The organism is Chloroflexota bacterium (genome assembly GCA_016197225.1).
Taxonomy (GTDB): Bacteria; Chloroflexota; Anaerolineae; order Anaerolineales; family VGOW01; genus VGOW01.
Window position 1 is genome coordinate 1 of record JACPWC010000013.1, and the last position, 57,671, is coordinate 57,671.

The following is a 57,671-nucleotide window of genomic DNA, read 5'->3' on the forward strand; positions in this document are numbered from 1 at the left end:
CGTCCGTCGAGCCGGGCGCATTGAGTTGCCTGAATTTTTCTTTGCCGGTTATCATTACTGTTCGCAAGCCGGCCTCGCGCGCGATTGAGAGAATCGTGGGAACTGCTATTGCGCCGCGATCCGGCAGGTTATCGTTCCAGGTAAGGCCATGGCCTTCGGGGGTGTAGCCGGTGAGCATGGAGGCGTGCGAGGGCAAGGTGACGGGCGGGAAAATTGTTTGCGCCTTCCAGGTGTAAGCGCCGCGTTTGGCCAGCGCAAAAATATTGGGCGCATTTGCCTGAAGAAGCCCGTCGGGCCGCAAACCGTCAATGGAGATGACGACGACTTTGGATGGCGGGAGCGGAGTCGGGGTGGCCGTCGGTGTGGATGTAAGGGTCGCGGTAGCAGTTATTGTGGGGGTGGCAGTCGGGGCCGCTGTCGAAACAGGCGCCGATGTTGCGGTGAGGGTTGGGGGAACCGGGGCGGCGCAACCGGCGAGCACGAGCGCCGCGAGAGCAAGGGTCAGGAGAAGTCTTTGCATGAGTCAAGTCTAACATAGCTTGACAAGCAACCTAAAGCAAGATAAAAGGTGAGCCATGCGGCTCAAACAGATTCGTGACTATACATTGATCTTCATCGGCGCGAGCCTGCAAGCGGTGTGCTTCGCCTTGTTCCTGGTGCCGGGCAAGCTGGCGCCGGGCGGGCTAAGCGGGGCGGCGCAAATTATTAACAGCTTTACCGGCTGGCCCATTGGCACGATGGTGCTGATTGCCAACATTCCTCTCTTCTTCGCCGGCTGGAAGTTCCTGGGCGGGCGGCGGTTTCTGGCCCGGACGATTTTTGCTTCAATTGTATTTTCGGTGGTGTTGGATGGCCTGGTCCTGGTTCTGCCGCCGGGCGGTGTGACGACCGACCCGGTGCTGAACGCGCTTTATGGCGCTCTGCTGGGCGGCATCGGCGGCGGGCTGGTCATTCGCATGCAGGGCACGAGCGGCGGCACCGAAATTCTGGCCCGGCTCGTCTCGCGGCGCTACGGCATTCCGCTCTCGCAAAGTTACATGTACACCGACGCGGTGGTGGTCTTCCTCTCCGGCCTGGCCTTCAGTTGGAACCATGCGCTCTACGCATTAATTGTGTTGTATGTGTGGGGCGTCGTCACCGACTTTGTGGTCGAAGGCCAGGGAGTGGTGCGCACCGTCGTTGTCGTCACCAACCAGGCCGAGGCCGTGTCGAACCAGATTATGGCCGACCTGCAACGCGGCGTAACGGCCTGGGCGGGCACAGGCATGTACTCCGGCCAGGGCAAGCAAATTCTGTTTTGCGTCGTCAGCCGGGCCGAACTCTCGCAACTCAAATTGATCATTCACGAAGCAGACCCGGACGCGTTTGTGGTGATTGGCCTGGCCCACGAAGCGCTGGGAGAGGGATTCAAGGCGTTGGCTGAAGAAGCAAGGAAATAAAGGAAATGGAGGGAAACATGACTCACTGGAGATACGATCGTTTGACCTGGCCGGAGATGAGAGAGGTCATCGCCCGCCGGCCTCAGCCGGTGGTGGCCGTGCCAATTGGGGCCGTCGAGGATCATGGGCCGCACACGCCGCTTTCAACCGACAACGATATTTTGGAAGGGGTGCTGGCCGAGTGCGGGCGGCAGGCCGGGGGCGATTTGCTCGTCTTGCCAACTATTCCGTTTGGCCTCGACGAGCATCACATGGATTTCCCCGGCACGATTGCAATTGATATTGAGACGACGCTGGCCTATCTCTCGCAAACGGCGATCTCGGTGGCCCGTCACGGCTTCACCCACATTTTGATTTTGAACGGGCATGGCTCGAATCAGTCTATTTGCGATCTGGCGGCGCGGAAGTGTGTGTTGGCAACCGGCGTGATTTGCGCCGCCACCACCGTCAACGCCGCCGTCAACCCGGCGCTGGTGGCCGACGTGTTGGACGCCGAGCGCAAAGGCGGCTTCGGAAGCGTGGGCCACGCTTGCGAATACGAGACGGCGATGATGCTCCACCTTCACCCCGGCCTGGTGCAGATGGACAAGGCCTATCGCGACATCGGCCAGTTGAAACTAAAATACTTCAACTGGGATTATCCTGAGCCGAGCGCCTACGCCTGGCAGGACTGGTGGAGCCGGTTTTCGAAGGAGGGAATTTGCGGGGACGCCGCGGCGGCTACCCCGGAGTTCGGCAAGCGGATGTTTGAACTAACGGTGGAGCGTTTCGTCGAGATGGTGCGCGAGTTCCAGATGATCGAAATCAAACCGAGAGTTGACCATCATTCGTAGGGGCAATTCACAAATCGTAGCGGCAATTCATGAATTGCCCCTACTGCTTTCAAGGTGCTATAATCCAAACACACCAACTCTCTCAGGAGGAGAAAAATGAAAAAGATTCATCTCATCATTAGCCTGGTTGTCCTGGCGGCGCTTGTGCTCACTGCTTGTGGCGGCGCGGCCACCACAGCAGCGCCCGCAGACCTGCTGGGCGAGATCACGGCTCGCGGCACGTTGGTCGTTTCGACCGACCCGAACTACGCGCCGCAAAGTGTGGCCAAGCCCGATGGCACGCGCACCGCAGGCACCAAGTGCGCCAGTGACCAACTCACCGCCGGTGAATTGGAAGGCTTCGACATTGACGTGGCCCTCGAACTGGGCAAGCGCCTCGGCGTGGAAACCTGTTTCGTCACTCCCGGCTGGGATATCATCACCGCCGGAAGCTGGGCCGACAAGTGGGACATCAGCGTTGGCTCGATGACTATCACCACTGGCCGCCAGCAGGTGTTGCACTTCACCACGCCCTACTATTACACCCCGGCTCAGTTCGCCGCCGCCGCTGACTCGGGCATTGCCTCGCTCGACGACCTCAACGGCAAAGCCATTTGCGTTGGCGTTGCGACCACCTACGAATCCTATCTCAACAAGAAGTTCGACGATCTCGGCCTGCCCGAGTCCAGCATCTATGCCCAACCGCCGGAAGGCGTTACGGTTGTGCCGCTCACCAGCGATCAGGACTGCGCCCAATCCATCGCAGCCGGCCGCACCGACTTCCAGGCTTATCTCACTTCAGGCACGGTTGTAGATCAAAACATTGCCAGCGGCGTGCCGGTCGTCAAAGTCGGGGGAGCGGCTTACTCCGAAGACCTGTCGGTGGCCATTGACAGGTCGCACAAGCTCAACCCGACCACCCTGGTGAGCAAGATTGACGACGCCGTCAAAGCCATGCACGCCGATGGCACGCTGAGCAAACTGTCCAACCAGTGGTTCGGCGGTGACCTGACGCAGGCGCCCAAGTAAATCCCACTCTCATTCACATGGAAGCGGCCTCGAGGCCGCTTCCACGCTCTTAATCCTATGGCCACCGTCACTGCTTCCGCCCCCTCCTCTGCGCCGGCCCCGAAGACTCAGGCCCAACTGATTCTTGAGATGAATCAGCGCACTCGCCGCAGGTTTACGGCGAACGTCCTGGTTTCCTGGGTGGCGATGCTCTCGTTTCTGTTGTTTTTGTTTAGCGGGCTGAAGTTTGAGGCCGGCCCGGCCGGAACGCAAGTATCGGTTACCAGGTGGGTCGAAGCCGATGGCAGAAAGCAAAAGGTGGACGAAACGCTGTTGGCCCTGCCAATTTCTCTGCCGGGTCAGGTTTCGTTTTCGGCCATCCCTCTCGACTGGAGATTCATTAGCGGCAACCTGGAATTTATCTTTGGCGGCATCGGGCAAACCATCGGCATATCGGCGCTCTCCATCTTGTTTGCCACCCTGCTGGCGTTGTTGGCGGCGCTGGGGCGGCTCTCACCCTTCCCGCCCATTTATGCTCTCTCGACATTCTACGTTTCGTTGATTCGCGGCACACCTCTCTTCTTGCAGGTGATCTTCTTCTTCCTGGCCCTGCCCCAGCTTGGCGTCAACCTTTCCGGCCTGTGGGCGGGCGTGCTTGCTCTGGGTCTGAACTATGGGGCCTACATGAGCGAGATTTTCCGGGCGGCGCTCCTGTCGGTAGGCAAAGGCCAGCGCGAGGCCGCCACCGCGCTTGGCATGACGCCAACGCAGACAATGACGCGCATTGTCCTGCCGCAGGCCCTGCGCTTTGCCGTTCCGCCCACCGGCAACGAATTCATTGCCATGCTCAAGGACTCGGCCCTGGTGTCCGTCACGGGTTTTGTCCACGAGATCATGTGGCGGGCCGGGGCCGCCGGCAAGCCTGTCAGCCGCAACTTCGAAGCCCTCCTCGTCGCCGCCGTGTTCTACTGGGTGATGACCATCCTCTTCACTTCTCTGCAAGACCGGCTGGAAAAATACATGGCCCGCGGAGACCGCTGATGGCTATCGTCAAAGTTTCCAACCTCGACAAATATTTTGGCCGTTTGCACGTCCTCAAAAATATCTCGCTGGAAGTGGCCGAGCGAGAGGTGGTGATCGTCATTGGCCGGAGCGGCTCCGGCAAGAGCACCTTGCTCCGCTGTATCAATTTCCTCGAAGAGCCGGATGCTGGAACGGTAGAAGTGGATGGCCTTACCGTGTCGGCTACGCACCACCGGACAGGTGAGCATCGCCAACAGGTTCACGACCTGCGCCTGAAGACCGGCATGGTGTTCCAGGAATTTAATCTCTTCCCGCACCTGAGCGTCATCGAGAATGTTGTCGAAGCGCCGGTCACGGTCAAAGGGATGGACAAGGCCAGGGCCACCGAGATCGGCTCAAAGTTTCTGGAAAAGGTCGGTCTGGCCGCCAAGCGCAACGAATTCCCCAACCGCCTCTCCGGCGGCCAAAAACAACGGGTCGCCATCGCTCGCGCCCTGGCAATGGAACCGCGCGTGATGTTATTCGACGAGCCGACCTCGGCCCTCGACCCGGAATTGATCGGCGAAGTGCTGGAAGTGATGAAGCAGTTGGCCCGCGAGGGCATGACCATGATCGTGGTCACCCACGAAATGGATTTCGCCAGGCAAATGGCCGATCGGATCATCTACGTGGACGAGGGCGTGATCGTCGAGCAGGGCAAACCTGAACAAATCTTCACCGAGCCGGCTGACCCGCGCACCCGCCAATTCCTGGATCGTATTCTGGTAAAGGATATGATGCTTGTGCTCCAGGAAAGAAGCGCGGAGAAGGCGAAATAAAAGCGGCCTGCCTTCCGGCAAGCCGCTTATCAGATTCTGTCTGAATGATAAAAGAGTGCGGTCGGAGGGACTTGAACCCTCACGTCTTACGACACATGGCCCTCAACCATGCCTGTCTGCCAATTCCAGCACGACCGCGTTGCGCAACTTTGGGTGACGCGCCGCTCATTATACGCGGCCACTAACCTTTGTCAATGAACACCCCCGGCCCCTACGAACTTCCTCTCTTCCCTCTCCGAACTGTGCTCTTCCCCGGCATGCCCTTGCCGCTTCACATCTTCGAGGAACGTTACAAGGCTTTGGTGGGCGAGTGCCTGCGTAACCACACGCCGTTTGGCGTGGTGCTCATCAAAGCCGGAGCCGAAGTGGACGCGCCCGCCAAACCGCACCTCGTCGGCACCAGCACCCGCATCACCAACGTCGAGCGCTTGTCCGAAGGCCGCCTCAACATCGAAACCGTCGGGCAGGATCGCTTTCGCATCCTCGAGCTGCGCGAGCACCGGCCTTATCTTTCGGCGCTGGTCGAAAATTATCCGATGAGCGATTCAGATTCATCTTTGGCGCTGAAAGCCGCCCGCCACCTGCGGCCCTGGGTGTCGCGCTACATGACTCTGCTAGCCAAAGCTGCCGAAACGCCGTTCGACCCTGACCGCCTCCCCGCCGACCCGCTGGCCCTGGCTTACCTGGCGGCCATTGTTTTGCAGTCGCCGGTCAATACCAAGCAGGCCCTGCTTACCCTGCCGAGCACTGTGGACTTGCTCGACCACGAGCGGAACCTTTATCGTAGTGAGATTGTCCTGCTTAACGCCCTCCTCACCCAAATCCCCGAAGACGACCACTCACCCTTCTCAGCCAACTGAGGCAAGGCATTGCCAGGCCACAAGACCGATGAAAGTGCGCCAAGTCTGGTAGAATCTCGTCCAGTCCAATGCCAGGAGTTGATTCATGCGAATTGTGTTAGACGCGATGGGAAGCGATAAATTCCCTGACCCGGAAGTTGAAGGCGCAGTGCTGGCCGCCCGCGAGTTTGGCGACGAGATCATTTTGACTGGCGACGAGGCCCGCCTTCGCCCCCTGCTTGAGGCACAACTCAAAAACGCGCCAAGGGCGAAAGTTAGTATCGTTCATGCCAAAGATATTGTGGAGATGGGCGACAAGCCCGCCTTTGCCTCGCGCCAAAAAGCCGAGAACTCAATGGCCGTTGGCATGCAGTTGGTGAAAGAAGGCAAAGGCGACGCTTTCGTAACGGCAGGCAACACCGGCGCGGCGCTGACAAATGGCTTGTTCATCTTCAAAAGAATACGAGGTATCAAACGTCCGGCGTTGATGGTGTCACTGCCTACGCGCAAAGGCCGAACGGTTCTGCTCGATGTTGGTGCCAACGCCGACTGCAAGCCAGAGTTCCTGCTTCAATTCGGCATCATGGGCAGTGTATACGCCAGCAAAATTCTGAACATCGAAACTCCACGCGTGGCCACCTTGTCTAACGGTGAAGAAGAGGGCAAAGGCAACACGCTCGTCAAGGAAGCTCAACAGTTGCTCAAGAAAAGCAAATTGAATTACATCGGCAACCTGGAGAGCAAGGAGTTTTTTGCCGGAGCCGCCGACGTGGTCGTCACCGACGGCTTCACCGGCAACGTCTTTCTCAAAACCAGCGAGAGCGTCGCCTCATTGATGAGCGACATGATCCGCGAAGCTATCGTCAAAAATCCGATCACGACGATAGGCGGCGTGCTGGTGCGCCCAGCCTTTGCTTCCATCAGAACCAAGATGGACCCGACCGAAGTGGGCGGCGCGCCCCTGCTCGGGCTGGACGGCGTGGCAATCGTCGGACACGGGCGTTCCAACGCCCGCGCCATTCGCAGTGCCATCAATGTGGCCCGCACTGCCGTGCAAGGGAAAATGCTGGACGCGATCCGGGCTGAACTGGCGGCACAACTTTCTGAAGCTGAACTAGCAGGAGCAAGCGATGAGTAAACGAGACAATGGAAGAGTTCGAGTCGTCATCACCGGCCTGGGCGCAATCACGCCACTCGGCCTGACGGTGGACGAATTTTGGGACGGGTTGTCGAACGGACGGAACGGCATCAATCGCATTACGCAATTCAATGCTGAAGGATTCGATTGCCAGATCGCCGGCGAGATCAAGGGCTTCGACCCGGCCAAATACATGGACCCGAAAGAAGCGCGACGCATGGCGCGTTGCGCCCAAATTGCCGTGGCCGCCGCCAAAGATGCCGCCGCCGATGCCGGTCTTGACACGCCGTTGAGCGAAGAGAAGCAGGAGCATGTCGGCGTCATTGTAGGAACGGCCATCGGCGGGTTTGACGAAGCCGACAAAGCCGTCAACGAGTTTCGGGGCAAAGGCTCGGTGCGGGCCAATCCGTTCGCCGTCACGGCCTGCATTCCCAACATGCCGGCCCACCACGTCTCGCGCACCTTTCTGGCGCGCGGCCCGCTGATGACGCTGGTGACGGCCTGCGCCACCGGCACACAGGTGATCGGCGAGGGCACTGAAGTGATCCGGCGCGGCGCAGCCGACGTGATGTTTGCCGGCGGCACCGAAGCCCTCATCGGCGATTTTGCCATCGCCGGGTTTTCCGGCATGCGCGCCCTGCCCACTCACTTCAACGACGCGCCCGAGAAAGCCTCACGCCCGTTCGACAAGGATCGCGAGGGCTTCATCTTCTCGGAAGGATGCGGCATTGTGGTGTTGGAAAGTTTGGAACACGCCAAAGCGCGCGGCGCGCGCATTTACGCCGAGGTGCTCGGTCAGGCCGCCTCGTCGGACGCCTTCCACGTGGCCCAGCCCGACCCGAGCGGCGAGGGCGCGATCCGGGCCATGAAGTGGGCGCTCAAGAATGCGCGAGTTGACCCGGGCGAAGTGGATTACGTGAACGCGCACGGCAGCAGCACACCCATTAACGATCCGCTGGAAACAATGGCCATCAAGAAAGTGTTCAAAATGCCTGCCTGGTGCTGGGCAAGTTTGAGGGCTAAAGATGCGGCTGATTACCAACGAATCACTTATTAAACGGAATGCGACGATTGGAAAATACACGGCCATCGGCGGAATGGCGGTGCTGATCGGAGGCCTGCTGATCTCGCTCTTCAAGAAAGAGCCGGAATGGCAACTCGTCCCGTTCATCACGCTGATCATCGGCTTCATCCTGTCGAACGTCGGCATTTACATGTCTAATCGCTACGTCCGCCCGCCCCGCCCCGATCAAGTGCTGGACAATGCGCTCAAGGGCTTCGACGATCGTTACTATCTCTATCACTACCGCGCGCCCACGCCGCACGTTCTCATCTGCCCGGCTGGCGTGTTTGCCTTTGTGCTCAAGTTTCAACCGGGTGAGGTGAGTTGGGATGGCAAACGCTGGCGGCAAGCTAAAGGCGGCAATTTTTTGCTGAGTCTATTTGGCCAGGAGAGTCTGGGCAACCCTAACGCCGAAGCCGCCGGGGAGGTAGAGGCGCTGTCCCGTTTTCTGGCCAAGAAGATCGGGGCGGATGTGCCGCCGGTTCAGGCCATCATCGTCTTCTACAATCCCAACGTTACCGTCAACGCCAAGGACGCGCCCCTCCCGGCCCTGCACGTGAAGCAGTTGAAGGAGCATATCCGCAAACTGCCCAAAGGCCCTACCCTCTCCGCCGACCAGATCGCCAAACTTGACGAGGCGATCGGCATCGCCAATCTCTAATCTCTAATTCTCCAATCTCGAATAGTTCGCGCCCGGTCAGAGAATTAGAGAATTGTTGCGTTCATGCGCCCTAAAAGCATCTCCGTCTTCTTCCCGGCCTACAATGACGCCGGCACTATCCCGACGATGATCATCCGGGCCATGCAAACCCTGCCGGAGGTGTCGGACGACTACGAGATCATCGTCATCAACGACGGCTCCACCGACGACACGGGCCGGGTGCTGGACGAGATGAGCCGCCACTATCCCCAACTCCGGGTCATTCATCACAACCAGCCCAGCGGCTACGGCGGCGTCTTGCGTGCCGGTTTTGCCGCCGCCAAAAAAGATTGGATCTTTTACACCGACGGCGACGCCCAGTATGACTCCCGCGAACTGGCTCTGCTGGCCCGCGCCGCCGATGACGGCGTTGACATGGTGCAGGGTTACAAAATCAAGCGTCACGACCCGTTTCACCGGGTCGTCATCGGCCTGCTCTACCAATACTTTGTCAAGCTCGTCTTCGGCCTGTCTATTCGCGACGTGGACTGCGACTTTCGTCTGATGCGGCGCGCCATCTTCGATAAAGTGCTTCTCGAATCGACGACCGGCACCATCACTTTTGAAATGGTGAAGAAGATTCAGGACGCCGGCTGTCGAATCGTCGAAGTGCCGGTGCATCACTGGTATCGTCAGTACGGCCTATCGCAGTTCTTCAACTTCCCCCGCGTGGCCCGCACTCTGGTGGCTCTGGTTGGCTGGTGGTGGCGGCTGGTGGTTGTGCGCGAACACCTCAAAAACAAATGACATCACAATTTGCAATGCACAACAACGAATTGTGAATTGAGCGTTGTGCCTTGAGTATTGCCCATGATCCCTCAAGCCAATCCCGGCGCATCCTACCGCGCTCACAAAGCAGAGATTGACGAGGCCATCCGCCGTGTGACCGAATCGGGCTGGTACATTCTTGGCCCCGAAGTCGAAGCGTTCGAGGCCGAGTTCGCGGCCTACGTCGGCGTCAAGCACTGCATCGGCGTCGCCAACGGCACGGACGCGCTTCGCATTGCTGTTCAAGCCGCCATTCCATATCGCGGCGTGGAAGGCGTCACGGTCTCCATGACAGCTACGGCCACCGTCGCCGCCATCGTCGAGGCCGGCTGGCAACCGATCCTGCTCGACATCCTGCCCGACGAATTCACCCTCGACCCGTCGGCGCTCGAAACAGCCTTGACCGCGCCGAGTATGTTCATCGTGCCGGTGCATCTATACGGCCAACCGGCGCGCATGGCCGAGATCATGCAATTGGCTGAAGAGCGCGGGGCGGTCGTGATCGAAGACTGCGCGCAAGCGCACGGCGCAATTTATCGGGGCAAACGAGTCGGCTCGTTCGGCGCGGCGGCGGCGTTCAGTTTTTATCCGACCAAGAATTTGGGGGCGTTGGGCGACGGCGGGGCTATCGTCACCGACTCGGACGAAGTTGCGGCGCGGGCGCGGCTTCTGCGAATGTACGGCTGGCGCGAACGTTACATCTCCGAGAGTCACGGCCTCAACAGCCGCCTTGACGAACTGCAAGCCGCCATCCTGCGCGTCAAACTTCGCCATTTGGACGACAACAATGCCCGCCGCATTCGCATCGCCGAAACGTACAACTCAGCCTTTGCCGGGCTTGACCTGAGGCTACCTCCAGCTGGCGGTGTCTACCATCAGTACGTCATCCGCCACCCAAAGCGCGAGGCGCTTAAACAAGGGTTGGCCGCCAGCGGCGTGGGAACTTCGATCTTGTACCCGATCCCCGTTCACCTGCAACCCGCCTACGCCGACGACCCGCCCCTCAGCCTGCCCGTCACCGAGCAGTTTGCCCGCGAGCTTCTTTGCCTGCCGATTTACCCGGAATTGAGCGATGCAGAAGTGGAAACGGTTTGTGAAGCAGTGAAAGATGCACTAACAAATCGAACCTGAAACTGAGCCCGGCGCTGGATGGGCTAAAATAAAACACTATGACCCAACCGCCCACCAAAGCTGAAGACGAGACCGGCATTATTCACCGGGTCGCTCGCTACAAGCCACGCCTCTCGTGGCGCACGTGGCTCATTGGCCGCCCCATGCCCACCGCCGACGCTCCACACCAGACCATCAGCAAGGCAGTGGGGTTGGCCGTGTTTGGGGCTGACGCCCTCTCATCTATTGCCTATGCGCCGCAAGAGATGCTCGTCATTTTGGCCGCGGCCGGAACAGCAGCCTTTAGCTATGCCTTCCCTATATCGCTCGTCATCACCGCCCTGCTTGCCATCGTCACCATTTCATACCAACAAACTATTCACACCTACCCCAATGGCGGCGGAGCGTATACCGTGGCCTACGACAATCTGGGCATATTGGCCGCGCAGGTGGCAGGCGCGGCCCTGCTCATAGACTATATCCTCTTAGCCGCCGTCGCTGTCTCATCGGGGATGGCGCAGATTGTTTCGGCGTATCCGGCCCTGTTTCCCTATCGCGTGGCGTTAGCCATTGGGCTGTTAATGCTCATCACCATTGCCAACCTGCGGGGCGTTAAAGAGTCGGGCGCGGCTTTCTCGGTGCCCACTTATTTCTTTTTGGCGATGACCATCCTTGTCGTTGGCGTCGGTTTCTTCCGTTACCTGACGGGCACGCTGGGAGGAGTGATCTCACCGCCGCCTATGAACGTAGTCCACGGCTCGGAGCCACTGACGCTCTTTCTCCTCTTGCGCGCGTTCTCCAACGGCACCACCGCCCTTACCGGTGTGGAGTGCATTTCCAACGGGGTTACCGCCTTCAGAGAGCCACGGACACACAACGCGGCGCTGACAGTGCTCTGGATGTCGGCGATTCTGGGGGTGCTGTTCCTCAGCATCACCTACCTGCTCGGCGTGATTGGCGCTCTTCCGTCTGAAGAAGAGACGGTGATCTCGCAACTCGCCCGCACCGCCTTCGGCAGCCGCGGCCTGCTTTACCTGGGCGCCATCGCGGCCACTACGATCATCTTGATTCTGGCGACCAACACAGCCTTTGCGGGCTTTCCACGCCTGAGCGCGGTCATTGCCCAGGATGGTTTTATGCCCCGGCAGTTTTCCTATCGTGGCAGCCGATTAGTGTTCTCTTACGGTATTATCGCCCTCACGGTCATTGCCAGTTTGCTCATTGCGATCTTCCGCGCCAGCGTCACCGCCCTCATTCCGCTGTGGGCGGTGGGCGTGTTTCTATCGTTCACCCTCTCGCAGGCCGGAATGGCGCGGCATTGGTGGAAGGCAGGCCGCGCCGCACGCGCCTCAGGGACTCTTGCTGAGTCGGGCTGGCAGTGGAAACTTGTAGTGAATGGCCTGGGATCTATCTGCACCGCTATCGTGACGCTGGTGTTTGCGATTACCAAGTTCCGCGATGGCGCATGGATCATTGCCCTGCTTCTGCCGACTGTGGTAGCCGGGTTCTTCGCTGTTCATCGCCATTATCAAAACCTGGCGCGCGATTTATCGCTGGAGGATTACGGCCAGCCGCCACGTGCGCGGCGGCATCGCGTCATCATACCGGTCAGCGGGATTCATCGGGGCACGCTCGAAGCGCTCGATTACGCCCGTTCACTCTCGCCTGATGTAACCGCTGTGCATATTTCCATTGATCCGACCCAGGCCGAACGGGTGCGCCAGGCCTGGAAATGGTGGGGCGATGGCGTGCGACTGGTGATTATCGAATCGCCCTATCGCGCTTTTCTAGAGCCGTTTCTGGAGTATGTAGATGGCGTGTGCGCTCAGCGCCAGGGCCACGAGCGGGTGACCATCGTGGTGCCGCAGTTCGTGCCGCAACGCTGGTGGCATAATCTTCTGCACACGCAAACGGCTTTCTGGTTACGGTTTGTGTTGCTGTTTCGCAATGGGGTTGTAATTACCGAAGTGCCTTACCAGGTGGATTGATGAAGAACCGCTCTTCCAGCAGACAGGAAGCGGAAAGGCGGATGGAGCGCACACCATCCGCTTTTCCGTTTAGAAAGTTCATTGGAAGCTCTATTGCCCGAACATCCCCGCATTCTGCTTTGTATACTCGTTCAAAAAGTATGTCGAGACGCCCACCAGCGCCCAGGTGAGCGGCACGGTACAACAGAAGGAAAAGCCAACTGTAAAGAAAGCAGCTACCAGACCAATCACGTTCCAGACCAGCACGCCCAACAACCACGCCAGGCCAACCGCGATATTGCCGCTGTACATCCAGCCAATGCCAAGAAAACCAAAGACGCCGGGCAGAACTTCCAGCACCAGAGCAATGGTGCGATCTTTTGCGCCAGCGGGCGCGGCGGCAGGCGGCGAATAACTTGGCTGGGGCGGAGTGTATAAAGGGGGCGGCGGCGGTGGAGTGAAAGCCGGTTCGGGCGGTGGCGGCGAGATATATTCCGGCGGCACTTCGGGCGGAGTTGGCGCGGCGGGTGTTTCCTCAGAGGCGGTCGCCACTGAGTCGGTCATCAATTTCTCTTCGGTCGCCGTCGCCGTCAAATCCACGCCACAACTGATGCAAAACTTTCCGGTATCGGGATTTTGCGTACCACAAGACGGGCAGGTAATCATTTCACTCTCCTGAAAAGAAAGAACGCTGATTTCCACAGACCTTCATCAACGATCTGCGCCAATCAGCGTTCATCTGCGTTTATCCGCGTTCACCTCAAGAGGCCAGGAAGTCGTCCAGCACCTTCTTGGAAATCTTGTACTGACTGCCGATCTGCTTGGCCTTGATCTGGCCGTCGCTGATTAACTTCATCACGTCGGCTTCAGAGACTTGTAGATAGGATGCGGCCTGGGTCGGGTTCATCACATCGGGGGCCGGGCCGCCGCTCGGCGCGGCTGGGGCCACCGGGGCCGCTCCGCCCGCCGGCGCGGGCGGTTGCATCCCGCCCTGGAAGGCCTGGCCCATGATGTTGCCAATGCCAATACCGGCGCCGATGCCGGCAGTGAGGCCCGCGCCACCGCCCGGATTCTTGGCCGCGTCGCGCATAGCATCCGCCGCCTGCAATTGCATGTAAGTCTGCATGTCGAGCATGCCCATCGCCCGCAATTCTTCCGCCGACTTCGACGAAGGCTTGATGTTCTCGACGTAGAACGACTTGAGGGTGATGCCGATGGCCTTGAAGTCGTCCTGGGCTTTGGCCCGCACGCCCGCGCCGATCTCTTCAGTGAGGCCGATGATGTCGAGCACCGACTTGCCCTGCTTGGTGCCAAGCTCGCCGAGCAGGTCTTGAAGCTTGGAGAGGATCATCGAGCGGAAGCGGCCTTGAATGTCGGCAGTGGTGTAAGCGCCCTGCGCGCCGACGATTTGAGCCACGAACTGTTGCGGGTTGCTCACTTGAAACGAATAGGAGCCGAACGCTTGCAGAAGCGCAATGCCCAAACCCACGCCCGGATTCTTCACGATGATGGGTTGCGGCGTGCCCCACTTCTGGTCGGCAAACTCGCGCACGGCCACGTAATACACTTCGGCGGTGAACGGCGAGCGCTCGTTGAACAGCTTGCCCACCCAGTCGCGAACGAACGGGATGTTGGCGGTGGTGATGGTGTGCCGCCCGGGGCCAAAGGTGTCGAGCGCCCGGCCATCGCGGAAGAAGACCGCGTTCTGGCTCTCGCGCACGATCACCTGCGAGCCCATCTGAAAATCGCCGGGGCCAGACTCGGGAAAGCGATGCACAATCTCGTTGCGCATCTCATCGGGATATTCAATCACATCAAAAATACGACGAGCCATGTAAGTCCTCCGTTGGGGTCAGTTCCTTTTTCCTTGATTCCTTCTTTTGCCGGGGAATCAAGGAAACGAGGGAGAGAAGGGAAATTAACTATGAGGTAATCACATCTTTGCGGCGGTCGAAGGCGGTGACGCATTCGGCGCAAATGTTGGTCAGGTTGCGGATGGCGGCGGGGAGGCCGTCGGTGCCGACCGAGGCGTCCACGTTGTCCACGGCGCTGGTCACCCGGCCTACGCCTTCCAGCAGTTGGTTGTCGAAGTCGTAGAGCTTCGCCAGTTCGGCGTCGTTGATCTTCACTGCGCCGAACAGCCCGCCGTAACCGTAAGAGGCCGTCTTCATCCCGTCAATAAAGTTGCGAAGCTTGATGGCGGCGGCTTCCATGTTGTCAATCTGATCGATCATCCCTTCGCCAATCATTCGCCGCTGAATTTCAGAGATGCGCGCCCACTGTTCGTCGTAGCGCTGGGCCAGCGTCTCACGCAACATTTTGTCGGCGGTGCGCCGCTGTTCTTCCTTGAGGTAGCCGCCGAAGCCCGGAACCTTGCCGGCGATCTTCTCAAGCAAGTTCTGTGAGTCAGTTATTTTAGAAAACATATCGGTCATTGAGTGTCTCTCCTTCGTAGACTTAGACAGTGGACAGAACAGAATGTTTCAAGCCGCTTTTTGGGACAACGGATGAAACGAATGTAACAGACCTATAAAAAGTACTCTGTGCCGCAGTGCCGGCACTTGATGACGCCTTTGCCGGCCAGCGACACCTGCCCGCCGCACCGTTTGCATTCGTGCAAGTCGCGCAATTGCGCGGCCTGGGCGCTGTACAGCACGCCATCTTCCCAGTTGATGTAGCCGCTGAACACGCCCATGCCCACCAGATTGTACACCCAATTTTGAACTTGCTCGCGCGTCGCCTTCAGCTCAAGCACCAGGTCGCTAATCCGCACTTCGCCGCGCGCCGCCACCGCGTCCAAAATCCGGCGTTGCTTGGCCATCACTTCTTCCTGCTGGCCTTCCTGCCCGGCTCTGACGACGAGAAAGATTCCAGCGCCAAAAAGCGGCAGGCTGATGATCATCAGCAGGATAATGCCAACGCCCAAACCGGCCACCGTCAGATCAGCCGCCACCTGGAAGACGAGCAAAACGGCCAGCCCGACGACGAACACCGCCGCCCCGCTCCCTGCCAGCAAAAATCCCATCACTCGACCAGATTTCATTGTCGACTCTCCTCTTTACCGAAATCCACGCCGTCCGCCGCCGCTGGAGCCGCCGCCGCGAAAACCGCCGCTACTGCGAAAGCCGCCACTTCGGGAACTGCCGCCGCCGCTCCGGAACGTTCGACTGCCACCGCTGGTGCCCCGGCTTCCCCCGCCACTGTATGTGTATTTGGGTGCTGGCGGCGTCGAGAAGGATCGCCCGGCGGTGTTCAAGGCGGTGATCAGCCCGTCGCCCATCTGGTTGAGGCCGCCGATCATGCTTTCACCCATTTGGTTTAGGTTGGGCATTTGACCCGCGCCAGTTGGCGAGGCTTCGCCGACGTTTTTGGTAATCGAGCCGGGCGGCGAACCGGTCAGGATCGGTCGAGGCCGGTAGGTGTACCAGCGCGGCGCGGGAACGACGATGTTGGGGGCTTTGGCAAAGGCGCTTACCCATCGCCGCTCCAGGCCAAAGGCAATGGCATAGGGCAGGTACTTTTCAAACTGATCCACCGCGCCGGCCACATCTCGATACTTCTGAATGTTGCCCAGATACTTCTGAAAGGCCATCCACTTGGCCGCCTCTTCTGCGCCCTTGCGAGTCTTGGCCGGCATCCTGCGGCTGAGAGCCGCCAGCCCGATGCCAAACATGACCAGCGGCACAAAGGGACAAATGATGGCCGAGGTGTACGCAGACCCAATTGCCGCTGCCACAAAGCCCACTATCAAAGTGATGATGACCACCACTACACCGCCAACAATGTAGTTGCCGCGCACGCTGTCCGGGTTGGCCTTGAACAGGCCCTCTTTTACGGTTTCGGCGTACAACGATGAATTGATGAACGGCAGTTTAGCGAAGAAACTTTCCGGCATCTGGTTCAAGGCGCGCTCGTTCTGCGTCGCAAAGACGGCGTCGTAGAGCGTTTTTTCGTAGCCGCGCAGTTTATCTGGCTCGCCGCTCTTCTTGAGTGTGAACGAACTGGCCGAGGTTCCAAACGCGCCCGCAGTTTCCTGAGCCTCCATCGTCACCAGGCCGCGCCGGGCAAAATCAATCAGGGTTGCCGTCAGGTCGCGCATGTCTGCTGTCTCGTCCACCAGCGTCCCCACCAAACCCGGCGGCAAGTCCGAGGGCGGCTCGGTGATGTATTCTGGAACCAGGCCGGGGTTGGGATCGCGCCCGAATAAATACCAGATCAAATACAGCCCGCCGGGAAGCGCCAGAAGCAGAACCAGGCCCAGGGCGACCAGCCCCAAATTCAGCAGTGGCTTGACAGTATCCTCGTATGTTGCCTGACGATCAAACTCGGCCTGCCATGAAGGTTGTGGGCCGTTCACTGCGCCATGCTTGAAAGCCACGCCGATCTCAACGCTTTCATAGGGTTGAATCGTTCCGGCGCTGGCGTAGGTTACCGTCAGGCTGTCGGGGCTGGTTTCCCAAGCCATCAACGCCCCAAGCGATTCGGGATCGGTGACGACTTCACCGCCGGGCGGCAGGTGAACGGTGACGGTGGAACTGAGAGCTTGAAATTCAAACTGCTCACTGATCGCTTTGTACTGAAGAATGTCGCCGCTGTCATAGCGCCGGATTGCGCCGTGAACGGTGTAGGCCAGTTCAAACGTGCGAGTCACATTAGAAGTCGGCGGGAAGAACCAGTCCACGTTGAGTTCACTGCCGCCGCCGGAGACGGCGTAAGTGTAGTCGGAGTTGCTGGAGGTGTTGAGGTAAGCCTGTCCCGGCTCGGAGACGGCGATGTCGGTGATGCCGTCGGTGTTCTTGAGCGGGATGACGGCGAAGCCGCTGGTGAACGGCCCGCCGTTAAATTCAATGGCTTGCGTCTCCACCACATGTAAGTCGCCGTTCGGTTGAACGGCGATGTCCACGTCGAAGCGTTGCCAGGTCACCGACTTGGTCTGCGCCAGCGCCGTGTCCGCCGAAGTTGCCAGGCCGAGGAGCAAGAGGTAGACAATTAACAAAGACAGAGTTTTTCGCATAGAGTTAGCCTCCAAAACCAACAATGATTATAGGCCAATGAAAGCAGGGCGCAACTTTACTCAAACACCAGGTGTTTGAGCAACGGGCGTTATAATTCCCGCCGTGTCTGCTTCCGATCAAGGCGTTCACCCTGAACGCTATCAACTCATCCCGCGCGTGCTGTGCTTCATCATCCACGAGCGCGACGTGCTTTTGCTCAAAGGCGCGCCGGATAAGCGCATCTGGCCCAACAAATCCAACGGGGTGGGCGGCCACGTGGAGCGCGGCGAAGATTTTTACGCCGCCGCTAAACGCGAGATTGCCGAAGAGACCGGGCTGACCGCGCGCGATTTATGCTTTCGCGGGGCGATCAACATTGACGCCGGCGAAGCGACGGGAATCGGGATGTTCGTCTTCACCGCCGTCTCGGACTCGCGGGAGACCGTCTCTGGCGGGGAAGGGACTTTGGAGTGGGTTCCCTTCGATCAGATCGGCCAGCGCGACCTGGTGGAAGACCTGCCGACGCTCCTGCCCAAAGTGCTGGCGCTGAAGGACGGCGACCCGCCATTTTTTGGGCGTTACTGGTACGATGAGGCCGGGCGGCTGAGGATTGAGTTTAGCCAAGTTGATTCTTCGGACGCAGATGAACGCAGATGAACGCGGATTTTCGCGGATTGTGTTTGTTTTTTATTTCACTTTGGAACTCCCCCACCCTGCTTCGCGTCTCACGTCCATCAATGTAACTACCCAATCTTCACCTCAGGAGGAGACTATGAAACCCAAAATCCCGACTCTACAATCCAAAATGGCTCTGGCCGGGCTAGTCGCGCTCGTGGCAGTGCTGGCCGCACCGGCGGCCACACTCGCCTGTGGCGGCTTCTTCTGCACCACCAGCCCGATCAACCAACAAGTCGAGCGCATCATCTTCACCCAGCGCGGGAGCGAGATCGCCGCTTACGTGCAAATCAACTACACCGGCGATGACGCCGACTTTGCCTGGGTGGTGCCCGTCCCGTCGGTGCCGGAAGTGGACGTGGCCGAGATGGATATGTTTCTGGAACTGGATACGATGACGGCCCCCATTTACATCGGCCCGCCCATTCCCGAATGTGCCCTTCAAGACCTGGCACTGCCAGCCCTCTCCGTCGCCGAGGGCGCGGGCGGCGGCGTCACCGTGTTCTCCTCCGGCGAAGTCGGGCCGTTCGGCTTCGACGTGATCGGCTCGGAAGATTCAGAGGCCCTCATCAACTGGCTCAAGGACAACGGCTATCGCATCACGCCTGAAATGGAGCCGTTGGTTCACGTTTACGTGGAAGAGCAAATGCTCTTTCTGGCCATGAAGCTCCGGCCCGGCGCGGGCGTGCAGGACATTCAGCCGGTGGTCATGAAATACAAATCCGACCGGCCCATGATCCCGCTCCGGCTCACCGCTGTGGCCGCCAACCCGAACATGGGCGTGCTGGTGTGGTTGCTGGGCAACACCCAGTACGAGTCCGACAACTACCGGAAGCTCGACATCCCCGACTCGGATATTCAGTTTTTCCCGTTCGGCGGAAGCAACTACTTTGGCTTGCGGACACAGGCGATTGACAACGTGAGCGGCCAGGGTTTCGTCACCGAGTTCGCCGGGCCGACGACGGGCCTGACCGCAGTGGACGAAGACTTGCGGGCGCTGTTGAGCGAATATCCTTACCTGACTCGCGTGTACACCGAAATCTCGCCCGAAGAGATGACGGTTGACCCGACGTTCCAGTACAACGAGAGCCTGCCGCCCCTCTCCAATGTTCACGACCTTTCCAACTCGCCGTCGCCTTACGAGTGCGCCCAGAACACGGTGGAAATCGCCGTGCCGACGGCGGTGCAACAGGCCGCGCCGGGCGTGGTGTCAGAAGTTGCGCCGCGTGGTGTGATCGTTGTTCCTAAAACGTTGATCTACTTCGGGGCCGCCGCGCTGGTGGGTGGCGCGCTTTTGCTGGCCGGGCTTTTCATTGGCCGGCGAGCGGGGAAGCGGTAAACCCCGCCATTTTCTTGACACATTCCACCCCCTTCCAGTACAATGTTCCCACTTTGCCCCTCTTTCCGAGGGGCAATTTGTGTCTGCAATTCAACATTATTTCCGCTGAACGGAAGGAAAGCTCACTCTATGTCGGATCTCAATTCATTTGAACAGATTGCCATTTACACTGTGCTGGGGGTGGCAATCCTGGGCCTGGGCTATGCCGTTTTCCTGCGCTCGCAAATTTTGCGCGAGGACAAAGGCACGGCCAAGATGCAGGAAGTCTGGGGCTGGATCAAGGAAGGGGCCAACGCTTACCTGGGTAAGCAACTACGCGCCATCCTGCCTCTCATCGGCGTGTTGACGGTGGCCCTATTCTTTTCGGTTTACATCGTCCCGCCCACCACTGAAGCCCTCGAACACTTCGCCGGGTCTACGCCGGATCAGGTGAAGCTCTACATCGGCCTGTGGCGGGCCTTCGCCTTCATCATGGGCGCCGGCTTCTCGCTCACCGTCGGCCAGATCGGCATGAGAATGGCCGTGGAAGCCAACGTGCGGGTGGCGGCTGAGGCGCGCAAGTCGTTCTCCGGCGCGCTTCGCATCGCCTACCGCGCCGGAACCATCACCGGCATGTTGACGGACGGACTCGGCCTCTTCGGCGGCACCGTCATCTTCATCTTCCTTGGCAAGGCCGCGCCCGACGCCCTGCTCGGCTTCGGCTTTGGCGGCACGCTGTTGGCGCTCTTCATGCGCGTCGGCGGCGGCATCTACACCAAAGCCGCCGACGTGGGCGCTGACCTCGTCGGCAAAGTCGAATCGAATCTCGAAGAAGACGACCCGCGCAACGCCGCCGTCATTGCCGACCTCGTCGGCGACAACGTGGGCGACTGCGCCGGGATGGCCGCCGACATCTTCGAGTCGTATGAAGTGACCATTGTCTCCGCTTTGATCCTCGGCCTGGCCCTCACTGCCCTCACCGGGCGTAACGAGTGGATCGTCTATCCGCTCATCGTGCGCGGCATCGGCGTGCTCTCGTCCATCATCGGCACCTATCTGGTGAAGACGCCAGAGATGGAACAGGGCGGCGATGCGATGAAAGCCATCTTCAACGGCTTCCTGTCATCGGCGGCGATCTCGGTGGTGCTGTTTGGCATTGCCGGGTTCTTCTATCTGCAAGATGTTCCGGGTGGCTGGTGGCGGCCTGTGCTGGCCGTGGCCGTTGGCGTCGGGCTGGCGATCCTCATTGACCGCGTCACCGAGTGGTTCACCGGCACCCACGGCGCGCCGGTCAAAGACATTGTCAATTCGATGAACGGCGGCCCGGCCACTACCATCCTCTCCGGGCTGGTGCAGGGCTACGAAAGCGCGGTCTGGTCGGTCATCGTCATCGCCGCCACCATCTTCTCTTCCATTCTTATCTTCTCCGGCGTTGACCCGGCGAATCAAAACGCTTACATCTTATACGGCGTGGCTATGACCGGCATCGGCATGTTGACCCTCACCGGCAACAACGTGGCTATGGACTCCTTCGGCCCGATCTCCGACAACGCCAACGGCATCGGCGAAATGGCCGGGCTGGACGACAAGGCCCGCAAAATCATGAGCCAGCTCGACGCGGTAGGCAACACGACGAAAGCGATCACCAAAGGCGTTGCCATCGGTTCAGCCGTCATCGCCGCCGTGTCGCTTTTCGGCTCGTTCATCACCGACGTTTCCAAAGTGGACCCGACGGCGTTGGCCAACGGCATTCGCGTCTCGGTGCCGCAAGTTTTCATCGGCATGTTGCTGGGCGGGGCCTTGCCGTGGATGTTCTCGTCGCTGGCGATCAACGCCGTCAATCGGGCCGCGCGATTGATTGTGAACGAAGTGCGCCGCCAGTTCAAAGCGGGCGTGCTGGAAGGCAAGATTCCGCCGGACTACAAGCAGGCGGTTGCCATTTCCACCAACGCCGCCCAGAACGAGTTGATCTCGCTGGCCCTGCTGGGCGTCATCCCGCCCATCCTGGTCGGCCTGTTCCTCAAGGTTGAGGCGCTCGGCGGCTTTTTGGCGGGCATCATCGTCTCCGGCCAACTGCTGGCGGTGTTCATGTCCAACGCCGGCGGCGCGTGGGACAACGCCAAGAAGGTCGTCGAAGACGAGCCGAAGAACCCGGCGCAGAACACGGGCAAGAACTCCGAGCGGCACAAGGCCGCCGTCGTCGGCGACACCGTAGGCGACCCGCTCAAAGACACCGCCGGTCCGGCGTTGAATCCGATGATCAAAGTCGTCAACCTGGTCTCGGTCATCATCGCCCCCATCGTCGTCACCTTCACCACCATCAACGTGTGGACGGTCGTCGTCGGCGTGGTTCTGATGGCCGCGTTGACGTGGGCGGTCATGAATTCGAAACGCGAATCCGTCGTGTAAGCATCACAGCCCCAAGCTTGTTTTCTCAGGCGGGGTCTGCGTCAAGAGACGCAGGCCCCGCTTTTGTTTTCGCCGAAAGGAAAGTTGCGGGAATTGCTGAAGTGGAATACTATCACCGTGCGGCTTGGGCAGAAAAGATTCAACGCCAGGGCGCAAAGTCGCCAGGGAGTAAGCCGGTTTTCTTTGCGGCTTTGCGGCTTTGCGTTAAATATTTGATGCAGTCTTAGAGAGAGCAACGATCAAGACTAATAAAGGCACTCGCAAAATAAATCTCGCGAGAACAGTTAGCTGCGGCAACACGGCTGAAGACGCGATAACCGGGCAAACTTCAAGTTCAAATAGAAGACCCGGCTCCAAACGCCTGCTGGCGGCGGCCAGCAGGCGTTTTTTATTTCCCCATTACGAGCTTTTCATAGTGTATTGCTACTACTTAGGTAACATTTACTCTTCATGCAAAATTGGAGTATTGTGACCCTGTAATGGTGAATTCTAGGCGGAGTATGTGACTGCCTGACTATTCCCATCCTCTCCCTAATGTTCAGTTTGGCTCTTTGGGAGCAACAACATGTTCAGCAAGACAGGGATACTGTTGTAAAAGAAGCCGTCTCACTAGCGCAGGTATGCGCCAGGGGACGGTTTTTGTTTGTTATTGCCAGCCTATAGCGGGTCACATCGCCCCTCCAAATGACTGGCTTTTCGTTCAAGTCAAGGAGGATGTCCATGTTTGCCTACAAATTACACCCCCAAAATTTAGCCAATGCCCGACGAGGGATCGTCCTCATTGTCGTGGCAACATTGGCGTTCGCCAGCGTAGGCCGCGCTCTGGCCGACCCGGTACCGAGTCAATCCAACATCCCTGTCTTTTGTTTCCGCATCACCGACATTCAGCGGGTGGCGGGTGACCCTGGCAACGATAAATTCCGTTTCGAGTTCGAGGTCTTGAACTGGTCGAACGGCGAGGCCTTCGGCGTCTACATTGCGCTGGACGAGGGTACAAGCGCCGTGAGCGGCAGCGCCCCGTTTTTTGCGGGCGCGGATATTGATGCAGACGGGCGGCCTCTCGTATTGCTGGATGTCAATGGAGATGGAACGATTAATGACGCTGATCTGGAAGACGCCAATGGAAACGGCCTGCTCGATCCGGGCGAGGACATCAACGGCAATGGCCGGCTCGACAACGACCCCATTCCGGGAAACGTGAACCCGCCGAACGATTGGACGGTGGCTTCCAGCACCGCCACTGCGATCTCATGGAGCGCGGGAACTACCGTGCCAGGGATTGACCTGATTGGTTTTGCTTCGGGTATACCTCTCCAGCCCGGCGACCCGGAAATCTCTTTCATGGACTTCACCAATCTGAGCGACCCGAACTCGGTTGTCATCGAGACGATTGACAATGGTCCTAACGTCATGGATGGCTTCGTCATTACAGTGGATGATTTCGACCCGGGCGAGATCCTCTCCTTCAACTGGTTCCTGACCGACATCAACGGGATCCCCATCGGCGACCCCAGTGGCGAGGGTGGAGGCAATCCCTACGGCTTTGGCGTGGTGAATCTCACTTCGCTTTCCGGAAGTACATTCCCCGGCCCGGTGTTTAGCGGCAACACCGGTTTCAGCCAATCCCCAAAGCTGTTCTTCGATAGCGTCTACCACATTCCGAATCCGGCGAACTTTGCGGCGGAGTTCGGCGCGGCTTTGACGGCGACATTCCAGAACCCGGCGGATAACCTGTTCAATATTCCTATAACCACGCAGTTGCTCAATCCGCTCATCATTGATTTCGACCGGGACGCGACGGGGAACCCAATCCCCGACCGCACCCTGATTGGCGAACAGTACGCAGCCTGGGGGGTCCACATCACGCCGGTCTACTTCACCGGTTCAAGGCTCACTTGTTATCCAGGATATACTTCCGGCACGTCTCCAAACTATCTCGTAACCTTTACAGCGGCAGAAGCAGATCCCGTGAACTGCCGAGCACCCACACTCGGTCGGAACGAAGTGCTAACCGTTAGTTTAGATTTTCCTGCCAGTTCGGCGAGCATCGAAGGGTACACGCGCATTGATGACGTGGACGGCGATCGTCTCAGAATGCAGGCCTTCGACGCCGCCGGGAATCTTGTAGACGAAAATCAGGTGCTCTGTTCCAACACACCAAATCCCAACCCTCCACCTCAATTCACCGAGGGGATATGTAAGCCTACAGTCAGCGGCAGCGGCATCCGTACCCTGAAGGTGTTCCCGAGGGCGGATTTGATAGATGCGCTTGACAATCTCGTTATCGCCATAGAGGTCATTCAGAAGCCAAAACTGATCGTCGTCAAGCACGTGATCAACGACAATGGCGGCACGGCAGTGGCGAGCGACTTCACGATGAGTGTGACCGGTACGAACGTTAGCCCGGCCTCGTTCCCCGGCGCGGAGGCTTCCGGAACAACCATCATGCTTGACGCTGGCGACTACAGTGTCGGCGAAACTGGCCCAAGCGGTTATGCCATGTCACTCTCGGCGGACTGCACTGGCACGATTGCCGTCGGCGAGACCAAAACCTGCACTGTCACTAATGACGACATCCAACCGACGCTGATCGTCGTCAAGCATGTAATCAACGACAACGGCGGCACGGCAGTAGCCGCTGACTTTACGATGAATGTGACCGGCGTCAATGTCAACCCATCATCGTTCCCCGGCAGTGAGTTGCCAGGCACAACCCTCCTGCTCGACGCTGGAAGTTATAGTGTCAGCGAAAGTGGGCCGAACGGCTACACCGCCAGCTTCTCGGCGGACTGCACTGGCACGATCGCCGTCGGCGAGACCAAGACCTGCACTGTCACTAATGACGACACCGCCAGCTTCTCGGCGGACTGCACTGGCACGATCGCCGTCGGCGAGACCAAGACCTGCACTGTCACTAATGACGACATCCAACCGACGCTGATCGTCGTCAAGCATGTAATCAACGACAACGGCGGCACGGCAGTAGCCGCTGACTTCACGATGAGCGTGACTGGCACGAACGTCAACCCGCCTTCGTTCCCTGGCGCAGAATCACCCGGCACGATGGTGGCTTTGGATGTCGGTAATTACAATGTGACAGAGAGCGGGCCGAGTGGCTACACCGCATCGTTCTCGGTGGATTGCACTGGCACGATCGCCATTGGTGAGACCAAGACCTGCACTGTCACTAACGACGACATCGAGTCGCCCCCTGATTTAGTGATAGAAAAGAGCGACGGCCACGACACTGCCCGGGCGGGTGAAACCCTGACTTACACTCTCGCCATTAGCAACGTCGGCGCTCAGGCGGCTACCGGCGTTATTGTCGCCGACACCTTGCCAACGCTGACAAGGTTCGTCGCCGCCAGCGATGGCGGAACCGCCTCGGGGCGCCTTGTCACCTGGCCCGTCTTCGACCTGGCCGCCGGGGCCAGCGTCACTCGCACCGTCACCGTTAAGGTAACTGATATGCTCCCTGGTGGAAGCTCGACAGCCCGCATCCGCGATACGAGAACCTGGGAAGACCCTCGAGGCAGTGGCCTCCGCATTACCTTCTCCACGCCGGAACATTACTCTGGTTGCCGGCCACCGGCGACGATCACCAACGCCGCTACCGTCGCCGACGATGGCGCTCACGGCCCCGACCCGACGCCGGAGAACAATACGGCCAGCGACACTGACCGGGTGATCGCTTCCGATGTGATCTGGACGACGGGCATCCCCAACAACTGGAGTCTGGTAGGCTGGGTGAGAGTCGAATACGTCACTGACACAGGCCGCATCCTGATTAAGCAATACCGGGTGAGACAAACTGGCAATCTAAGATTGACGGTCACTTATCCACCGGTCAGTGAGTGGCCGGTGATGAGAAACGGGATCGCCGAGATCCACGTTGACCTGTCCATTGGAGTCTTCGATAACAATGGGAGGCCGGTGAGATGGGTGGGCGGTGACCAACGTCGGGCGCCGGGCACCCTGGGGCCGGGTCAGGATTGGGATGTGTGGTGCCGCGTAGCAAATCGGTAAAAAAAAAAAATTAATGCTACCGGGCAAACTTCAAGTTCAATTAGAAGACCCGGCTCCAAACGCCTGTTGGCAACCGCCAGCAGGCGTTTGTTATTTTTTTCTGCCGCTTTATCGCAGGCTCTTCGTCGTGATATTTGTTTTATGCCCTGCCACTGATTCTGAAAAATGCTTGCGCCTCACGGCCAAAGAGGAGTAATATGATCTGTGGGAGCGGGTTATAGTTTTGCCCAACTGTTTTGTGAAGCCTCTACCGCTCTCTGTTGTAGCGTTTAGTTTGGGAGCAATAACGTGAGCTTTGGGCAGGCAGTTGGCCCAATCAAACCGTCCGCTGACGTTGAGTGAAACGTCGGGGGCGGTTTTTTGTTTTCCGCCCACCGGGACACAGAAGGGAGGCAACCATCGAACGAACATGATCGTCAAACTGAGATGCAACATCCATCAAGTGGCCTACAAGGCCGGTGACCGGCTGAACTCCGGTCGGAAAGGAAACACACAATGTCAGAGCAAGAGAACGTCAAAATTGCGCAGATGTTTTTCGACAACTTCAATGCCCACAATTTGGACTGGGCTGATGGGATCGTCACCGACGATTATCGGGCCGAGGGGCCAGGCGCGCCTGGCCCGATGACCAGAGAGCAGGTAAAAATGCAAAACCAGGGTTTTCTGACGGCGTTCCCTGATTTGCATTTTGAGGTGACGCTCACTCTCAGCCAGGGTGACTATGTTGTGCTACATTGGATAGGCACCGGCACACACACCGGGCCGCTCCCTACACCTTCAGGCGGCGCTATCCCGCCCACCGGCAAAAAGGGGACAGTGTCGGGCAGTGTCACCTATCAGTTCCGGGAAGGCAAAGTGGCCCGCGCCTGGAATTTCTGGGATATGGCCAGCCTGTTGGGGCAGTTGGGCTTACTGCCGCCTATGTAACCACAACTTGATATTCAACCAACCCTCAGAGCCTGTTTGACAAATCGAGTTTTGGCCGATTTCTGTAGGGCGAATTGGCAATTCGCCCTACAATTTCTGAATTTCAAAACAGGCTCGCGGGTTGGCATTGTGCATTGTGAATTGTGGATTAGCGGCAAAGACTGTGGGAGCCGACGATGATTAAGCCTTGACTTCAGGCGGCGATTTTTGTTATAGTGCCGTCAACCACATAAACCAAAAACGTCGAAGAGGACGAGTATGCGCCGAAACGAGGCATAGAGAGTCGGACAGAAGTTGGTGGAAGCCCGACGCCCACGCTGACGCGGAATGGCCCTCAGAGTTGCAAGGCAAAAAGCTGTGAAGCTGAGTAGCCGCCGCCGGAGACGCCACCGTTATCAGGGCAGAGGGTATCGCCATAAAAGGCTGTGCCCGCAAAAAGTGAGGCTGGCCTACGCAAAATCTGTCGCATCGTCGGCAGATTTTTGTTTATGTATCCCACCGACCTAAACTGGGTGGCACCACGGAAGACTGCTTTCGTCCCAAAAGATGGAAGCAGTCTTTTTGATTCTCGCAAAAGCACGGATTTCCAGAAGAGGCGGATCGCGATCTGTTCATTCTGAGAATCCGTGCTCTGAAGAGGCAATACTATGGTGCTTGCTCAACCCACTCTAACTCACCACTCTGACTTTTCCACGCACGTCACCGTCGCCCGCGAACTGCCCACCGATCTCGAAACGCCTGTCTCAGTCTACCTTAAACTTGCGGCGGGCGGCGGGCCGTCGTTTTTGCTGGAGAGCGTGACCGGCGGCGAGCAGGTGGCGCGTTATTCGTTCATCGGCGTCGAGCCGAAGGTTGCGCTCGTTCTGCGCGGGCGGACGATTGAGCGACACGCGGGCGGCCAAATTACCGATTACGAATTACCAAGCAACGTTGACCCTCTCGAATCAATCCGCGCCGAGCTGGCCGATTACGCCGTCGAGCACGCCCCAGACCTGCCGCGCTTCCTCGGCGGCATGGTCGGCTATCTCGGTTACGAGACTGTCCAGTTCTTTGAGCCGACGTTTGATTTGCCGAAAGCCGATCTGCCAGATGGCATCTTCCTGCTGGCCGACACGGTGGTAGCATTTGATCATGCGCGAGGGCGGACGCTGTTGATGACGACGGTCTCGACAGAGGAGCGAGAGGAGGCTGAGGCGCGGCTGGGTGCGCTGGCCGAAAAGATAAAAGCTGCCACTCCCCAAAAAACCCAGGCACCCAAACTCCCATTCACGGAGAAAGGAGAGACGCGAACGCGATCAAACATCACCCGAGAGGCATTTGAGGCGAGTGTTCTGCGAGCGAAGGAGCACATCGCGGCCGGCGACATTTTTCAGGTGGTGCTGTCACAACGGCTATCCCGGCAGACGGCGGCTAAACCGTTCGACATCTATCGCAGTTTGCGGCGGCTCAATCCGTCGCCGTACATGTTCTTCTTCGACTTTGGCGCTCTGGCCGGCGAGCCGTTGCATCTAATCGGCGCCTCGCCGGAAATTCTCACTCGACTCGAAGGGGCAACCGCCACGGTGCGCCCCATCGCCGGGACTCGCCCCCGTGGCCGGACGCCTGCCGAGGACGCAACCCACGAGGCCGACCTGCTAGCCGACCCTAAAGAGCGCGCCGAGCACGTGATGCTGGTGGACCTGGGCCGCAACGACATCGGACGGGCCTGCAAATACGGCTCGGTGAAAGTGTCGGAACTGATGACGGTTGAACGCTACTCGCACGTGATGCACATTGTCTCGCACGTCACCGGCGAACTGAGCGAAGGGCGCGATGCTTACGATTTGATCCGCGCCACGTTTCCGGCAGGCACGGTGAGCGGCGCGCCCAAAGTGCGGGCCATGGAAATCATCGCCGGGCTTGAGGGCGAAGCGCGCGGGCCGTACGCAGGCCTGGTGGGTTACATCGGCTTCGACGGTTCGATGGACACCTGCATCACCATTCGCACCTTGCTCATGCGCGGCCAGACAGTGAGCGTGCAGGCCGGGGCCGGCATCGTCGCCGACTCTGATCCGGCGAAGGAATACGAAGAGACGATGAACAAAGCCAGGGCGCTTATTAAAGCTGTTGAGTTGGCCGAAGAATCTTTCTAAAGTCGGGTGGTCAGGTAGTCGAATAGTCGAACAGACTACTCGACTACTCGACCACCAGACCAAGCGACAAAACGACCATGACCAAACCCCGTCTTCTTACCGGCGACCGCCCCACCGGCCGGCTCCATCTCGGCCATTACGTGGGCAGTCTTGCCAATCGAATCAAACTACAACATGAGTACGAAGCCTTCTTCATCATCGCCGACTTACACACGCTGACGACGAGGCCGGAGCGCGACTTCATCCGCGAAATCCCCGGCTACATTCGCGAGATCGTGTTGGACTATTTAGCCGTCGGCATTGACCCGGAGCTTTCCACCATCTTCGTCCAGTCGGCCATCCCCGAAACTTACGAACTCAACCTGCTGTTCGAGATGCTGGTCACCGTGCCGCGCCTTGAACGATTGCCTTCGCTGAAAGACATGGCTCGCGACGCCAACCTGGACACGATGCCGTTTGGTTTGCTGGGCTACCCCGTTTTGCAAGCGGTGGATATTCTGCTTCCACGCGCCAACATCGTGCCGGTCGGCAAAGACAATCAGGCGCACGTCGAACTGGCCCGCGAGATCGCCCGCCGCTTCAACCTGCTGTACGCGCCCGTCTTCCCCGAACCTGAGGCGCTGGTGGGCGAAGTGCCGACGCTCGTCGGCACGGACGGGAGCGCCAAAATGAGCAAGTCGGCGAACAACGCAATTTATCTTTCAGATGACGCCGAAACAGTGGAGGCCAAAGTGAAGGTCATGTATACCGACCCTAACCGTCTGCGCGCCACCGACCCCGGCACGGTCGAGGGCAACCCGGTCTTCATCTATCACGACGCCTTCAACGCGAACAAAGACGAAGTGGCCGATTTGAAAGAACGCTATCGCAACGGCAAAGTGGGCGACGTGGAAGTGAAAGCCAAACTCGCCCAGGCCCTCAACGCCTTCCTCGATCCGTTCCGCGAGCGCCGCGCCCACTACATGACGCGGCCACTGCTCCTGCAGGACGTGATCGCCAACGGCATCCGCCGGATGCAGGCCGAGGCCAAAGAGACGATGTTGCTGGCGCGCGAGGCGGCAGGGCTGGGCTACGTAGCCGAGTTGTATCAGGACACGGTGGATATTTTTGGGGAGAGTGAGTGAAGAGAGATTGGAGATTAGAGAATTGGAGATTGGGCATGATTGCGATGATTGATAACTACGACTCGTTTACTTACAACCTGGTTCAATATTTTGGCGAACTGGGCACGGAGATGACCGTCTTTCGTAACGACCAAGTGACACTCAATCGCCTTGTCACCCTGTCACCCTCCCACCTTGTCATCTCCCCCGGCCCCGGCGACCCGAATGACGGCGGTATCTCCAACGACGCCATTCTCTACTTCACCGGCAAGATTCCGGTGCTGGGGGTGTGTCTCGGTCATCAGTGCATCGGCGCTGTCTTTGGCGGCAAGGTCAGCCGCGCTCCCCGGCTCATGCACGGCAAAACGTCGCCCATCTACCACCACGGGCAAGGTTTGTTCGAGGGCCTGCCGTCGCCATTCAACGCCACTCGCTACCACTCGCTCATCGTCGAAGAGCCACTGCCCGACTGCCTCGAAGCGCAAGCCTTTACCAAAGAAGGCGAAGTGATGGCCTTGCGCCACAAAGAAGGCCCGACCTTTGGCGTGCAGTTCCACCCGGAAAGTATTTTGACGGAGGGCGGGAAGGTGCTGTTGAAAAACTTTCTGGAGTTAGTCGGGTAGTCAGATGGTCAAGTAGTCGAGTAGTCAAGTGGCCGGGCAACGAGCCATCCGACTACCTGACTACTCGACTACAAGACTGCTTGACTTGTTCGCCATGATCAAAACCGTCCTCCCCAAACTTCTCCGCCGCGAGAATTTGACTCAGGCCGAAGCGGAAAGCGCCATGACCGACATCATGGGCGGCACGGCCACCCCGGCCCAAATTGGCGGCTATTTGATTGCCTTGCGGATGAAAGGCGAAACGGTGGACGAGATCACCGGTAGCGCCCGGGCAATGCGGGCGCACGCCACCAAGGTGGCGCCGTCTCGCAGTGGCGGCCAACCCTTGTTCGACACCGCCGGAACCGGCGGCGACGGGGCAGGCACGTTCAACGTCTCCACGGCGGCGGCCTTCGTCGTCGCCGGAACCGGGCGCAAGGTCGCCAAGCACGGCAACCGCGCCGCCTCGTCGGCCTGCGGTTCCGCCGACGTGTTGAGCGCGTTGGGCGTGAGCCTGGAACTGACGCCGGAGCAAGTGGCGAAGTGCATTGACGAAGTCGGCATCGGCTTCTTGTTTGCGCCCAGGTTTCATCCAGCTATGAAATTCGCCGTCGGCCCGCGCAAGGAGTTGGGCCAGCGCACCATCTTCAACGTGCTCGGCCCGCTCACCAACCCGGCAGGCGCGAGCCAACAACTGATCGGCGTGTACGACCCGGCGCTGACCGAGACGATTGCCAAAGTGTTCGGCGAGCTTGGCGGGGTAGCGGCGTTTGTGGTGCACGGTCACGGCGGCCTCGACGAGTTGACGACGACCGGCCCGAATAAAGTTAGCCATCTCAAAGACGGCCAAGTGACGACATTTGAACTTGATTCGGAGTCGCTTGGTTTGCGCCGCGCCGGGCCGGGCGATCTCAAAGGCGGCTCACCGGAAGAGAACGCGCAGATAATGCGGCAAGTGTTGAGTGGCGAGAGCAATGGCGCTTTGAAGGACGTGGTTCTGCTCAACGCCGCCGCCGCCATCGCCGCCGACAGCGGCGACCTGGCGAACGGCCTAGCCGAAGCCCGCCAAGCCCTCGAAAGCGGCGCGGCCCTGGCGAAGATGGAAGCGCTGGTCAAACTGTCTAGCGAACTGAGGAAGGGCTAACCGCGAAGGCGCGAAGGCCGCTAAGTTTTTTCTTGGTTTTCTTTGCGTTCTTTGCGTCTTCGCGGTGAAAGAAATGTCTATCCTTTCGGAAATCTTTGCCCACAAGCGTGCTGAGGTAGCAGAGCAGAAGAAGCGCGTGCCGATGATCGAGTTGCGGCGGCAGATTGAGACGGTTCGACCACCACTTGATTTCCTGGCCGCACTCAAAGCCGCCCACCGCCCGGCGCTGATCGCCGAAGTAAAAAAAGGATCGCCGTCGAAAGGCGTGATGGTCGCCGACTTCGACCCGATCCGGCTGGCGCAAACCTACGCCGCCAACGGGGCAACCGCCATATCGGTGTTGACCGACGAGAAATACTTTGGCGGCTCGCTCAGTTACCTTCGTCAAATTGCCAATTTGAATCTCGGCGTGCCACTGCTTCGCAAAGAGTTCATTTGCGATCCCTATCAGGTTTACGAAGCGCGAGCGGCGGGCGCGGACGCAGTTCTGCTCATCGTCGCCGAGTTGAGCGACCACGAACTACTAACGTTTCAGAGCCGGATTCGCCATCTGGGCATGGCGGCGCTGGTGGAAGTTCACACCTATCACGAACTGGTGCGCGCCCTGAGTTGTGGCGCTACGTTCATCGGCATCAACAACCGCGACTTGCGCGACTTTTCCGTGAGCCTGGACACAACGCGCCGGTTGCGCCCTCTGCTCCCGCCGGGCGTTGCCGTTGTAGCCGAGAGCGGCATCCGCGTGCGTGAGGACGTTTGCGGCCTGGGTGTGGACGCGGTGCTGGTGGGCGAGGCAATTGTGCGGGCGGAGGATGTGGGGGCGAAGGTGAGAGAGTTGGCGGGGCGTATTGCGTAGTGCGTATTCCGTAACCTTCTACGGAATACGAAATACGAAATATGAAAATACGTGAAGGTCAAGATTTGCGGCATCACCACCATCAACGATGCTCTGATGTGCGCTGAAGCCGGGGCCGACTTCATCGGGCTGAACTTTTATCCGAAAAGCCCGCGCTATCTCTCGCGAGAGAGGGCGCGCCAGATTGCATCGGCTTTACGCGATCTGCCCAAGCCGCCCGTGCTCGTCGGCGTGTTCGTCAACGAATCGGCGGCGGCGATGAAGGCGGCGCTGGACGAGTGCGGCTTAGACCTGGCCCAGTTGAGCGGCGACGAGTCGGAGGACGTTTTACATGCGATGGGCGAGCGCGGGTTCAAAGCAATACGCAACCACCAATTACCAATTACCAATTACCAATTACTTCTCTTCGACGCTCACGCCGCCGGTCATTTCGGTGGAACGGGGAAAACAGCCGATTGGACACTGGCGGCTCAACTGGCGAAGCAATGCCGGTTATTGCTGGCCGGCGGTCTCACCCCGGACAACGTCGCCCTGGCAATTGGCCGCGTCCAACCGTGGGGCGTGGACGTGGCCTCAGGCGTCGAGACGGCTCCGGGAGTGAAAGACCGGGCGAAAGTATTTGCATTCATCAAGGCGGCAAAGGATGTCTCTAATTCTAACTCCTCACTCTAACTCCCCCGGCAAGTTCGGCCCTTACGGCGGCCAGTTTGTGCCAGAGACGTTGATGCCCGTGCTCGACGAGCTTGTTGCGGCCTACGGCGAAGCGCAGGCTGACAAGTCTTTTCATCGTGAGTTTCAACATTTGCTCGAAACTTATGTTGGCCGCCCGACGCCGCTCACTTACGCCAAACGACTCAGCCAGCAATTGGGCGGCGCGCAAATTTACCTCAAGCGCGAAGACCTGGCGCACTCCGGCGCGCACAAGATCAACAATGCTTTGGGGCAAGCCCTGTTGGCGAAACGCATGGGCAAAAGGCGCATCATCGCCGAGACGGGCGCGGGGCAACACGGCGTGGCGACGGCCACCGCCTGCGCTCTGCTCGGCCTGGAGTGCATTGTTTACATGGGCACGGTGGACATGGCCCGGCAACAGCCCAACGTCTTTCGCATGAAACTGTTGGGCGCAGAAGTTCGCGGCGTGGAGAGCGGCACGAAGACGCTCAAGGACGCCATCAACGAAGCCATCCGCGACTGGGTGACAAACGTGGGCGGCACCTACTACCTGCTCGGCTCGGCGCTCGGCCCGCACCCCTACCCGACGATGGTGCGCGACTTTCAATCCATCATCGGGCGCGAAGCGCGGGCGCAGATTTTGGAGCAGACCGGGCGACTGCCCGACACGCTGATCGCCTGTGTCGGCGGCGGCTCGAACGCGATTGGCCTGTTTCACGATTTCATCGCCGACGAGAATGTTGAGATGATCGGCGTGGAGGCCGGCGGCGAGGGAATCGCCAGCGGCAGACACGCCTCGCGTTTTGGCGATCCGCGCGTGGGCCGCGTTGGCATTTTGCACGGAGCAAAGACCTTCGTTCTGCAAACGCCCGACGGCCAAATCGCCGAAACGCACTCCATCTCTGCCGGACTGGACTATGCCGCCGTCGGCCCCGAACATTCTTACCTTCACGACAACGAACGCGCCTTCTACACCTCGGCCACCGACGAAGAAGCCTTAGCCGCCTTCTCGACTCTCTGCCGAACCGAGGGCATCATCCCCGCCCTCGAATCCTCGCACGCCGTCGCCGAAGCCCTCAAGCGCGCTCCGACGATGTTGCCCGATCAGATCATCGTCGTCAATCTGTCGGGCCGGGGCGATAAAGACCTTGACACTGTCATGAAGAGTTTATAGAGGATTGGAGAATTCTCCAATCCTCCAAATTCTCTAATCTCTTCTCTCCAATGTCTCGCATCGCTGCCGCCTTCACCCCTCGCCCCGCCCTCATGCCCTACCTCACGCTCGGCTATCCCGATCCCGAAACGTCGCTGGCTTGCGTCCAGGCCACCGCCGAAGCCGGGGCCAACCTCATCGAACTCGGTCTGCCGTTCAGCGACCCGCTGGCTGACGGCCCGGTGATTCAACATTCGACGCAAGTGGCGCTGGAGAACGGCGTCACCGTCGCCAAATGTTTGCAGATGACGACTGAACTGAGGCGGCGCGGCGTGGTCGTTCCGCTTCTGTTAATGGGTTACTACAACCCGATCTTCGCTTACGGCCTGGCCCGGTTCGCCGGTGACGCCGCCTCTGCCGGGGCAGACGGCTTCATCGTCCCCGACCTGCCACTGGAGGAAGCAGACGAGCTTGAAGGCGAGTGCCGCAAACACGACCTGTCGCTGATCTATATGCTCGCGCCCACTTCGACGCCGGAGCGAATCAAAAAAGTTGCCGAACGCGCCAGCGGCTTTCTCTATCTGGTTTCGGTGACGGGCGTGACGGGTGAACGGTCGGGCGTGGCCGGAGGACTGAGGGAGTTTGTGGGGCGGGTGAAAGAGGCGGCCAGTGTTCCAGTGGCGGTTGGATTTGGAATCAGCACCCCGGCCCAGGCCGTCGAAGTCGGCCAATTCGCCGACGGCGTCATCATCGGCTCGGCCATTATCAAAGCCGCCAGCGGCAAAAAGCCGGTAGAAGGCGTAAAGGAGTTTGTCAGGCACATGCGCAAAGTTTTAGGCTAGACCCCCTCTTGAGTACTAACCACGTCACAAATATTTACCAAAAGCTGACCGATTTTTTGCTATAATTACTACCGCCAAAGTCCAAATTGATAAACAACCAAATATAACGGGCCAACTGTCAACAGATATGACCAGTTTCTGGTTTCGCTGATGCGTCGCCTACAGCCAAACAACAAGGGCCAAGAGCAACCCAGAGCGGCCCAGCCTTCACTTCCTTTAGCGGTTTGGGTCATCATCACGCTTGCCGTTTCGATCTTTATTTACGGGGCTATTGCCGTGATAGGAATCGTATATAGCTCATCGCCTGTTTCAACCGCCCCCCCGACTCCTCAATCGAGTCTCGCCACGCCTTACCTTCCAACCGCCGTTCCAGTGGCCGCCGCCGCCCTGCCGACCATTGCCCCGCCGACATCCACAACACTCTCCTCCACCGGCCTCGCCCCCTCATTCACCCCCAGTTTCAGCCCTGCTTTTACCGCAACCCTCACCTTCACCAGCACGCCAACCTACACGAACTTTCCAAGCGCAACTTTCACGCCGACAAACGCCGCCCCCAGCCCGACCTTCACCCCTCCGAACACCTCTCCTGCTCAAGACACTGTAGCCCCGACTTTCACCTGGACACCCAGCCCCACCACCGAGTTGACCGCCACCCCGAGCGCCACCTTTCAGCGCCCCACCCCCAGGCCGACTGACGCCGGTTTGTCGTTTGACAACGCGCGACTCCAAAGCGGGGCCGACGAACTGCTGATATTCGGCAATCTGGTCAACAACACCGGCGTTGCCCGGAAAATATTGCACATCACTGGAACTTTCTACGATGCTCAGGGCCAGGTGGTTGCCGACGACAGCGACCTCACCGATTACTGGGCCAGCGATGTCGTTCCTGCCGACGGGCGGATGCCGTTCCAGTTGGTTGTTGACGGCATTCAAAACGTCGCCAGCTACAACCTGCGCGCCGAAACCCAGTTGAGCAATGATCCGCCGCGCACGGACTTCGAATTTCTGGCCGCCAGGCAACAAAACCGGCAGAATGCCTACTGCGTCTCGGCAGACTTGCAAAACTCCGGCAATGATCTGGAAGATTATCTGGTCATTGCCGCCGTTCTGTACGATAACCAGAACACCGTTGTCAACTTCGGGGATTGGTTCGAATCTTCCCCCAGCGGCATCGTCGGCGAAGACACTTACACCTTTGAAATTTGTGTGAACTCGCCTAACGCCGGGGCCGCCCGTTACGAATTGTTAGCCTGGGGACGGTAACTCAGGCTGAAGGAGGTGAGGCCTATCAAGTTAGCCCGCAGATCAGGCAGGTTGCCCACAACCGTATGCACATTGGCCGAATTCTACACATAAGTTTGAGGAGGGAAAATATGAAATCGAATATTCGCCCGTTCCTGGCGTTAGGAATCGTGGCAATTCTTGTGGCCAGCCTCTTCGGGCCGCAAACAGTGCGCCGGGCTTATTCAGAGGCCTTGCGGAACAACGTCCTGCAACATGCGTTGAATGTCGAACTGGGTTACGCGACGCCGGCGAAATACGAACAGCAACTATCGTCGGGGGCGATGTATGCCATACTCGAACAGACCGGCGTGTTTGAAGATCGAGTCGCCGCCGCTATTCAGAGCGCGGGGCAAGGCTCTGACGATGACAAGGGCGGGTCGGCGCTCAGCCGAAGCAATACTCAGGGATGCCAGAATGTCTTCACCGGCGATGGGCGGCGCAACATCCGCGTCAACCAGGACTGCTCACTCCGCCGCCAGGCCGAAGAAGTGATCGCCATTGACCCGAATGACAACCGGCACTTAATCGCGGGCGCAAACGACAGCCGCATCGGCTTCAACCATTGCAGCTATGCCTGGTCGTTCGACCGTGGCCGGAGTTGGGGCGACTACGTCCCACCGTTCTGGCAGTTCATTATGGCCGACGGCCACACTTCTGATGCCTGTAGCGATCCCACTGTCACCTTCGACGCCGACAGCAACGCTTACATTGCCGGCGTCATCTTCGACATTAACTCGGCGGCCAGCGCCTTTGTCGTAGCCAAAGCCAATGCCGACACCGGCGGCACGTTCTTCCACACCCCGGCGGCGCTCCCCTTCCAGGAATACCGGGACTTTCCGTTGGGCGTGGTCGCCAGCGACAACAACCCCAACGTCTTCCACGACAAGGAATTCATCGTCGCCGACGACAACATGGGTAGCCCGAAGAAGAACAATGTCTATGCTACCTGGACGCGGTTTGACTTTGATACGGGCGCTGGTGTTGGCGCCCACAGTCCCATCTTCTTCAGCCAATCCACCAACGGCGGCGCAACCTGGTCGGCGGGCATCGAAATCAACGGCTCGAACGCTACGGACTGCGGAGTCTTCAGCGGCGAGGCTGATCCAAATGCCTGTGATCAGGATCAAGGCTCACATCCGATCGTCGGGGACGACGGCACGATTTATGTGGCTTTCGGCAACGGCAACACGCCGCTTGTCGGCGTCAATCAAGTGATGATGGTCTCCTGCCCGGCCAGCGCGAATTGCTCGCTTGCCTCCAGTTGGACTGCTCCGGTCAAAGTGGGCGACCTGATTGACAATCATCCCACCGGCCCCAGCCCCGCTGGTTGCCCTGCCTTCCGCCAGTGCCTGCCGCCCAACGGCTACCGCGTGCCGGAGTTCACCTCGATATCCATTTCTGTGGACGAGGACAACAATCTCTACACCGTCTGGTCAGACTTCCGCAACGGCGGCGGAACATGCACCGGCTCGGCGGCAACGGCCACCCCGCCCTGCGACAACGACGTCTTCTACGCCTTCTCGACCGACGGCGGCGCAGGTTGGAGCGGCACGTTCCAGATCACGCCAGCCGGCAGCGCTCAGTGGCAGCCGTGGAGCGAAGTGACCCACGACGGCAAGGCGCTCTGGGTCGCTTACTACGACCGCTCCTTTGGCAACTGCGAGTTCACCGGTTGCAATGACATCACCCTGGCCAAGATCAAGCACCCGGCTTCCAAGTCACCCAGCGTATCCTTCAAGCGTCTCACCACCGGCTCCATGCCCAACCTGACTCCGGCCAACAACCCGCTTCAGGCGGGCTTCCTGGGCGACTATATGTGGGTTGACGTGGATCAGAAGGACAACCGGCCCTATGTGGTTTGGGCCGACACTCGCGGGCGAGGCACCGGCGCTGTCGAGGAAGACATTTACTTTGCCCTCGGCCCCAAGCCGTAAGCACCCGTCAAAGAAACTCTGTGGCGCTTGCAGTGGGCGCAAGTGAAACCGGGTTTCCCTTCGAGCGGCAGGAAGAAACACTTCCTGCCGCTCTTTTTGTTGAGGGATTACGGCGCAGGACGCACCGACTCAATCATAGCCTCAAACACCTGGCGGTCGCCGCCTTTGAACAACGCCAGTGAGAGAAGTTGTTTCGTCCCGTCCGACAACTCTATTGGGATGCTGGCGCTGTAACTGCCGGAGAGGGTATCGAAGCACACTTGCGCCGTCAGGCCGTTAGCGGTCACGCGAGTCTCACAGCGCGTATTTGGCAGTTGGTTCTCGCGCGCGAAATCCTCCGGCAGAAGATTCCCGGTGTCGAGCAGAGCAAGCTGAATGACTCCACCCTGCGGCGACTTGAACGTTACGACCGCCCCCTGTTCAACTGCCGACCAGTCCGACGGATAATCTACCGCTATTTGCAGATTTGGGCTGACAAACATTTTCCAATCGCCGGCGAGAGCAGGCGGCGCAGTTGTACCAACCGCCGCCTCAACCGTAGCAGTTGATTTCGGGGTGATGGTCACTTTTGGTTTGAGCAGGGGCGTCACCACAATCGGCCGGGCCGTAGACAGTGGCGTTCCCCCCTGATCCAGGAAGGGGATAGTTGGAACAGGTTGACTGCATCCGGCCAGCCCGAAGACAATCGCACCCATCATCAGCGACCAGAACCGCTTGTGTCTCATCATGATGATCTCCTGTCAGCTTTGTGGTTCGAGTGGCAAGTTGCTGTTTTGTAGACGCGGCACAGCGCGGCGAAGTTCCTCTTGTGCTACACTGTCGCCCATCGTTCTGTTAAAACAACGCGCCGCAGAACTTGGTATACTTCGCTCCATCAGAAAGGTTTTCTATGCCCGAAGAATTTTCTCCCGCCGAGTTCGGCGCATCCTGGCACAAGTTCATTGAGTTCGTCAACTCGCAAATTCCCCCGCCCGAACCGCCGCCGCCTCTGCTGGCCGACAAGATGACTGCTTTCCTCGGGCTTGACCCCACGCAGTTGGTCGTCGTCAAGGAAAGTTTTGCTGACCGAGACCTGCCGAACGTGCAGATCGCCATTGACTACTTTCTCACCGGCCCCGACCGATCCGCCGAGCAAGCCGGCTACCTCACCGACCACGACTACCCCGGCTTCAGCCTGTCCACCATTTTAACCCGGCGGCAGTATCAGTTCGTCGCCGAAGGGCCGGTGCAATATCGCTCAGTGGAATTGGCGAACGGCGAACGTTTGCAGTGCATGGAACGCGGCTTGTATTTGATTCGCGATCACGATGTGCGGCTGGTGATCTTCGTGCGCGACGCCGAGAACTTCTTTGGCGGGCAGGGCGTGACGCTGGAAGTTTTGTGCCCGCTCTCGGACTGGGCCGAACGAGTCCTCTCCGAGATTCGGCGGCTGGCCCACGAACACAACGTCTATCGCGGCCACGTGCTTTCGCTGGGCGCGCACGGGCCAGACAGCATCGGCTTTCACAGCTTGCCGCAGATCGAGCGCGACTCGATTATTCTGCCGCCGGCCCTGTTGAGAACCATCGAGCGCAACACTCTGAGCTTCGTGGAACTTTCGCCGCGATTGCGGGCCGCCGGGCGGCACGTGAAGCGCGGCCTGCTCTTTCACGGGCCGCCCGGCGCGGGCAAGACGCTCACTATCATGTACCTGCTCTCGCAGATGAAGAGCCGCACGGTGATTTTGCTCACCGGGCGGGTGATGGGGCTGGTCACCCAGGCCTGCCAACTGGCGCGTTTGCTCGCGCCTTCGGTGGTGGTGCTGGAAGATGTGGATTTGATCGCCCAGGAGCGCGACCGCGAGAGCGCCGCCGGCCCTCTGCTTTTTGAATTGCTCAACGAGATGGACGGCCTCTCGGAAGACACCGACGTGCTGTTCCTGCTCAGCACCAACCGGCCCGTCATGTTTGAACCGGCGCTGACGGCCCGACCTGGCCGCTTTGATCAGGCCATCGAATTCCCCCTGCCCGACGCCGACTGCCGCCACAGCTTGCTAACGCTTTACGGCAAAGGGCTGGAGTGAGTTCGGCCTTCATTCGCGAGTTACTGCGCAAAGCCGCCCTCATCGCCGCCGACCAGAGCCGGGAGTCCACCGCGCCGCTGGTGGTTGCCGATACGCACCTGCGTGAAGCTCTGCAAGCCATTTTGGTCGAAGGCGGAGAGTTGACGCAGAAGTTGTTGGGGGTTGCGCCGGGGGCGCTGGCCGAGTAACCCATGCCTTTTTCTTTCGAGGGATCCAAAGACGAAGTTGCCCGGCTGGTGAAGCACTTTCTCACCAACAAGGCCACGTATATTGCCCCGGCTTATAAAGAAGCCCACGCCCGGCAGGAGTTTATTGACCCGCTGTTTATGGCCCTCAACTGGGACGTGCCGAACCGCCAGCGCGCCGCGCCCGACTACCGCGAAGTCATTGTCGAAGATTCGCTGGCTATGGAAGGCTACGCTTCGCGGAAAGCGCCCGACTACGCCTTCCGCGTCGGGCGCGAGCGCAAGTTTTTTGTCGAAGCCAAGAAGCCGGGCGTGGATTTGAAAACCGCCGCCGCGCCTGCTTATCAACTCCGGCGCTACGTCTGGAGCGCCAAACTGCCGCTCTCGATTCTCACCGATTTTGAAGAGCTGGCCGTCTACGATTGCCGCCTCCGCCCCAATGAAAAAGACAAGCCGGGCGTGGCGCGGGTGAATTACCTGACGTGCGAAGAATACGCCGACCGCTGGCAGGAAGTGTGGGACGTATTTTCGCGGGAGGCGGTGTGGGGCGGTTCGTTTGACCAGTTTGCGCAAGCAGGCAAAAACAAACGCGGCACGTCCGAAGTGGACGCCGAGTTTCTGAAAGAGATTGAAGGCTGGCGGGAGGCGCTGGCCAAAAACATCGCCCTGCGCAACCCGCGCCTGACCATTGACGAACTGAACGACGCGGTGCAACGCCTCATTGACCGCCTCATCTTTTTGCGGATGGCCGAAGACCGAGGCGTTGAAGACTACGGCCAACTGCAACGTCTGGCCGAGGGCGAAGGCATTTATGCCGGATTGCTGGCGCTCTCGCGCAAGGCGGACGCCAAATACAACTCCGGGCTGTTCGACTTTTCAAAAGGCGGCGACACCGTCACCCCCCGTCTCGCCGTTGACGACAAAGCCCTGCGCCCCATTCTGGCCGACCTGTATTACCCGCAATCGCCGTATGAGTTCAGCGTCCTGCCCGCCGAAATTTTGGGCAACGTTTACGAGCAGTTTCTTGGAAAAGTGATCCGCCTCACCGCTTCACATCAGGCCAAAGTGGAAGAGAAGCCGGAAGTGAAGAAGGCGGGCGGGGTCTATTACACGCCGGCTTACATCGTGGAGTACATCGTCAAAAACACGGTGGGCAAGCAGATTGAAGGCCAAAGCCCCAAACAACTCAAAGGCTTCCGGGTGCTGGATATGGCCTGTGGTTCAGGCTCTTTTCTGCTTGGCGCGTATCAGTATCTTTTGGACTATTACCAACACTGGTACACCGGGCATCAGCCCGAAAAGCACCCCGGCGCGGTGCGCCCACACGGCGAAGCGTGGCGGCTGACCACTGCCGAGAAGAAGCGAATTCTGGTCGAGCATATTTTTGGGGTGGACATTGACCGGCAGGCGGTGGAGGTGACCAAGCTGAGTCTTCTGCTCAAAGTGCTGGAAGGCGAGAGCGATGAAACCCTGGGCAAGCAACTGGCGCTCTTGCAGGAACGCGCCCTGCCCAACCTTGACCGCAACATCAAATGCGGCAACAGCTTGATTGGCCCGGATTATTTTAGCGGGCAACTGCTGAAGGATGACGACGAACTGCGCCGGGTGAATCCGTTTGATTGGGCGGCGGAATTTCCCGATGCGATGAAGGCGGGCGGGTTTGATTGTGTGATTGGGAATCCGCCGTATGTATTGATTGATGATGCGATTGGCAAAGACCACTTGCGACAGAAGTACGTGTTATCTTCTGGCAAGCCTGATTTGTACAGATATTTCGTTGAATGCTCACTCGGTTTGAGCAAACGTGGCGGAAGATTTGGATTCATTATTCCCAACACAATACTCACGATTCCGGCGGGCAGGGATTTGCGTAAGTATTTGTTGACTGAAGGTGGGTTAAATCTAATTGTGAACTTTTGGGGCCAAGTTTTCAACCGGGTTTCGGTGAATAGCATCATTCTCTTTACTGAAAAGGGTAAGTCCCATGATGCTATAGAAATAATCGAAGACAAAAGCAATTTGCCAAATCATGGCACACTCGCACTTGCTCAACAACAGAGCAGGCTGGTTACAACAGCATCCTGGCTCGCTAACGACGAGTTCCAGATTCAATTGTCGTCAACTGCCAACGTGGATCTGCTCATTAGAAAAATAAAGGCGGCTTCAGTTGAATTGGCTTCAGTTGCCAAATACACATTGGGGATGCAGGTTTATCACAACTCAATGCACACAAAGCAACAAATTGAAGAGCGTGTTTACCATGCGCCAACAAAAAAGAATCGGTCGTTTTGGCCCGAATCCGGTGGGCGGAACATCGGCCGGTATTTCTTTCGTGACACCTTCAAAGAATATGTGTCCTATGGTGAGTGGTGCTACAACAAGCCAGATTGGGAATTTTGTTCTCAGCCCCGAATACTGATACGCGAAATTCCTAGCGGCAAGGGCCTGGTATGTGCTTTTACCGATACCGTCCACGTATCCAACAAGGCGGTCATAATTATCATCCCTGCTCAATTGTCTGCAACATATTTGCTCGGCATATTGAACTCAAGGCTTATTGGCTTCTACGTGAGTGCTACTGGTGAGAAGGGCGCACAACGTCTATTCCCTCGCATATCACTTACTACTGCAAGAAGACTCCCCATCCGCCCCATCAACTTCTCCGACCCCGCCGACAAAGCCCGGCACGACCAAATGGTAATGCTGGTGGAGCAAATGCTGGACTTGCACAAGCGCAAGGCTCAAGCCAAAGACGCCGTCGGGCAGGAGCGCCTGCAGAGGCTCATCGATTCCGCCGACAAGCAAATTGACGCGCTGGTTTATGAGTTGTACGAATTGACGGCGGAGGAGATTGCGGTGGTGGAAGGGGCTAATAAATAAGCAGGAGGAAGGCGATGTCTCTAATCCGCTAGATGGCCTGGTTCACACTTCACCTTTGTTCCTGCGGCGGGAGCTTCCCAGCGGTATCCAGGCAATCGTTAGAAAAGGTTGTCGGGCGGATTAGAGCGTCTAACAATCATCGTTTACCTCTTCCCGGCCGCCCACCCGCAAGCCAGCCCGAGGCCGCCGCTCACGCCCAGCGCAAAGAGAACATCAATCGCAAACGCCGCCACGTTGAAATTGGCGCGATAGGCAAAGCCGCCCTGCTCCAAAAACAACAGCGGGAAGCCCAGGCGCACAATATCATCCGCACAGCCCGACACGCCCAGCACCGCCGTGATGCCACAATCCGATTGAAAGTGGGCGGCCACCAGAGTCAGGCCGGCAAAGGCCGCCAGCCCCAACCCGAAACCGAGGGCGAAGAACAAGAGGCGTCTTGGCAGTTGGCGGGCAAATTCGTTTTGCGCGTTCATCGCCGGAAGTTTATCAGCGTTGCCGGTTCAGGGCAATTGCGGGCAAGACCTGCCGGGTCTGGTTGACAAGATGATGAATTAAGTTTGCCAGGCCCGGCAGGTCTCATCGCCGGCAACGATTGCCGGTTGCAATCAACGTGCTTCCGGCGTATTATGGGCGCATTGCCTCAAACATCGGCAGGAGCATCCTTCATGAAGTGGCAAGAAATCCGCAACCATTATCCCCAGCAATGGCTTCTGCTTGAAGCCATCAAGGCCCGCTCCAAAGCTGGCAAACGAATTCTTGAGCAGTTGTCGGTGGTGAGTGCCTATCCCGACTCGGTGACTGCCATGAAAGGTTACACCCAACTTCATCGCGAAGCGCCGGAACGCGAACTTTATATTTTTCACACCGCCCGCGAGACTCTTGACGTTTCTGAGCGGCGCTGGCTGGGCATTCGCGGGGCGCACTGTCTTTTCGGCAGACAAAGTTCTAGCCATCGGCCTGAAATTGGAAACTGACGACGTTGTTCATCGTATTCGCGGCGTCGGCGGCGCAGAGTTTGTTTTCACCAAACGAATTAGCCGCCTGTCACTTGGCAAACTCGAAGCCAGCGAGTTTGAAATTGAAGTTGGCGCCATGGATTACGGCTTCGACATGGATGGAATCATTGGAATGGATTTCCTCACCCAAGTCGGCGCAGTTATTGATTTGAAGCGGTTGGAAATTTACCAGAAACCAAAAGACGTGAAACGAAAGCGCCTCTGAAGGGTTGATCATTTTCACAAGGAACCGGATGGACTAACGAAGAAGGGTTAGGCCCATTTCAAGAAAGAGAAGCTCATTTCCTAACAGGACACTCAATGACCCGACCCTCCGCCAAGATGGGCCAACCTGTCATCAAAGTTGAAAACCTTGCCATTGCCTACGAAACCCGGGCCGGCGACGTAAACGCCGTCCGCGATGTGTCGTTTGAAATTCATCGCGGCGAAACGCTGGGCCTGGTCGGCGAATCCGGTTGCGGCAAGAGCACCGTCGCCTACGGCCTCGTCAACTACCTGGGCCGCAACGGCAAGATCGTCAAGGGCGACATCCACTTTCAGGGCCAGTCCCTCGTCGGGCGCTCCGCCGAAGAGCTTCGCAAACTGCGCGGCGACCAGATCAGCATGGTCTATCAGGACCCGATGACCTCGCTCAACCCGGTGCTCCGCATCGGCGAGCAAATGACGGAAGTGCTCACCGTCCATCGCGGCATTTCGCACGCCGAAGCTTACGAGCGTTGCCTCAAGATGCTGGAGCGCGTCTACATGCCCGACCCGCGCAAGGTGATGGATCGCTACCCGCACCAGGTCAGCGGCGGCCAGCAACAACGCGTCGTCATCGCCATGGCCTTGCTCAACAACCCGGCCCTGCTGGTAATGGACGAGCCGACGACCGCCCTCGACGTGACGGTGGAAGCCGCCGTGCTCGACCTCATCGCCGACCTGCGCCGCGACTTCGACACCGCCATCCTCTTCATCAGCCACAACCTGGGCGTGGTAGCCCGCGTGTGCGAGCGGGTGGGCGTCATGTACGCCGGCGAACTGGTGGAGATGTCGGCCGTGCGCGAAATCTTCACCAGCCCCAAACACCCTTACACCCAGGGCCTCATCCGCTGCCTGCCCAAGATCGGCAAAAGCAAAGACAGCAACACCCTTTATCCCATCCGGGGCCGTGTGCCCTCACCGGCCAACCTGCCGCCGGGTTGCGTCTTTGAGCCGCGCTGCGACTACGCCCGCGACGCCTGCCGCGCCGAGCGCCCCGCCCTGCGCCAACTCGGCGAGACTCATTTCAGCCGCTGTCTGTTCTCGGAAGAGATCGAACCGTCGCAGTGGACTCCGCCTGCCGGCCTGATCATTCCCCCCGCGCCGGGCGCGAAGGTGACGCCGCCGACGAACGGGGAAACGATCCTCAACGTCACCGGCCTCAAAACTCACTACCCTCACGCCGACTCGTCGCCCCTCAGCCTGATCGGCCTGGGGAAGAAAGAGTACGTCAAAGCTGTTGACGGCGTCACCTTCCAGGTTCCACGCGGGCTGACTCTGGGCATCGTGGGCGAGTCCGGGTGTGGCAAGAGTACCCTCATCAAGTCCATCATCGGGCTGGAAGACGTGACCGGCGGCGAGGCCAAATTCATGGGCTTCGACATCAAAGACAACGTCGGGCGGCGCGACCTGTCGCTGATCAAAGAACTGCAAATGGTGTTCCAGAACCCGGACGCGACGATGAATCCCAGCTACAGCGTCGGGCAACAGATCGAGCGCCCGCTCAGGCGCTTCAACATCGTGCCTAAAGAAGGCGTGCGCGACGAAGTTATCCGCCTGCTTCGGGCGGTGAAGCTGGACGAGTATTACTATGATCGCCTGCCGCGCCAGCTCAGTGGCGGCGAGAAACAACGGGTGGGCATTGCCCGCGCCTTCGCCGGCCGGCCCGACCTGGTGTTGTGCGACGAGCCGGTGTCGGCCCTGGACGTGTCGGTGCAGGCCGCCGTGCTCAACCTTCTGCTCGAAATTCAGCAGGAGCATGGCACGACGATGATCTTCATCTCGCACGATCTCAGCGTGGTGCGCTTCATCTCCGATTACGTGGCCGTGATGTACCTGGGCCAGATCATGGAGATCGGCCCGGCCCAGGCCATCTACGCCCCGCCTTATCATCCCTACACCGAATCGTTGCTGGCCGCCGTCCCCATTCCCGACCCGGACGTGGCCCAGAAACACATCCGGCTCGAAGGTTCTGTGCCCAGCCCGCTGAACCCGCCGAGTGGGTGCCGCTTCCACACCCGTTGTCCGCGCCGCCAATTACTGCCCGACGGCGGCAAGGTGTGCGAAACTCAAACCCCGCCCTGGCAGGATGCCGGCAACGGCCACCAAATCTTCTGCCACATTCCGTTGGAGCAGTTACATTCGTTGGAACCGGTCGTTACAACACAAGAATGACAAATGGAAAATGACAAATGACGGACGGGCACACATTCGTCATTTGTCATTCGTCATTGTCATGACCTGCCATGCTTGTCAAAGACTACATGACCCGCCACCCGATTTTGATTGAGCCGACCAAGCGCGTGGTTGACGCCCAACGGCTCATGGCCGAGAACAACATCCGTCACCTGCCGGTGGTGGACGACGGCAAGATGTTGCTGGGTCTGGTCACGCGCCAGCGGCTCACCATTTCGCCGGAGAAACTGGGAAGCCTGGACGTGTGGGAGATCACCCGCTACCTGGCCGACCTGACGGCGAGCAAAGTGATGGTGACCGGCAAAGACCTTTGCACCATCGGCCCGGAAGCCACCCTTGAAGAGGCGGCTGAACTGATGATCCGCAACAAGATCAGCGGCCTGCCGGTGGTGGACGGCGACGGGGCCGTCGTCGGCATCCTCACCGAAACCGATCTGCTCATCGAACTGCAAAACCTGCTGGGCGCGCAGGACGCGGGCTGGCGGGTGGTGATGCGCGTGCCGGATCGCAAGGGCGAGTTCAACAAATTGACGAAGGCCGTCTCTGAGAAGGGCTGGGGCATTATGGCCATGGGCAGTGTGCGCGCACCCAGGCAGCCGGATCGTTGGGACCTGGTGTTGAAGATTCGACACTGCACCAAAGACGAGCTGATGGCGGTGTTGCAAAAGATCGAAGGACAGGAAATTGTGGACGTGCGGGAGACGGGCGGCGGCTGAGCTTGTCGAAGCCTGATCAACGACGGACATGGACACCCACCGCCGGAAACCCTGGGGGCTGTTCCTGCTGGGCTTGAGCATTGGCGGGCTGGCCCTGTTTCTCTGTTTGGGGCTGGCGGCTCACGGGCTGGTTGCCAACGAGGTGCGATGTTATTCAGTCGGGCAACCGCTGACGCCGATGGAGAAAGTTCTGCTGGAGGGCCGCGCTGTGGATTGCATTGACAACCGGTGCTGGCTGGTGCTCAAGTTCAACCGGGCCGGCGGCGCCAGTTGCTTCTTCTCGCGGACGGCGGCCTCTATGGCAGTCGAAGGCGAAGCCCGACCGACCGCATCACAAACACCATCCGGCCATTAGAGGTGTCGCACACCATCACGCTGGTCTGCCGTTCGATCACCGCCCACGTCGTCGCCTTCGCCATTTGAATACAGGCGCTCTGGGCCCACGTTTCCGGCCCCAGAGAAAACTGATTCGAGTACCAGTTGTAAACTTCAGGGAAAGGATCAGTGGTGCGGTAGGATGAGTCGCGCCGCATGACGATGTGAGGCACGTACTTGTAAATCGTCTGGTCGCCCACCAGCGTCGCGCCGGGGTAATCGGCGGCGCGGGCGTATTGCACCAGCCACAGCGCAAACGCCGTGCCGCCCAGCGCCAGGGCCACGCACAGCAAGGTGGCCAGCCCGAACAACCAACGGCGATTGCTCAAGTAATTTTGCACGCCGTCATTATACTGTAGAGACGCCCTCGGAGGCGTCTTTTTCAAATATAATGCGTTCCAGACACCTATGAAGACAAACTACGACACCATCGTCATCGGCTGCGGCGGCATCGGTAGCGCCGCCCTCTACTGGCTCTCGCGCCGGGCGGGCCAGGACGTGCTGAGCCTGGAGCAGTTCGAGATCGGCCACACCAAAGGCGGCTCGCAGGATCACTCGCGCATCATCCGCCTGACTTACGACTCCGACGAGTACACCCGTCTCACACCGCACAGCTACACCGCCTGGGCAACCGTCGAGGACGAATCGGGGCAGAAGATCGTCCACAAAACCGGCGGCCTGACGATGGCGATCAAGGACGGCCCGCACCAGCACCACATTCACAACTACGCCAGGTCCATGACTCACTGCGACATTCCCTTCGAGCGGTTGAACGCCGACGAAGTGATGAAGCGTTACCCGCAGTGGACGTTTGATGAAGAGGTGGATGCGCTGTATCAGGCCGACATGGGGCTGGCCGACGCCATTAAGGGCAACGGCTCACACATCGCCCTGGCCCGCCGCCGCGGGGCGACGATCATTGATCGTTGCCCGGTTACGGCCATCCGCCCCGTAAAAGACGGCGTGGAAGTAGACACTGTAAAAGGGACGTTTTCAAGTCGGCGGCTGATCCTCACCGCCGGCGGCTGGACCGACAAGTTGTTGAAGAGCATCGGCCTCAGCTATCGCATCATCGTCACTCAGGAGCAAGTCACTTACTACGCCACGCCCAACGTCCGCGAGTTTTCCATTGGCCGCTTTCCGACCTTTATATGGGAAGGCGAGATTCCGGCCTACGGATTTCCGGTGTACGGCGAAGTGGCGACCAAGCTCGGCATTGACTGCGCCGGGCCGGTGGTGGATGCCGACACCCGCGACTACATTCCAAGCGAGGCGCTGGAGCACATTTCGGAGTCGTGGCTCAAAAAGTATTGCCCCGGTTTCCTCGGCCCCATTCTTGTGACCAAAACCTGCCAGTACGACATGCCTCGCGACCGCAACTTCATTCTGGACGCAGTGCCGGAGCATCCGCAGATTTCCGTCTTTGTCGGCGCGGGCCATGCCTACAAGTTCGCCTCACTCGTCGGCAAAATCTTGAGCGAACTGGCTCTTGACGGGCAAACGCCTCACGACCTCTCGGCTTTCAAAGTCACCCGCCCTGCGATCACCGATCCCGATTACGCAGTTTCATTCCAGCACCAGAGCGATTGGGGCGCAATGTAAATCTGCCAGGGACGCGGACGCGAAGCGCGCGGATAAACGCGGATTTTTATAACAAGGAATCGCGAAAACCCGCGTCCCATATAAGGAGATGGTTATGTCTAAAAAATATCGCGTCGTCGTCATCGGCTCCGGCATTGTCGGGGCCAGCGCCGTTTGGCATTTTGCCAAAGCCGGCTGGAAAGACATTCTGCTGATTGACAAGGGCGAGCTGTGGGAAAACGACGGCTCGACCTCGCACGCGCCCGGCGGCGTGGTCGCCTTGAGCCATTCCAAACTGCTCACTCAGATGGCCGTCTACGGGGCCGACTTAATGGCCTCGCTCAAACCCTGGAGCGAAGACCGGATGACGTACAACGGCGTGGGCGGCCTGGACGTGGCCACGAGTGAACGGCGCTGGAACGACCTCAAACGCCTGCATGGCGAGTCAAAGTCTTACGGCGTTGAGGCGCATTTGCTCTCGCCCGACGAAGTAAAAATCAAATCGCCTCTCGTCAACCCCGAAGAAATCTTCGGCGGCATCTTTATTCCCAAAGGCGCGATTGTGGCCGGGGCGCACGTCTCGGCGGCGCTGGTGCGTGACGCAGGCGCGATGAGCAACGTGGACGCTTACGGAAATACCGCCGTCACCGATTTTGAAGTCAAGGATGGCCGCATCGTTGCCCTGAGCACGAGCAACCCCGAACTGCCCCGCATCGAATGTGAGTCGGCCCTGATCTGCGCCAACATCTGGTCGCCGGCCCTGTGCGAAAAACTCGGCATCCAGATTCCGTTGGTGGCCTTCGAGCATCAATACGTCATCACCACACCCATGCCCGAACTGGCTCAATATGCCGATCATCGCAAAGAAGACGAAGTCCATCACGTCGGCTTCCGCGACGTGGATCACACCATGTACTGCCGCTTCCACTGGGACAGCATCGGCGTGGGCAGTTATTGGCACCGCCCGCACATGGTCTACTCGCGTGACGTGAAGAAAAGCGCCATGCACCCTTTCACGCCCGAAGACTTTGCCGGGCCGTGGGAACACTTCCAGAAACTCGCCCCAGCCCTGAAAGGCATCAATAGCTTTATCAAATCCTTCAACGGCATGTTTGCCTTCTCAGTGGACGGCATGCCCATCATCGGCGAGTCGCACGTCAAGGGCCTGTGGGTCGCCACCGGCTCGTGGCTCACCCACGCGCCGGGCGTGGCCAAGTGCGCCGTCGAATGGATGACGAGCGGCGAGACCGAGTGGGACATGCGCCAAGTCCACCTGCACCGCTTCCAGACTCACGTGACCACCAGGAACTTCATGGATCGCATCAGCCTCAAGAACTATCGTGAGATTTACGAGATCGTCCACCCGCGCCAACCGCTCAGCGAACCGCGCAACGTTCGCCTCACCCCGTTCTACCCGCGACACAAAGACCTCAAAGCCAGCTTCACCGCCTTTGCCGGGATCGAAGTGCCGAACTGGAATGAAGAGAACACGCGCCTGCTGGAAAAGTACGAGGACAAGATTCCGGCCCGCTCCGGTTGGGCCGCCGAATACTGGTCACCCGTCGCCGGGGCCGAGCACCTGGCCACCCGCGAGAGCGCCGGCCTCTTCGACCTCACCGGCCTGGCCCTCATCGAAGTGAGCGGCCCCGGCGCGCTCAAGTTCGTCAACTATCTTTGCAGTAACGACATGGACAAGCCGGTCGGGCAAGTGATGTACACGCTCTGGCTGACGAAGAATGGTGGTGTCCGCCGTGACCTGGCCGTGGCCCGGCTGGCTGAAGACAAATTCTGGATGATGGTTGGCGACGGCACGCGCCCGCAGGATTTGGTCTGGGTGCGGAGCCACGCCCCGACCAACGGCTCGGTCGTCATCACCGATGTCTCCGACGGCTACACCGCCCTCGGTCTGTGGGGACCGAACGCCCGGAACATCCTGAGCAAAGTCACCCAGGCCGATCTTTCAAACGACGGCTTCCCCTTCTACTCCTGCCAGTGGATCGAAGTCGGCCCGGCCTGGGTGCTGGCCGTTCGCATTTCATACGCGGGCGAACTCGGCTGGGAACTGCACATCCCATTCGATCAGGACTTGCAGGTTTGGGATGCGATCTGGGAAGCGGGCCGCGAGTTTGATCTGATCTCCACCGGCATGACGGCTTTCGACACCTTGCGACTCGAAAAGGGCTACCGTCTCTGGGGTGGCGACGTTACCACCGAGTACAACGCTTACGAAGCCGGACTCGGCTGGACGGTGAAGCTGGACAAGCAGGATGACTTTCTGGGCAAGGCGGCGAGCAAGACGATCAAAGAGAAGGGTCCTAAGAAGAAGCTGTGTTGCCTGACGCTCGACAACCCGCGCGGCGCGGCCTTTGGCTACGAGCCGATCTTCTCGAACGGCGCCTGTGTCGGCCACGTGACCAGCGCCAACTATGGCTACAGCGTGAGCAAGTATATTTTGTACGGCTACCTGCCCAAAGAGTACGCGACGGTCGGCGCGAAGCTGGAGATCGAATACTTCGGCGAACGCCATCCGGTCACCGTCGCTCCCGACCCGCTCTTTGATCCAAAGGGCGAAAGAATGAAAGCGTAGATCAATTCACCACGAAGGCGCGAAGCCACAAAGATACACCAAGAATTCTTTGTGGAGCTTCGCGCCTTTGTGTCTTTGTGGTTAATGAGCCGTCGCCGAAGAAACGAAGCTGTAGACGCGACCACCGCGCCGTTTCGCCAACTGCAAACGCGCTGGCCGCCGCTGGAGGTGCTCTCGCCTGAACACCTGGAGCGTATTCATGACGCTTCGATGCGGATTCTGGAGAACACGGGTGTTGAATTGCTTGACGCCGAAGCGCTGGATATTTTTGCCAAAGCAGGCGCGAGCGTTGAGGTCGAGACCAAGCGGGTGAAGATAGATCGCGGCCTGTTGCTGGAGACGATTGCCACCGCCCCACCCTCTTTCACTCTCCACGCTCGCAACCCGCAGAAGTCGGTCGTCATCGGCGGGAACCACATTGTCTTCTCGCCAGTCGGCGGACAGGCCTACAGCACCAACTTTGACCGAGGACGCCGCCCCGGAACCCTGGCCGATCTCGAAGAACTGGTCAAGCTCATCCACAGCTTCAACGTTCTGCATCATGGCTCGGACACGCCGGTGGAGCCGACCGACCTGCCCGCCGAGACTCGCCACCTCGACACGCTTTATACGATGCTCCGCCTGACCGACAAGACGGTGATGGGGCCGGCCCGGGGCCGGGTGACGACGACGGATGCCATTGAGATGATGGCCCTGGTCTTCGGCAGGCGCGAGGCCCTGCTGGAGCGCCCGGCCCTGATCACCATCATCAACGTCAACTCACCGCTGAGGTACGACGACTGGATGCTGGGCGGGCTGATCACCTTCGCCCGCGCCGGACAGGTGAACGTCATCACGCCCTTCATCGCCGCCGGAGCGATGGGGCCGATCACTCTGGCGGGCGCAATTGCCCAACAGAACGCCGAGGCGCTGGCCGGTGCCATGCTGACGCAGTTGGTGCGGCCAGGAGCGCCCGTTGTCTACGGCAACTTCACCGTGGACGCTCACATGAGAAGCGGAAGCCCCAGCTTCGGCACGCCGGAGGGCGCGTGGGCGACGCTGGCCGCCGGACAGTTGGCCCGGCGCTACAAACTGCCCTACCGGAGCAACGGCTCGCTCTCATCCTCCAACGCCCCCGACGCCCAGGCGGCTTATGAGACAATGATGTCGCTGTGGCCGGCGATTCTGGCCCATACCAATTTTGTCTATCAGGGCGCGGGCTGGGTGGAGGGCGGGCTGACGACGAGCTACGAGAAGTTCATCATTGACGTTGAGGCGCTGGCGATGATGGAAGCCTTGCTGACCGGCTACGACGTGAACGACGAGGCCCTGGCCCTGCCGTTCATTGATCAGGTCGGGCCGGGCGGCCACCACTTTGACACCGAGCACACCCTGTCGCGTTACAGCACCGCCTTCTACAATCCACTGATCAGCAGCCGCCAGCAATACGGCAACTGGGTGGAGGCCGGAAGCCTGGACGCGGCGGGGAGGGCGCATTTGAGGTGGAAAGAGGTGTTGAAGAACTATGAGGAGCCGAAGCTTGACGAGACGATTGACGAGGCCTTGCGCGACTTCATGACGCGTCGCAAGCAAGAGCAGGCGGAGAAGGGGTTGACGGCGTGAAGATTAATAGCTCAATCTTTCAACGGATGCCTTCGGCGAAACGGACAAACGGATATAAGGCCGGCATCCGCTTATCCGCTTTTGAATCCGTTGAAAGCCAACCAACCGCCAGCACCCCTTTCCAGCGGTCGGCTACGTGGGTTGCTCTCCTGCTCGCCTCCGGGCTGGTTCTGTCGTGCATCGTCCTGGCTTCGACGCTTCTGGTTTCAAAGTCTTCGCCGTCGGCCTATCCGCGTTGGAGTGTCAGCAACGTTCGCCCGCCCGTCAGCCACATAAGTCTGAACGGGTCGAGCCTGGAGTGGGTGATGGTCAACAGAACTAATGCCACTTCGTCGGACTCGCCGACGCAGGTTCTTCAGTGGTTCAAGGATCAGGGCTGGATGAGCAACTTTAGATACGACGATTCGGTGATACGTCAAAGTAATCGGCGATTTGGGATTGTAGCCATTTCAACCGTGGAAGAAGTTTTTGTCGGGAGCCGTTCGCCGGGCGCTTACGTTACGTCTTCTACTCAAATGGTAATTGTTGTTGGACGTTGAACAGAAACGAGAATACAAGAATGCTCATCGAAATCACCTCCCCCGCTATTTTGCCATTAGGCATCGTTCACGCCGAGGGCCGACCCGGCCTGCTCGGCCTTACCCTGCAACATCCGCCAGTTCAATTGTTCGCCCAATCATTTGACGGCCTCAAGATCACCGGCGCGCGGGCGGACGAGGCCCGCAAGCACGCTGAGCGTTTTTATGCTCATCACAAACTTGAGCCGCACGCTGAGGTGGAAATTGAGTTGGCGATCCCGAACTTTGTCGGCCTCGGCTCCAGCGCCATGCTGGGCCTGAGCCTGGCTCAGGCGCTGGCCTGGATTCACAAGCTGAACTTTGAAGACAAGGCCGGGCTGGCGCAACTCGTCGGACTGGAAAGGCGGCACGCGCTCGAAGCCCGCGCTTTCGAGCAGGGCGGCTTGTTACTGGTGGCCGAAAATGGCGATGTGATTCGTCGCGGCGTGATTCAACATTCCAATGAACAGGCCTGGGCATTTGTCTTCGTCTTCCCCAAAACGCCGCCGGGCACGCAACCGGCGCTGGAAGCCGAACGCTTGCAGGCGCTTTGGGAGGTCGGGCAACACCTGAACGCAAACGCAACCCTCAATGCCAGTCTGTGGTCAGCGGTTGAGCGTGATGATATTGCGGCTTTCGCTTCGGCGCTGATGACGATCCAGGAACTCAACCGGGCGGCGCTGGCCGGGGCCGGGAAAACAGTGACGGCTTCCCCTGAGGATCAAGCCCTTCTAAATATCATGCGCCAACACGGCGCGCTTGCTTATGGCAACAATCCAGCCGGCACCGGCTTGTTTGGCCTGATCCAGGGCGACACTGCCAGCATCAAACTACGCAAGCATTTGCAGGATCACATAGGCTTCTTCGGCGGCACAGTCATGGCTTCCATTGCCGACAACGGCGGGGCGCGGCACGTCGTGAAGGACGACACACTCTATGCGCGCTCACTGAGGGATACGTGACGGACGTTCCGGCTGAGGTTCCCAAAGCGGCAAACATCCACTGGACAGGCTGGGCCATCGCCCTCGGTTCGAGCGTCGCCTTCAGTATTTCCACGCCCATTGCCAAAGCGGCCATTCTGCTGGGCATGGCACCAGCCACCCTGCTGGTTTTGCGACTCCTCATTACCACGCTCTTGCTCTTCAGCACCACCCTGCTCACCGAGCCGGTCCGGCTTCGGATTGACCGCAGGCATTTAATGTTTTGCATTCTGGCCGGCCTGGCGAATGGTGTCGGGATGCTGGCCTACTTTTCATCGCTCACTCGTCTCGACTCCTCCATCGCGGCCATGATCTTTTCCATCAGCCCGCTGGTGGTGCTGGGCCTGCTGGCCTTGCGCGGCGAGCGGGTCACGCCCCGCAACGGCGCGCGGCTGGCGCTGGGGCTGGGCGGCGTATACTTGCTCATCGGCCCCGGCGGCCAGGTAGACTTGTCCGGCGTGGCGCTGGTGATGGTATCGGTGCTGGCTGTCCCGTTTCAACTGGTCATCATGCAATGGTATTTGCAGGCGCACGATCCGCGAACAGTGACGCTTTACATGGTGACGACAATGATGGCAGTGGCCATCGGCTGGTGGCTGGCTCAAGGCGCGGAGTGGCATGATCCGGGTTGGCGCGGCTGGTTGCTTGTTCTGACCCTGGCCTTCTTCAGCACCTATCTGGCCCGGCTTCTGCTCTTCCTCTCGGTGCGCAAGATCGGCGGCGGGCAAACCGGCCTGCTGGCCCCGTTGGAGACTCTGCTCACCGTGATCTGGTCAACGATCTTTTTGAACGAGCGACTCACGACAGTGCAATGGCTGGGCGGTCTTCTGATCCTGATCAGCGCCGGGTTAGCCGTCAACGTGCTGGGGCGGGCGCAGCGGAGAAAACAGACCTGACACGAAGATACCAGGACTCAAAGGCACCAAGCTGTTCCCTTTGTGGCTTTGTGTCTTCGTGCCTTTGTGGTAAAGACTACGGAGCAAATCTAAATGGGAACTACACGTTCTGAGAGGCGGGCCGCCCGGCGGCAACAGCGGTCGGAAATTCCGCTGGCTAAACTTCCCTTCCAGGAATTACGCAACCCTTTCCCGCCGCTGGAAATTGTGCCGCCTGAAGGCATCGAAAAGATTCACAACGCCTCGTTGGACTTGCTCGAAAATACCGGCATCTGCGTGATGGACGAGGAAGCCCTGAGCCTGTTTGAGCACGCGGGCGCAAGAGTCGATCACCAGAGCCAAATGGTGTGGCTGGATCGCGGCTGGCTGATGGAGATCGTCGCCAGAGCGCCGGCGGAGTTCACCTGGCGCGCCCGCAACCTGCAACGCAACGTCCGCATCGGCGGGAACAACATTGCCCTGGCCGCTAACGGCGGCATGGCTTACGCCTCGAATCTCGACGTGGGGCGGCGGCGCGGCACTTTGCAAGACTACGAGGCCTTCCTCAAGCTCGGCCAGATGTGCAACGTCATTCATATCAACGCCGGTGAACTGGTCGCCATTCAAGACATTCCGTCCTCGGCCCGTCACCTGCGCCGCCTGCTGGCCAACTTTCTTTACACCGACAAAGCCATTCTCGAAGCGGCGCACGGGCGCGTCATCCCGCTGGACTGTTTTGAAATGGCCAAGATGGTCTTCGGCACGCTCGACGGCGACCCCGTGTTTGGCGGCGTCATCAACGTCAGCAGTCCCTTGCGCTACGACAATCGCATGGCCGGCGGCCTCATCAGCTACGCCCGGGCCGGGCAAGTTGCCATTGTCACCCCGTTCATCTCAGCCGGAGCGATGGGGCCGATCACGGTCGCCGGCGCGCTCACCCAGCAAAACGCGGAGGCGTTGACGGGCATCGCCCTGACCCAGATCGTCAAACCCGGCGTGCCTGTCATCTACGGCAACTTCACCACGCCCACTGACATGAAGAGCGGCGCGCCCGCCTTTGGCACGC

At 59.2% G+C, this 57,671-nt stretch carries 48 protein-coding genes, 1 tRNA gene and 1 pseudogene (1 of these 50 running past the window's edge); 40 read left to right on the forward strand and 10 right to left on the reverse strand.

All coding sequences use genetic code 11. The features are described from left to right. Nucleotides 1-520, reverse strand: a 520-nt coding sequence (locus HYZ49_02100) for an alkaline phosphatase family protein (GenBank protein ID MBI3241070.1), incomplete at its 3' end; no start/stop codon positions are given. A gap of 55 nt (nucleotides 521-575) precedes the next feature. Here HYZ49_02100 and HYZ49_02105 point away from each other — a divergent pair. From HYZ49_02105 to HYZ49_02125, 5 genes are all read left to right on the forward strand, one after another. Beyond that, nucleotides 576-1,439, forward strand: coding sequence for a YitT family protein (locus HYZ49_02105; GenBank protein ID MBI3241071.1), 864 nt, complete (start codon nucleotides 576-578; stop codon nucleotides 1,437-1,439). Between the two features lie 17 nt (nucleotides 1,440-1,456). Beyond that, nucleotides 1,457-2,272, forward strand: coding sequence for a creatininase family protein (locus HYZ49_02110; GenBank protein MBI3241072.1), 816 nt, complete (start codon nucleotides 1,457-1,459; stop codon nucleotides 2,270-2,272). 96 nt (nucleotides 2,273-2,368) lie between these two features. Then, nucleotides 2,369-3,280: a transporter substrate-binding domain-containing protein gene (locus HYZ49_02115; protein MBI3241073.1), complete on the forward strand. Its 912-nt coding sequence runs from the start codon at nucleotides 2,369-2,371 to the stop codon at nucleotides 3,278-3,280. A gap of 57 nt (nucleotides 3,281-3,337) precedes the next feature. Continuing rightward, nucleotides 3,338-4,300: an amino acid ABC transporter permease gene (locus tag HYZ49_02120; protein ID MBI3241074.1), complete on the forward strand. Its 963-nt coding sequence runs from the start codon at nucleotides 3,338-3,340 to the stop codon at nucleotides 4,298-4,300. Between the two features lie 5 nt (nucleotides 4,301-4,305). Then, complete coding sequence (locus tag HYZ49_02125) at nucleotides 4,306-5,100, forward strand: amino acid ABC transporter ATP-binding protein (GenBank protein MBI3241075.1); 795 nt, start codon at nucleotides 4,306-4,308, stop codon at nucleotides 5,098-5,100. A gap of 56 nt (nucleotides 5,101-5,156) precedes the next feature. Here HYZ49_02125 and HYZ49_02130 read toward each other — a convergent pair. Next, nucleotides 5,157-5,238, reverse strand: a tRNA-Leu gene (locus tag HYZ49_02130). A 56-nt stretch (nucleotides 5,239-5,294) separates the two neighbouring features. Here HYZ49_02130 and HYZ49_02135 point away from each other — a divergent pair. The 7 genes from HYZ49_02135 to HYZ49_02165 all read left to right on the forward strand — a co-directional run bounded on the left by HYZ49_02135 (nucleotide 5,295) and on the right by HYZ49_02165 (nucleotide 12,706). Then, a complete protein-coding gene (locus HYZ49_02135) occupies nucleotides 5,295-5,960 on the forward strand; it encodes an LON peptidase substrate-binding domain-containing protein (protein ID MBI3241076.1) in 666 nt (221 codons plus the stop codon). Nucleotides 5,961-6,045: 85 nt separating this feature from the next. After that, nucleotides 6,046-7,077 carry a phosphate acyltransferase PlsX gene (gene plsX / locus HYZ49_02140; GenBank protein ID MBI3241077.1) on the forward strand — a complete coding sequence of 344 codons (1,032 nt, stop codon included), beginning with the start codon at nucleotides 6,046-6,048 and terminating at the stop codon, nucleotides 7,075-7,077. Further along, nucleotides 7,070-8,134: a beta-ketoacyl-ACP synthase II gene (locus tag HYZ49_02145; protein ID MBI3241078.1), complete on the forward strand. Its 1,065-nt coding sequence runs from the start codon at nucleotides 7,070-7,072 to the stop codon at nucleotides 8,132-8,134. Before plsX ends, HYZ49_02145 begins: the two co-directional genes overlap by 8 nt. Beyond that, nucleotides 8,103-8,801: a hypothetical protein gene (locus tag HYZ49_02150; GenBank protein MBI3241079.1), complete on the forward strand. Its 699-nt coding sequence runs from the start codon at nucleotides 8,103-8,105 to the stop codon at nucleotides 8,799-8,801. The genes HYZ49_02145 and HYZ49_02150 overlap by 32 nt, the downstream gene beginning before the upstream one ends. A gap of 63 nt (nucleotides 8,802-8,864) precedes the next feature. Then, complete coding sequence (locus tag HYZ49_02155) at nucleotides 8,865-9,587, forward strand: glycosyltransferase family 2 protein (protein ID MBI3241080.1); 723 nt, start codon at nucleotides 8,865-8,867, stop codon at nucleotides 9,585-9,587. 63 nt (nucleotides 9,588-9,650) lie between these two features. After that, a complete protein-coding gene (locus HYZ49_02160; GenBank protein MBI3241081.1) occupies nucleotides 9,651-10,739 on the forward strand; it encodes a DegT/DnrJ/EryC1/StrS family aminotransferase in 1,089 nt (362 codons plus the stop codon). A 38-nt stretch (nucleotides 10,740-10,777) separates the two neighbouring features. After that, nucleotides 10,778-12,706: an APC family permease gene (locus HYZ49_02165; GenBank protein MBI3241082.1), complete on the forward strand. Its 1,929-nt coding sequence runs from the start codon at nucleotides 10,778-10,780 to the stop codon at nucleotides 12,704-12,706. Nucleotides 12,707-12,796: 90 nt separating this feature from the next. On the opposite strand, the gene HYZ49_02170 is transcribed toward HYZ49_02165, so the two are convergent. The 5 genes from HYZ49_02170 to HYZ49_02190 form a co-directional block, all read right to left on the reverse strand. Next, entirely contained in the window at nucleotides 12,797-13,249 is a 453-nt protein-coding gene (locus tag HYZ49_02170) for a hypothetical protein (GenBank protein MBI3241083.1), read from the reverse strand. A 196-nt stretch (nucleotides 13,250-13,445) separates the two neighbouring features. Further along, complete coding sequence (locus tag HYZ49_02175) at nucleotides 13,446-14,519, reverse strand: SPFH domain-containing protein (protein ID MBI3241084.1); 1,074 nt, start codon at nucleotides 14,517-14,519, stop codon at nucleotides 13,446-13,448. Between the two features lie 88 nt (nucleotides 14,520-14,607). Continuing rightward, entirely contained in the window at nucleotides 14,608-15,120 is a 513-nt protein-coding gene (locus tag HYZ49_02180) for a hypothetical protein (GenBank protein ID MBI3241085.1), read from the reverse strand. A gap of 92 nt (nucleotides 15,121-15,212) precedes the next feature. Further along, a complete protein-coding gene (locus HYZ49_02185) occupies nucleotides 15,213-15,728 on the reverse strand; it encodes a hypothetical protein (protein ID MBI3241086.1) in 516 nt (171 codons plus the stop codon). 15 nt (nucleotides 15,729-15,743) lie between these two features. Continuing rightward, nucleotides 15,744-17,699 carry a DUF2207 domain-containing protein gene (locus tag HYZ49_02190; GenBank protein MBI3241087.1) on the reverse strand — a complete coding sequence of 652 codons (1,956 nt, stop codon included), beginning with the start codon at nucleotides 17,697-17,699 and terminating at the stop codon, nucleotides 15,744-15,746. Nucleotides 17,700-17,802: 103 nt separating this feature from the next. Between HYZ49_02190 and HYZ49_02195 the strand changes: the two genes are divergently transcribed. The 15 genes from HYZ49_02195 (at nucleotide 17,803) to HYZ49_02265 (ending at nucleotide 38,753) form a co-directional block, all read left to right on the forward strand. Further along, a complete protein-coding gene (locus HYZ49_02195) occupies nucleotides 17,803-18,336 on the forward strand; it encodes an NUDIX domain-containing protein (GenBank protein MBI3241088.1) in 534 nt (177 codons plus the stop codon). Nucleotides 18,337-18,451: 115 nt separating this feature from the next. Then, a complete protein-coding gene (locus HYZ49_02200; GenBank protein ID MBI3241089.1) occupies nucleotides 18,452-19,693 on the forward strand; it encodes a DUF2330 domain-containing protein in 1,242 nt (413 codons plus the stop codon). Between the two features lie 129 nt (nucleotides 19,694-19,822). Continuing rightward, on the forward strand, nucleotides 19,823-22,081 hold the full coding sequence (locus tag HYZ49_02205) for a sodium-translocating pyrophosphatase (GenBank protein MBI3241090.1): 2,259 nt from the start codon (nucleotides 19,823-19,825) through the stop codon (nucleotides 22,079-22,081). 720 nt (nucleotides 22,082-22,801) lie between these two features. Then, entirely contained in the window at nucleotides 22,802-26,107 is a 3,306-nt protein-coding gene (locus HYZ49_02210) for a DUF11 domain-containing protein (protein ID MBI3241091.1), read from the forward strand. A 495-nt stretch (nucleotides 26,108-26,602) separates the two neighbouring features. Continuing rightward, nucleotides 26,603-27,034 (forward strand): ester cyclase, encoded by a 432-nt coding sequence (locus HYZ49_02215; GenBank protein ID MBI3241092.1) that lies wholly within the window; start codon nucleotides 26,603-26,605, stop codon nucleotides 27,032-27,034. Between the two features lie 647 nt (nucleotides 27,035-27,681). Beyond that, nucleotides 27,682-29,166 carry an anthranilate synthase component I gene (trpE, locus tag HYZ49_02220; GenBank protein MBI3241093.1) on the forward strand — a complete coding sequence of 495 codons (1,485 nt, stop codon included), beginning with the start codon at nucleotides 27,682-27,684 and terminating at the stop codon, nucleotides 29,164-29,166. Nucleotides 29,167-29,243: 77 nt separating this feature from the next. Then, entirely contained in the window at nucleotides 29,244-30,290 is a 1,047-nt protein-coding gene (gene trpS / locus HYZ49_02225) for a tryptophan--tRNA ligase (GenBank protein ID MBI3241094.1), read from the forward strand. Nucleotides 30,291-30,325: 35 nt separating this feature from the next. Then, nucleotides 30,326-30,892: an aminodeoxychorismate/anthranilate synthase component II gene (locus tag HYZ49_02230; protein ID MBI3241095.1), complete on the forward strand. Its 567-nt coding sequence runs from the start codon at nucleotides 30,326-30,328 to the stop codon at nucleotides 30,890-30,892. A 94-nt stretch (nucleotides 30,893-30,986) separates the two neighbouring features. Beyond that, nucleotides 30,987-32,015, forward strand: coding sequence for an anthranilate phosphoribosyltransferase (gene trpD, locus HYZ49_02235; protein ID MBI3241096.1), 1,029 nt, complete (start codon nucleotides 30,987-30,989; stop codon nucleotides 32,013-32,015). Between the two features lie 73 nt (nucleotides 32,016-32,088). Further along, nucleotides 32,089-32,868, forward strand: coding sequence for an indole-3-glycerol phosphate synthase TrpC (gene trpC, locus HYZ49_02240; protein MBI3241097.1), 780 nt, complete (start codon nucleotides 32,089-32,091; stop codon nucleotides 32,866-32,868). 51 nt (nucleotides 32,869-32,919) lie between these two features. Further along, nucleotides 32,920-33,540, forward strand: a complete 621-nt coding sequence (locus HYZ49_02245; protein MBI3241098.1) for a phosphoribosylanthranilate isomerase — start codon at nucleotides 32,920-32,922, stop codon at nucleotides 33,538-33,540. Then, on the forward strand, nucleotides 33,512-34,714 hold the full coding sequence (trpB, locus tag HYZ49_02250; protein MBI3241099.1) for a tryptophan synthase subunit beta: 1,203 nt from the start codon (nucleotides 33,512-33,514) through the stop codon (nucleotides 34,712-34,714). The genes HYZ49_02245 and trpB overlap by 29 nt, the downstream gene beginning before the upstream one ends. Nucleotides 34,715-34,764: 50 nt before the next feature. Then, complete coding sequence (locus HYZ49_02255) at nucleotides 34,765-35,535, forward strand: tryptophan synthase subunit alpha (GenBank protein MBI3241100.1); 771 nt, start codon at nucleotides 34,765-34,767, stop codon at nucleotides 35,533-35,535. A gap of 150 nt (nucleotides 35,536-35,685) precedes the next feature. Then, the gene (locus HYZ49_02260; GenBank protein MBI3241101.1) at nucleotides 35,686-36,798 is read left to right on the forward strand and encodes a hypothetical protein; all 1,113 of its coding nucleotides are present in this window, start codon (nucleotides 35,686-35,688) and stop codon (nucleotides 36,796-36,798) included. Between the two features lie 110 nt (nucleotides 36,799-36,908). Next, nucleotides 36,909-38,753, forward strand: coding sequence for a hypothetical protein (locus HYZ49_02265; protein MBI3241102.1), 1,845 nt, complete (start codon nucleotides 36,909-36,911; stop codon nucleotides 38,751-38,753). 107 nt (nucleotides 38,754-38,860) lie between these two features. On the opposite strand, the gene HYZ49_02270 is transcribed toward HYZ49_02265, so the two are convergent. Next, nucleotides 38,861-39,481, reverse strand: coding sequence for a hypothetical protein (locus HYZ49_02270; GenBank protein ID MBI3241103.1), 621 nt, complete (start codon nucleotides 39,479-39,481; stop codon nucleotides 38,861-38,863). Between the two features lie 161 nt (nucleotides 39,482-39,642). On the opposite strand from HYZ49_02270, the pseudogene HYZ49_02275 reads away from it, so the two are divergent. Both HYZ49_02275 and HYZ49_02280 read left to right on the forward strand, forming a co-directional pair. Continuing rightward, nucleotides 39,643-41,003: pseudogene (locus HYZ49_02275) on the forward strand (ATP-binding protein). 3 nt (nucleotides 41,004-41,006) lie between these two features. Beyond that, entirely contained in the window at nucleotides 41,007-43,880 is a 2,874-nt protein-coding gene (locus tag HYZ49_02280) for an N-6 DNA methylase (GenBank protein MBI3241104.1), read from the forward strand. A gap of 143 nt (nucleotides 43,881-44,023) precedes the next feature. Here the strand turns inward: HYZ49_02280 and HYZ49_02285 are convergent, their stop codons facing one another. Beyond that, nucleotides 44,024-44,353, reverse strand: a complete 330-nt coding sequence (locus tag HYZ49_02285) for a hypothetical protein (GenBank protein MBI3241105.1) — start codon at nucleotides 44,351-44,353, stop codon at nucleotides 44,024-44,026. Between the two features lie 192 nt (nucleotides 44,354-44,545). Here HYZ49_02285 and HYZ49_02290 point away from each other — a divergent pair, with 192 nt between their 5' ends. The 5 genes from HYZ49_02290 to HYZ49_02310 all read left to right on the forward strand — a co-directional run bounded on the left by HYZ49_02290 (nucleotide 44,546) and on the right by HYZ49_02310 (nucleotide 48,403). Next, entirely contained in the window at nucleotides 44,546-44,854 is a 309-nt protein-coding gene (locus tag HYZ49_02290) for a hypothetical protein (GenBank protein ID MBI3241106.1), read from the forward strand. After that, nucleotides 44,760-45,101, forward strand: a complete 342-nt coding sequence (locus tag HYZ49_02295) for an aspartyl protease family protein (GenBank protein MBI3241107.1) — start codon at nucleotides 44,760-44,762, stop codon at nucleotides 45,099-45,101. Before HYZ49_02290 ends, HYZ49_02295 begins: the two co-directional genes overlap by 95 nt. A gap of 95 nt (nucleotides 45,102-45,196) precedes the next feature. Further along, complete coding sequence (locus tag HYZ49_02300) at nucleotides 45,197-47,311, forward strand: ABC transporter ATP-binding protein (protein ID MBI3241108.1); 2,115 nt, start codon at nucleotides 45,197-45,199, stop codon at nucleotides 47,309-47,311. A 71-nt stretch (nucleotides 47,312-47,382) separates the two neighbouring features. Further along, nucleotides 47,383-48,048 (forward strand): CBS domain-containing protein, encoded by a 666-nt coding sequence (locus tag HYZ49_02305; GenBank protein MBI3241109.1) that lies wholly within the window; start codon nucleotides 47,383-47,385, stop codon nucleotides 48,046-48,048. Between the two features lie 28 nt (nucleotides 48,049-48,076). Next, the gene (locus HYZ49_02310) at nucleotides 48,077-48,403 is read left to right on the forward strand and encodes a hypothetical protein (GenBank protein ID MBI3241110.1); all 327 of its coding nucleotides are present in this window, start codon (nucleotides 48,077-48,079) and stop codon (nucleotides 48,401-48,403) included. Here HYZ49_02310 and HYZ49_02315 read toward each other — a convergent pair. Then, nucleotides 48,345-48,752, reverse strand: coding sequence for a hypothetical protein (locus tag HYZ49_02315; protein ID MBI3241111.1), 408 nt, complete (start codon nucleotides 48,750-48,752; stop codon nucleotides 48,345-48,347). The genes HYZ49_02310 and HYZ49_02315 overlap by 59 nt on opposite strands. 79 nt (nucleotides 48,753-48,831) lie before the next feature. Here HYZ49_02315 and solA point away from each other — a divergent pair, with 79 nt between their 5' ends. The 6 genes from solA to HYZ49_02345 all read left to right on the forward strand — a co-directional run. Next, a complete protein-coding gene (solA, locus tag HYZ49_02320; GenBank protein ID MBI3241112.1) occupies nucleotides 48,832-50,025 on the forward strand; it encodes an N-methyl-L-tryptophan oxidase in 1,194 nt (397 codons plus the stop codon). A gap of 94 nt (nucleotides 50,026-50,119) precedes the next feature. Further along, nucleotides 50,120-52,591, forward strand: a complete 2,472-nt coding sequence (locus HYZ49_02325; GenBank protein ID MBI3241113.1) for an FAD-dependent oxidoreductase — start codon at nucleotides 50,120-50,122, stop codon at nucleotides 52,589-52,591. Nucleotides 52,592-52,675: 84 nt separating this feature from the next. Next, a complete protein-coding gene (locus HYZ49_02330) occupies nucleotides 52,676-54,193 on the forward strand; it encodes a trimethylamine methyltransferase family protein (GenBank protein MBI3241114.1) in 1,518 nt (505 codons plus the stop codon). 559 nt (nucleotides 54,194-54,752) lie between these two features. Continuing rightward, a complete protein-coding gene (locus HYZ49_02335; GenBank protein ID MBI3241115.1) occupies nucleotides 54,753-55,712 on the forward strand; it encodes a hypothetical protein in 960 nt (319 codons plus the stop codon). After that, entirely contained in the window at nucleotides 55,709-56,626 is a 918-nt protein-coding gene (locus HYZ49_02340) for a DMT family transporter (GenBank protein ID MBI3241116.1), read from the forward strand. Before HYZ49_02335 ends, HYZ49_02340 begins: the two co-directional genes overlap by 4 nt. A 93-nt stretch (nucleotides 56,627-56,719) precedes the next feature. Continuing rightward, on the forward strand, nucleotides 56,720-57,671 hold the 5' portion of the coding sequence (locus HYZ49_02345) for a trimethylamine methyltransferase family protein (protein ID MBI3241117.1). 584 nt of this gene lie beyond the right edge of the window; only the first 952 of its 1,536 coding nucleotides appear in the window; the start codon lies at nucleotides 56,720-56,722; the stop codon falls past the right edge of the window.

Bases quoted from the DNA above. Each gene is read 5' to 3' on its own strand.
- HYZ49_02105 (MBI3241071.1), top strand. From the start codon at position 576: ATGCGGCTCAAACAGATTCGTGACTATACATTGATCTTCATCGGCGCG.
- HYZ49_02110 (MBI3241072.1), top strand. From the start codon at position 1,457: ATGACTCACTGGAGATACGATCGTTTGACCTGGCCGGAGATGAGAGAG.
- HYZ49_02115 (MBI3241073.1), top strand. From the start codon at position 2,369: ATGAAAAAGATTCATCTCATCATTAGCCTGGTTGTCCTGGCGGCGCTT.
- HYZ49_02120 (MBI3241074.1), top strand. From the start codon at position 3,338: ATGGCCACCGTCACTGCTTCCGCCCCCTCCTCTGCGCCGGCCCCGAAG.
- HYZ49_02135 (MBI3241076.1), top strand. From the start codon at position 5,295: ATGAACACCCCCGGCCCCTACGAACTTCCTCTCTTCCCTCTCCGAACT.
- plsX (MBI3241077.1), top strand. From the start codon at position 6,046: ATGCGAATTGTGTTAGACGCGATGGGAAGCGATAAATTCCCTGACCCG.
- HYZ49_02145 (MBI3241078.1), top strand. From the start codon at position 7,070: ATGAGTAAACGAGACAATGGAAGAGTTCGAGTCGTCATCACCGGCCTG.
- HYZ49_02150 (MBI3241079.1), top strand. From the start codon at position 8,103: ATGCGGCTGATTACCAACGAATCACTTATTAAACGGAATGCGACGATT.
- HYZ49_02155 (MBI3241080.1), top strand. From the start codon at position 8,865: ATGCGCCCTAAAAGCATCTCCGTCTTCTTCCCGGCCTACAATGACGCC.
- HYZ49_02160 (MBI3241081.1), top strand. From the start codon at position 9,651: ATGATCCCTCAAGCCAATCCCGGCGCATCCTACCGCGCTCACAAAGCA.
- HYZ49_02165 (MBI3241082.1), top strand. From the start codon at position 10,778: ATGACCCAACCGCCCACCAAAGCTGAAGACGAGACCGGCATTATTCAC.
- HYZ49_02170 (MBI3241083.1), bottom strand. From the start codon at position 13,249: ATGACCGACTCAGTGGCGACCGCCTCTGAGGAAACACCCGCCGCGCCA.
- HYZ49_02175 (MBI3241084.1), bottom strand. From the start codon at position 14,519: ATGGCTCGTCGTATTTTTGATGTGATTGAATATCCCGATGAGATGCGC.
- HYZ49_02180 (MBI3241085.1), bottom strand. From the start codon at position 15,120: ATGACCGATATGTTTTCTAAAATAACTGACTCACAGAACTTGCTTGAG.
- HYZ49_02185 (MBI3241086.1), bottom strand. From the start codon at position 15,728: ATGAAATCTGGTCGAGTGATGGGATTTTTGCTGGCAGGGAGCGGGGCG.
- HYZ49_02190 (MBI3241087.1), bottom strand. From the start codon at position 17,699: ATGCGAAAAACTCTGTCTTTGTTAATTGTCTACCTCTTGCTCCTCGGC.
- HYZ49_02200 (MBI3241089.1), top strand. From the start codon at position 18,452: ATGAAACCCAAAATCCCGACTCTACAATCCAAAATGGCTCTGGCCGGG.
- HYZ49_02205 (MBI3241090.1), top strand. From the start codon at position 19,823: ATGTCGGATCTCAATTCATTTGAACAGATTGCCATTTACACTGTGCTG.
- HYZ49_02210 (MBI3241091.1), top strand. From the start codon at position 22,802: ATGTTTGCCTACAAATTACACCCCCAAAATTTAGCCAATGCCCGACGA.
- HYZ49_02215 (MBI3241092.1), top strand. From the start codon at position 26,603: ATGTCAGAGCAAGAGAACGTCAAAATTGCGCAGATGTTTTTCGACAAC.
- trpE (MBI3241093.1), top strand. From the start codon at position 27,682: ATGGTGCTTGCTCAACCCACTCTAACTCACCACTCTGACTTTTCCACG.
- trpS (MBI3241094.1), top strand. From the start codon at position 29,244: ATGACCAAACCCCGTCTTCTTACCGGCGACCGCCCCACCGGCCGGCTC.
- HYZ49_02230 (MBI3241095.1), top strand. From the start codon at position 30,326: ATGATTGCGATGATTGATAACTACGACTCGTTTACTTACAACCTGGTT.
- trpD (MBI3241096.1), top strand. From the start codon at position 30,987: ATGATCAAAACCGTCCTCCCCAAACTTCTCCGCCGCGAGAATTTGACT.
- trpC (MBI3241097.1), top strand. From the start codon at position 32,089: ATGTCTATCCTTTCGGAAATCTTTGCCCACAAGCGTGCTGAGGTAGCA.
- trpB (MBI3241099.1), top strand. From the start codon at position 33,512: ATGTCTCTAATTCTAACTCCTCACTCTAACTCCCCCGGCAAGTTCGGC.
- HYZ49_02255 (MBI3241100.1), top strand. From the start codon at position 34,765: ATGTCTCGCATCGCTGCCGCCTTCACCCCTCGCCCCGCCCTCATGCCC.
- HYZ49_02260 (MBI3241101.1), top strand. From the start codon at position 35,686: ATGCGTCGCCTACAGCCAAACAACAAGGGCCAAGAGCAACCCAGAGCG.
- HYZ49_02265 (MBI3241102.1), top strand. From the start codon at position 36,909: ATGAAATCGAATATTCGCCCGTTCCTGGCGTTAGGAATCGTGGCAATT.
- HYZ49_02270 (MBI3241103.1), bottom strand. From the start codon at position 39,481: ATGATGAGACACAAGCGGTTCTGGTCGCTGATGATGGGTGCGATTGTC.
- HYZ49_02280 (MBI3241104.1), top strand. From the start codon at position 41,007: ATGCCTTTTTCTTTCGAGGGATCCAAAGACGAAGTTGCCCGGCTGGTG.
- HYZ49_02285 (MBI3241105.1), bottom strand. From the start codon at position 44,353: ATGAACGCGCAAAACGAATTTGCCCGCCAACTGCCAAGACGCCTCTTG.
- HYZ49_02290 (MBI3241106.1), top strand. From the start codon at position 44,546: ATGAAGTGGCAAGAAATCCGCAACCATTATCCCCAGCAATGGCTTCTG.
- HYZ49_02300 (MBI3241108.1), top strand. From the start codon at position 45,197: ATGACCCGACCCTCCGCCAAGATGGGCCAACCTGTCATCAAAGTTGAA.
- HYZ49_02305 (MBI3241109.1), top strand. From the start codon at position 47,383: ATGCTTGTCAAAGACTACATGACCCGCCACCCGATTTTGATTGAGCCG.
- HYZ49_02310 (MBI3241110.1), top strand. From the start codon at position 48,077: ATGGACACCCACCGCCGGAAACCCTGGGGGCTGTTCCTGCTGGGCTTG.
- solA (MBI3241112.1), top strand. From the start codon at position 48,832: ATGAAGACAAACTACGACACCATCGTCATCGGCTGCGGCGGCATCGGT.
- HYZ49_02325 (MBI3241113.1), top strand. From the start codon at position 50,120: ATGTCTAAAAAATATCGCGTCGTCGTCATCGGCTCCGGCATTGTCGGG.
- HYZ49_02330 (MBI3241114.1), top strand. From the start codon at position 52,676: ATGAGCCGTCGCCGAAGAAACGAAGCTGTAGACGCGACCACCGCGCCG.
- HYZ49_02335 (MBI3241115.1), top strand. From the start codon at position 54,753: ATGCTCATCGAAATCACCTCCCCCGCTATTTTGCCATTAGGCATCGTT.